The organism is Bacillus sp. ABR (assembly GCF_056172715.1).
The window spans coordinates 692,056-749,726 of sequence record NZ_JAOYSL010000001.1 but is presented as its reverse complement, the minus strand read 5'-3'; the positions used below and the strand labels follow the sequence as shown (position 1 = coordinate 749,726).

The window sequence follows — 57,671 nt, the reverse complement described above, 5'->3', positions numbered from 1 at the left end:
CGGAAAGTGCTTCAATTGGCCGATCATGAAAAGCGATCATTCCCGTTTCCTCAAGTGCCCATCTGATGATTCGTTTATCTTCATTTGATAAGCGGCCAAACCCATTTTGATGTGGGAAACGTCCATATGACACAAGCTCATACACTGTCAGTCCACTAGGTGCTTCGGGTGTTTGCGGTAAGATCGCCATTTGTTTTGAAATTTCTTTTGTCGGCGTCTCATGGATAGCCTGGCCATTTAAATAAACAGCTCCTCGATTGGCCTTCATAATACGAGACATCGTTTTTAAAATGGTTGATTTCCCGCAGCCATTCGGTCCAATCAGTGTTGTCACCTTGCCTTTTGGGATACTGACATTCAAATCTTCTACAATCAAACGGTCTTGATAACCGATACAAAGCTTTTCTGTTTCGAGCGATTTCATATGTTGTCTCTCCTTCCTCATTAGTTCGATTTCATCAATAAGTAAATGAAGTAAGGTGCGCCTAAAGCAGAAACGACAAGGCCAACTGGCACTTCTGATGGTGCAAGTATGACGCGGCCAAGTGTATCCGCCAATAATAATAACAGCGCCCCAATTAACGCGGAGGCCGGTATCATTCCTTGATGCTTTGGCCCAACAAGCTTTCTCGCCAAGTGCGGTGCGGCTAACCCTAGGAAAGAAATACTCCCTGCAACAGCAACACTCGCACCAGCTAATGCAACGGCAATCAGCATGAACAAGCTTCTTTCTTTATGAACTGAAATACCCAATCCATAGGACAGCTGATCACCCAAATTCATGATATTTAAATAGCGTGATCTGACAATCGCGAATATAAGGAAAATCACCATCCATGGTAGAACAGACAGGACATACGTCCAGCTTGAGCCATAAATACTTCCAGATAACCACACGATGGCTTGGTTAAAATCATTTGGGCTCATTTTCAATTGAATGACCACAATCGCTGCTGAAAACGCAGCATTCACACCAATACCAGTTAAAATCAATCGAACAGGTGTGATGCCTTTTTTCCACGCTAACACATAGATGAGAAATGCAGCAAAGGCTGCACCTACGAACGCGAAAAGCGGCAGTACAAAAATCGTGAAATCACCTAAATTCGTCATCGTGCCTTGAAATGCAAAGATAAATAGCACAACGGCAAAGCCAGCGCCGGCATTGACGCCGAGAATACCTGGGTCAGCTAAACCATTTTGAGAAACGCCTTGCCAAATCGCGCCTGATACAGCGATAGAAGCACCGACAAGTAAAGCGATGACCATTCTTGGAAGTCGGAATTCGAATAATACGAGCTCATCCATCTCACTTCCGAATCCAAAAAGTGTTTTCAATGTATCCATCGGAGAGATCCGAATTTCTCCGGTATTTAAACTAATAAGGAACACAGCTACGATCGCGAAAAAGATCATGAGCATCGTTCGTTGATATTTCTTTTTCTTTGCTTGCTGCACCATTTCCATTTAGATTCCGCTCCTTTCACGTCTAGCTAAATATAAGAAGAAAGGAACGCCTATAATCGCCGTGATGGCACCGACTGGCGTTTCAAACGGAGCGTTGACCAGCCTCGCAGCAATGTCTGCATAAATTAACAAAGTGGCCCCTAAAATAGCGGAGCATGGGATAATCCAGCGGTAGTCCACTCCAACCAAGAATCGAGTGACATGAGGGATCACAAGCCCGATAAAACCAATAGAGCCCGCTACCGACACGGCAGCACCCGTTAAAAGAATAACAACCAATACGCCAAGCACCTTGACCGTTTTCGTATACTGTCCAAGTCCTTTCGCCAATTCTTCACCTAAGCTCAGAACCGTGATCGAACGGGCAAGGATCATTGCAATGATTAGTCCTGCAATGGCAACTGGAATGATGATATGAATGTTGCTCCAATTCACACCTGCCACTCCGCCAGCATACCAAAAGCTCATATCTTGAGCGACGTCAAAACGAATGGCAATGGCTGAAGAAATTGAGCTCAAAAGTGCTCCAACCGCTGTACCAGCTAGTGCGAGTTTAACCGGAGTCAGTCCCCCTTTTGACATAGTACCGACACCAAATACAATAGAGGCACCGAGTGCGGCTCCAACAAATGACCAAAGAATTAATGTGAAAGAAGATTGGCCAGGGAAAAATGCTAATGCAATGGCAATCGCAAATGCGGAGCCATTTGTCACACCCATAATCTCCGGTGACGCCAGCGCATTTCTTGTCATTCCTTGCATAATGGCACCTGATACGGCTAAAAAGGCACCGACGAGCGCGGCTCCAACTGTGCGCGGCAGCCTCAATTCCCGAATGATTTGATGTGAAGTTTCTTGTGGATCAAAATGAAAAACGGCTTCCCATACAGTCTGTAGATGAATGTTTGCCGCTCCTAATGATACCGATAAAAAAAGACCAAATGATAAAGCGATGATTCCTATGATGATAACAGCTGCTGTTCCAAAAGGCTTCGTGACAATATCGATCGTATCATCGCTGGCTGGCAGCTGTTTATTCGATTGTGAGCCCAAAACCAGTCTCTTCCTTTCCGTTCATGTTTATTCTTTATTAGTGATAATGATTATCAATCTCGAAGTCTAGTATATCACTTTCTTTTCTTTTTGAAATCATTGTTCTGATAAATTTCTTTATTTTCATCAAAAAACTGTGAGAATTTCATCATTTTTCTTTAGGCCTAAATTAGCCAATGCATTTTTGTTCCTATCATGTTACGATAAAAAATGAAATTGAGAATCATTATCAAGGAAAAATGAATAGGAGAGAACTTTTGTGAAAAAACGAACTGGATTTCTTTTGATTTCTTTATCGATTCTTATGATCTTTACAGCCGCTTGCGGCAGCACTTCAAATAAACAATCTGCAACGAAAAAGAATGACATGATGACATATCAGGATGCAAAAGGTGAAGTGAAGCTTCCGAAAAATCCGAAACGAATAGTGCTTCTTGCAGAAAGCTATTACGGGGACCTCGTCACACTCGGCAAAACGCCGGTTGCTACAACATCACCCATCTTTAAAAACCCTTTTTATAAAGGGAAAACAGATGGAGTGGAAAATCTCGGAAGGACCCCATCGGTCGAAAAAGTAGCCGCTTCGAAGCCAGATATGATTATTGCTTGGGGGGAAGATGAGAAGTTTGATCAATACAAAAAAATCGCCCCAACTGTAGCGGTAAAATACAATCAATATTCTTTCAAAGACCAGCTAAAAGAATTCGGTAAAATGACAGGTACACCAAAAAAAGCAACAGAATGGATCACAAAATGGGATACCAAAATTGCTGAGGTGAAACCAAAGGTAACCAAAGCTGTCGGCAGCAAGACGGTCTCGATCGTATCGCCATTTGATAAAGGCATTTATATCTTCGGAAACACCTTTGCCCGCGGGGGCGAAATCATTTATGACGAACTGAAATTAAAAGCACCGAAGGCGGTTAAAAAAGAAGCGATCGACAGCGGCGTCGGCTATGCGAATATTTCTCTTGAGAAGCTGCCAGAATTCGCAGGCGACTATATTTTCACAGGTCCATGGAGCGGCTCAAAAAGTAAAGGTGACCAAGTGTATCAAAGCAGCATTTGGACATCACTTCCTGCCGTCAAAAATAAACATGTATTCGAAATAGATCCAGTCGGTTTCTTCTTTAATGACCCAGTGTCACTAGAAGGTCAGCTAGAGTTTATTGTGGATCGATTGACATCTGCATCATAAAAAAACGTTTCTCCAGAAATGGAGAAACGTCTTCCTTATACCGTTCCTTTGGCAAATCCTTTTGACATGAATGGATAAAGCAAAATACCTACTAAGAATAGACCGATTCCAAGACCAAAGGTTTTCAAGTCGGCTGTTCCTGAAATAATGACCCAAGCTGAATACCCCATCGCAACAAGTGCAATGATGCCGTCTCTCGTTCGATTTCCTTTTTGAAGTTCATACGTGTCACCTTGCATAATGACCTTAAAGCTGTAGATGGAAGACACAATATACGGAATAAGATACGCAAGTGTCGCTGATGTAGTTAAAAAGGTAAAAGCTTCATTAATCGTACGTGACATCACAGAGAAGATAAACAGCTGTGACATAATATTTGTAACAGTCAAAGCGAAAGCAGGGCTTCCTTTTTTGTTTGTTTTTGCAAATACTGCTGGAAAATCACCAGCCTTTGCTGCTTGATACGGTACTTCTGAACCAAGTAAAATCCAGCCAAGCATCGAACCAAACAAGCAAATAATCGCCAGCAGAGCCATGACAATTCCGCCAGCTGGCCCAATAATAAGCTGAAGCACATCTACGAATGGTTTGTCAGAACCTTGCAATTGATCGTGCGGCAGAACGCCCATCGTAATCAATGTGATAATCATGTAGATCGAAAGTGCGATTAAAAGACCTGTAATCGTCGCACGTTTCACATCACGCTGTGAGGATGCTCTTCCTGATAAAATGACAGCTGATTCAATTCCAATAAATGCCCATAGTGTGGAAATAGCCGCATGATGAATTTGACCTCCAAGGCCAAGCACTCCTTCGCTGCCTGTTTCAACCGGGAAGTAGTAATGTTCAAATAATGCCGTTTGAAATGCAAATAATCCCGCAACAATAAAAAGGACGAATCCAAGCACCTTTGAAAAGGTCGTAATAAAATTCAATTTACTTGCAGCACTTAAGCTTGTAATTAAAATGGTATGTGTTCCCCATAGAAGAAGGGTACATACGATAAACGTCATGAGCTGACCAAGCGTGACCGCTTCTTTTCCAAAGGTAAAAACTTCAGTCTTCACTGTGAGAATAGGGAAAAAAGTCGTTAAATAACCAGCAAGGCTTGTAATAATTGCGACATTACTAATCCAGCTTGCCACCCAATATCCCCACACCATTGTAAATCCAGCTGCTTTCCCTTTTTTCGGATCTTTAAAAAGCGCCCTTGCATAACTTTGTGGTCCAGCCGTCAGCTGCGGCTTATGAATGGACAAATGCCCAAATACAAGCGCAATCATCAGCACACCGCCGCCTGTGACAAGCCATGCCATCGTCACACCTAAAGGACTTGCGTGCTGGGCAAGCGTACTTGGCAGCATAAAGATGCCTGAACCTACCATATTTCCGACGACAAAAGCCGTCAATAACCAAAAACCCCATTTTTTTGTCTGTTCCATTTCCGTACCTCCGTTTTATTCACTTTGGACCAGACCCGGCAGTATCTTCATTGATATATTTGTGAAGCAATGACTTGCATTCTTTATGTTCATAATGGATTACTTTTTAACAGCATACCCTTATTTTTGTGACTCAGAACATAAAAAAAAGCCTGAACAAAAGTCCATGCTTTTCAAAACATACACCTTGATCTCCGGATAGCCCTCCACGCTTCAAAGACGTGGCAGTCCTGCATTTATTCAATGCAGACCCAGCATAAAGAAAGTTGGAGCTCTCTCTACACTTCGGCGCTGATGCCTTTTTTCTCATGATCTACGATTCCATCTCTCCTATGAGTGACTCATCATCCGCGCAACCTCTACCTCACTGAGACATAGCGTGAGGATTTCTATTCATTTTTACTACACGAAGGTTATCAAACATTCTCACATCTGTCAAAGGGAAAAACATAGAAAAAAGGCAGAGAACTGTTTCTCTGCCCTATACCTTGCTTATTGATCGTTGTTTTTCTTCTTTTGTACAGCTTCCTGAAGCGGATCGCCTGCTAGCTCTTTACTTGCTTCCTCTAACAGCTGATCTACCTGCTGATGGTTTTTCTCACTTTTCGCTTTTTTATCCTTTTGGAAAAATGACATCGCTGTTTCCTCCCTTTTCATATAATGCGGTTGCCTGTTTAATTTGTGCTACAGCGCTCAGCATTATACAAGGGAAGAGGCTCAATCATCATGAAAGGTCTGCCTCATTTTTTGCAAGTACGACAGAAAGGTTTTTAAATCATCCTTTGTGAAGTCTGACATCATATGCTGAATCACCTTTCCGAAAAGACGAGTATGCTTTTCATAAATGGCCATCCCTTTTTCCGTGACTTCTAAACGGACAAGTGACGAATCGTCCTTGTCCCGTTCTCTTTGAATATAACCCTGCTCACATAATTTATTGAGTGCAATAGAGGCTGCACCAGGGTTTAAAGAGAGTCTTTGCTTCAGCTCTTCGGCATGTGATACTTTGCCTTGTATCAAAATAGAAAGAGCATATATCTGTGGGGGCGTGATGTCTTTCTCTAACTCAAGTAACTTGCGGTTTAATTTACGGCTGACTTCATAATGTACAAGAACAATTTCTTTTAAAATGTCTGCATTACCCATCCGAATCGCATCCTTATCGTTAGTATCAACATGACTTCCCCCTTATTATAGAATGTTTTTCCATTCAGCCAACCCTTTTGGCCTCTTTTTCTTTAGAAATAAGCCTTGCTGAATGAATCCACCCTTGATATAGTGAGTACTTGAACTAAAGATAGAACAGGAGTACGCATCATGACAGGAAAAACACACATCATGGGCGGAATTGCCGCCTCCACAGCCGTTGCCTACTATTATGGATTCGACCCAGTGACGATGGCTGCTGCTGGATCAGCAGGTGCTCTGATCCCTGATCTTTGCCATACAAAAAGTAAAATCGGCAGAAAATTCCCGCTGCTCTCGACACTGATCAGCAGTGTGTTCGGTCATCGCACATTTACACACAGTTTATTATTTTTGCTGATCATTTATTTTCTAGCAACAACATACATTCCAAATGACAGCCTAAGTATCGGTTTACTAGTCGGGATGGCAAGCCATCTCATTCTGGATGCAGGAACAGTGAATGGGATTAAATTTTTATTTCCGGCTTCCATTAAAGTGCGTCTTCCCTTCTATGTCAAAACAGGCAGCACAGGAGAACAAGTCGTACTAGCTGCTCTCACCGTCGTTACCTGCTATTACATCGCTGTCCTCTGCGGCATCTCCATCCCATTCTAATGAATCAGAAAGAGTTTTCCGAAAAACACAGGATATGAATTGATCATTCCTCATTTTTTTAGTAGGTTTAAGATAAGTGTTTTTGCCTTGCAGCTGAATACAGAATGGTGAGGAGCTACATAAATGAAAGCGTTTTTCAAAAATCACTGGTTTTTAGTGTACTCCATCCTCTTCATGTGGATGAAAACATACATCATTTATCAATTCGGATTTCACATACGAACGGCCAATCTGTTTCATGAATGGCTGCTTTTGATCAATCCACTTAGCTTTTTGCTCCCTTTGTTTGGGATTGCTCTTTTTTTAAATGAAACGAAACAAAAAGTATTTTTATTAACCGCAAATTTGATTTTGACGGCGATTCTCATATCGAATACGATCTTTTATGGATTTTATATTGATTTCATTACAATCCCTGTCTTATTCCAAGCGAAAAACATGGGAGATATGGGCAGCAGTATGACAGAGTTATTTCACCCGCTGTTTTTACTGATGCTCATTGATTTCGTGGTGCTGGCGTGGCTTTTAAAGCGCAAACCTTTACCGCCAAAAGCCTCCTTTAAAACGATCAAAACATATTATGCGGTGTGCTGTAGCTTTCTATTGTTTCATGTCAGTTCAGCCATGATGGATCACCCTCGCTTTCTGACAAGCTCTTATGATCGAGAAGTGATTGTACGAAACCTTGGGCTGTTCCAGTTCCACCTGTATGACGGCGCTGCCCAAACAGCGCGTATTGGACAAAAAGCCTTTGCAGATGAAGATACACTTTCAACCGTAGCAAACTACACAAAGGCTGATTACAGTGCACCAAACGAAGAGTACTTTGGACTTGCTAAAGGTAAGAACGTTGTGTTCATTTCACTCGAATCAACACAGCAATTTGTCGTTGATCAAAAGGTGAATGGACAATACATCACCCCCTTTTTAAATCAACTCGCTAAAAAGAGTTTTTATTTTGATGAATTTTATCAGCAGACTGAGCAAGGAAAGACATCGGATTCAGAGTTTATTGTCGCAAATTCCCTCTACCCATCTAGCAGCGGCGCTGTCTTTTTCACAGCGAGTGACAACGAATACGACACGTTATACAAGCAGTTGAAAAAAGAGAACTATCAATCCGTCCAATTTCATGCGAATAATAAAACGTTTTGGAATCGTGATGTGATGTATGAGTCGTTTGGGATTGACCGCTTTTATGATGTCGATTCGTATCAGGTCAATGAACAGAATTCAACTGGCTGGGGCTTAAAGGATATTGACTTCTTTGACCAATCCATTGATTATTTAAAAAAGTTGAAGGCGCCTTATTACAGCACGTTTATTACCTTGACCAATCACTTTCCATTTGAAATCGATCCAAAGGATCAATTGATTGATGAATATGATTCGTCCAGCGCCATTTTAAACCGCTATGTGACGACCGTCCGCTATCAGGATGAAGCCATTAAGACATTTTTTGACCGCATGAAAGAAGAAGGACTGTATGAAAATACAATGTTTGTCCTCATGGGGGATCACTATGGTATCTCCGAGGCACATCATCAGGCAATGGCAGAGCTGCTCAAAAAAGATGAAATCACACCGTTTGATGCTGTGAAATTGCAGCGGGTGCCCTTTTTAATTTACATTCCGGGGGTCACAGATCAAGCACCGCAGACAATTTCTGAAACAGCTGGGCAAATCGACGTGAAACCGACACTCCTGCACTTACTCGGTATTGAAACGAAGGATGCCATTCAATTTGGCAATGACTTATTTTCAAACGAACGGACGCCTTTTGCTGTTTTGAGAAACGGGAACTTTATTACAGATGATTATCTCTATACAAAGAACACCTGCTATGATCAAAAAACAAAAGAACCTGTTGAACAGGATGAGGTGTGTCAGCCTTATATCGAAAAAGCCAATAAAGAACTTTCCTTATCAGACAAAGTGATCAATGGGAATTTGCTGCGTTTTTATCAGCATTAAAAAGTCGCCATCTGGCGGCTTTTTCTTTTCTCTTTTTACTGAAAGCCTATGAATGGTCAAATAAGTTTGCTTATAATATAGGATACATATGATATTGAATAATAAGAGGTGTGAACATGAAGTATGCGTTCTTCCCCATCATCGCCATCTGCTTGCTCCTGAGCGGGTGTCAAACAGAGATGAAGTCATCGGATACAAGCAAAAAAACAGAGCTTGTCATTTCAGCAGCGGCAAGTCTTCAAGATGCACTAAAGGAAATCGAATCCGCCTTTAATGATGAGCATCCGAATGTGACATTAACAAATAATTTCGGGTCATCCGGCGCATTGAAGCAGCAAATCGCACAAGGGGCAAAAGCAGATCTCTTTTTCTCAGCAGCTGAAGCGCCCTTTGATGAGCTTGTGCAATCTGGAGATATCGATCAACATTTTATCAAGGATGCCATCCAAAATGAGCTTGTACTCATTGTGCCAAATGATCATTCTTCCTCTATTAAAAGCTTTCAAGACGCCCAGCACATAAAAGGGAAGATTGCTCTTGGCACACCAGAATCCGTTCCTGCTGGTACATACGGCAAAGAGATTTTCACAAAGCTGAACATCTGGGATCAAGTGAAAAAGAACGCTGTGTACGGCAAGGATGTGCGGCAAGTTTTAAGCTACGTAGAAACAGGAAATGTGGAGGCTGGTGTTGTGTATAAGACAGATGCCCTCGTTTCCAAAAAAGTAAAAATTGCGGATGAAGCCAATCAGGACATGCATTCCCCGATCATTTATCCAGTAGGAATCGTCAAAGGGACAGAACATGTAGAGGAAGCCAAGTCCTTTTTTCAATTTCTTCAATCAGAAACAGCCAAATCAATTTTTAAAAAGTACGGCTTTCAAGTGAATTAATGCCTATGATGACTGAAGAATTCCTATCTCCCATTTGGCTGTCCGTGCAGGTTGCCGTTGTAAGCGGGCTGCTGGCAACTGTTTTTGGTACATTGATTGGCTATTGGATGGCGCGAACATCATTTAAGGGAAAAATGATCGTAGAAACGCTCTTGATGATGCCGCTTGTCCTTCCGCCAACGGTTGTAGGTTTTTTATTGCTCGTCATATTCGGAAGGCATAGCATGATCGGGGGCGCGATTGAATGGATCTTTCACCAGCCGGTCATTTTCACTTGGTGGGCGGCAGTTATTGCATCAACAGTTGTGGCATTCCCGCTTATGTATCAATCTGCAAAGGCTGGATTTTCTACGATTGAGTCAGACATTGAAGGGGCTGCAAAAGTAGATGGTGCTCATTCATTCCAAGTCTTCGCCTATATTACAGTACCACTTGCCCTGCCTTCCCTCTTATCAGGCAGCATCCTCAGCTTTGCAAGAGCCCTTGGAGAATTTGGGGCGACCTTAATGTTTGCCGGCAACATCCCAGGAAAAACGCAAACACTCCCAACCGCTATCTATGTGGCGATTGATTCCGGACGAATGGAGCTTGCTTGGGCGTGGACAATTTGTATTGTGATTCTATCTTTTATCATGCTGTTGGCTGTACGCCGAAGCAGTACGTAAAAAATCCCCTTTCTAACATGAGAAAGAGGATTTTTTTAATTTATTCAAACCCAACCGTCATCGTCTCTGGATTCGAGCCGACACGTTCGTTATTGTTTAATGCATCGATTTTTTCCATGTCTTCTTTAGAAAGCTCGAAGTCAAAGATGTCTGCATTTTGTTTAATACGTTCTTCATTGATAGATTTAGGAATTGTCACGACACCGCTTTGCAGATCCCAGCGCAAGATAACTTGAGCAACAGATTTATTGTAGCGTGCAGCAATGTCTTTCAAAACGTCATGATCTAATAGCTTCCCTTGCATCAGAGGAGACCATGCCTCAATTTGAATGCCTTTTTCCTTTGCATATTGACGCAGTTCAACAAGTGTCAGTTTCGGGTGAAACTCCACTTGGTTCACAGCTGGAACAACCTCAGCATCTTTTAACAGCTCTTCTAAATGCTGAATATAGAAGTTGCTGACTCCAATGGCTCTGACTTTCCCGTCTTTATAAAGCTTCTCAAGTGCGCGCCATGTGTCTTTAAATGTATCTGCATTTGGTCCAGGCCAATGAATCAAATAGAGGTCTAAGTAATCAAGACCTAATCGGTTTAAGCTTGCGTCAAACGCCTCAAGCGCTTTATCATAGCCTTGATCTGTGTTCCATACTTTAGACGTAATGAATAAGTCTTCTCGTTTCACGCCAGATTCTTTAATCGCTTTTCCTACGCCTGTCTCATTTTTATAAACAGCTGCCGTATCAATGCTGCGATATCCGTTCCGTATGGCTGCTTTTACGGCATCTACCACTTGATTGCCGTCCTCCACTTTGAATACACCTAAACCAAACCAAGGCATTTCTACTCCGTTATTCAGTGTTACGGTATCATTCAAGCTTTTGACCATTTTAACAACCACCTTTTTTATAGATTCCATCTCTTTCATTATCTCATGTTGTGCTTCAAAACTCTATTATCAGGCGTTTCTCTTCGCTTCGATGGCTAAGAGCAGCGCACCAGTCATGCCAGCCTTGTCCTCAAGTTTAGGGGAGACAATGTATGTATCAAGCGGCGGCAGGTCCACATAATCATTGACATAAGCAGCTAGCTTCTCTCGAATGAGTGGGAATAGTTGCTTTTGCTTCATGACACCTCCGCCCATGATGATGCGCTCTGGGCTTAAAATGAGCGAGTATTGCATAAGCGCTTGCGCTAAATAATCCGCTTCAAGTGCCCAAACCGCTTCATCCTGCGTCAGCTCTTTGGCAGGTTTCCCCCACCTTTTCTCAATCGCTGGTCCAGCTGCCAGTCCTTCTAAGCAATTTCCATGTGTCGGGCAGACACCTGCAAATGGATCAGATTCATGCTGCCTGACAAGGATATGCCCCATCTCAGGATGTGAATGACCGTGTAGAAGCTCATTTTTCACAACAGCCCCCGCACCAATGCCTGTACCGACCGTGATATACAAACAGCTGCTTAGCCCTTTGGCTGCCCCTTTTGTTAATTCACCTAGTGCTGCGGCATTGACATCAGTTGTAAAAGATACGGGGACACCTAATTGCTTCTCAAGCTCAGGAATGAACGGGTATTGCTTCCACTCCACTTTCGGTGTGTTCATGATATAACCGTATGAAGGATCGTCCTGTTGAACACAAATGGGTCCAAAGGAGCCAACCCCTAATGCTGCAATGTCATGCTGCTTGAAAAATGGAATGAGCTTTTGTATTGTTTGATCCGGGTGCTCTGTCGGAATCGTCATTTCCTCTAAGATGTATCCATGCTCATTGCCGATTGCACAACAAAATTTTGTACCCCCAGCTTCAATTGCTCCATAATACGCCATCATTGATCTCCCCCTGCTCGTTCTCTTTCTTCATCATAAAACATGGGGGAGAAGATGACAACATCACGTATTGGTGAGCAGAACAGCTTCCATGTCATTGATATACTCTCTTAAATGATGGGCAATATCACGGTTGATCTCACCATCTTCATATAAGGTTTGTATTTCATTTCGAATCGTCTGTACAGCTTGGAAGTTCAGCTCTTTTTTCTTTCGGTCAAATGAACGGTCTTTTTGCTGGAAGAAGCTTGGACCGTGTTCACAGCGGTAAATCACTTGGTTGTAAAAACCAATAACTTGGTGGCACGTTTGCTGGTTTTCATCTGTCATATGCTGTTTGATCGAGTCTACCGCAGCTTCAGCCGTTTTCTTACGGATTTGTTTATACGAGTCCTCTTTTTCTAAAATACCGTTTGAAATGTGCTGATTCGGCCGCCATAATTGCAGCCATTGAAGCAAGCGGAGAAACTTCACCTTTGAAAAACGAATTTTGAATGAGTTTGAGTACAGCATTTCCAGCTCATGAAATCTCTCTTGCAGCTCATAAGCTTCTTCCTTGTCAATTTTCTCATCATCAATTAATTGTTGAAGTTTCATCTGTTCTGCTTTGATACCATGCAGTCTGATTTTTTTCTCTTGTCTTCTCATCCCGAATTGGTATGGTTCACGCTGGATATTTCTCAGCTTCATTCGGTAATCATTGATGAGTGCAAGGGATACTTCCCTGTTGTCCTCATTCATCCCTTCTTTTAACGTTTTAATAGCACTTCTGAGCAATTTCCGTTTTGCATGCTGAATCTTTGTATCCAAGTCCACGTCGACCTGCTTGTCTTTTTTCTCAGATAAAAGAGGCAGTAACACACTAGCTAAAATGAGTGTACATAGGATCACGCCTGCTGCGAGGAAAATAATCAAGTGCCGCTCAGGAAATGGTGATCCGTCCGCAAGCGTAAATGGTATTGAAAAGGCACCTGCTAATGTCACAGCCCCGCGGACACCAGAGAATGTCATCAGCATCGAGGCGCGAAACTTCGGCTTTTTCACATTTTGCTTTTTTGTTGCACTCCATTTTCCTGCCCAGAACAGCCATACCCATAAGAACCGCAGCACCATGAGACACAGTGTAATAATTAAGATGTAACCAATCACCTGCATGTTGTTAAAGGATTCATCTTGGAAAATGACTGTAGAAACATCCGGAATCTGCAACCCAAGTAAGACGAAAACAAGTCCGTTTAAAATAAATAAAATAATATTCCATGTGTTTGATGAAGCAATTTGCAGTTTGGCTAAATTCGCTTCCATTCGATCTTGCTCAATGGCATGCGTCACACCACCGGCCACAACGGCTAAAATTCCGGATACACCAATTTCTTCTGCTGCTAAATAAATCACAAATGGTGTAAGGATTTGCAGGATGATATGCATCGTGACATCGTCCATTCCTAAACGGCGGAGAAAATAGCGAAAACGAATGATAAAGAAGGATAGAATAAATCCAGTTAATAAACCACCTGCGGCAATGAGGACAAAGCTAAAGGATGCCTGAGCAATTGAAAAGGCTCCCGTCACTGTTGCGGCAATGGCAAATTTAAAGGCGACAAGTCCTGATGCATCGTTCATCAGCCCTTCGCCTTCCAGCAGTCTCATGATGCCCTTTGGCATATTCACACGGCTGGATAAAGCACTTACTGCCACGACATCTGTCGGTGATAAAATCGCTGCAAGCGCAAATGCGGCTGGAAGCGGTATGCTTGGAATCATCCAATGAATGGTATATCCCGCTACAATCACGGTCGCAAACACTAAACCAAGTGCTAAAAGAAGAATAGGTGCTCTTAATTTCCAAAGCTCGTCCCTTGGGGTACGCTTCCCGTCATTAAATAACAGCGGCGCAATAAATAGAACGAAGAAGAGTTCAGGATTTAAAGAAATATGTAAACCTGAAGGAAAAGCTGCCACCAATATTCCTAAGCCCACTTGAATTAACGGAACAGGAATAAAGGGGACAAAACGATTGATAATATTAGATGCTGCAATGAGTGCCAGTAGTACGAGCACTGCCAAAAAAATCTCCACTAGTACATGTCCCTCCTATGTATATTTTTCGTCAAGTTTTGCTTACATGCAAAGATGTGTTCATTTCATCCATCCGTCCGATCAGAAGTGCTTCTTTAGTATTCCGCAAAAAGTGAAACCAACACATAACAATCCATCTAGGCAAAAAAAGGCTGAATCCAGATATTCAGCCTGCTGACAAAATTTTCATCATATGTATTGTTCAAATGATGAACAATAGACCTACTTTTATTTTACACGAAAACTCCAACATCTGCTGACAATCAGCTCTTATTAAACACAAAAAAAGAGCGAAATCGCCCTTTTTTCGTTTCACCCTTTATTTAAAAAATAAGACCTGGCAGGAAGACGCCATTTGAATAAGTAGGAACAAACCCTGCATACGACGAGGATGACAAACAGCAGATATAAAGCTAGCTCGCCTTGCGCTAAGCCGAGTCCGACGAATAAGCCGCCAAAAGCTGCCCATACGGCGTAAATTTCTGCTTTTAGCACAAGCGGCTTTCGTCCTGCTAATAAATCACGTACAATTCCGCCGCCGCTTCCAGTCAAAATGGCTGCCACAATGACCGCACTGAGCGGGAGTTCTCTTTGCACAGCAAATAGTGCGCCTTGAATCGCAAACGCTGCTAAACCGATCGCATCCGAGAAATTTCCCCAAGTGCTCCAGTGTTTGAGCAAAAGCTTTGGAAAAAGAAACACAATCGTAATAGATACAAGGGCAATCGTAAACATTTTGCCCTGTGACCATAAAGCAGACACCGGAAGACCAATTAATAGATTCCGAATCGCTCCACCGCCAAATGCTGTTACAATCCCTAAAATGTACACACCAAGAATATCGTACTCTTCCTCCATTGCCACAATCGCACCACTAATGGCGAATGCGACAATGCCAATGATACTTAAGACTTCCCATGCCATTTTCCGCTTATCTCCTTACCATTATCTAATCATCTAATACTACTCCCTTAATGTATATCTGACACAGGCGAAAAGCAATATAAATTTTCTTTAAATTTTATCTTTTTGCAAAAATAAAAAATAGCCCGCTTATAAGCAGGCTACAGATTGTTGACAAAGGGCTAAAATGATCTTTATTTTAGCTCTTTGTCTTCTTTTCAGCGTGATAGAAAACCTTTGAAGTCTAGGAAGGACGAGTACTGGAGCGGAGCGAATTTGACATTCGTGAGCACCAGCGCGCAGGACTGACAACGAATGCGAGGGTTTGTCTACACGCTGATAGCCCGCTTATAAGCAGGCTATCTCCTTCAATCTTCTTTTGCATTTAACAGCAGCATACTAATGATGATGAGAATAAATGCAATAAGGGCTAGTAGTGGAATGGTGATAAAACCAAACCAGTTCAAATAATCAACAGAACAAGGAATACCGCTCAGGCAAGGGCGAATCGATGCAAAGCCAGGTATCTTTTGTTCCATATAATGATAGATAGAAAAACAAGCGCCAATCACAGCCAAAGGCAGGACATAATATTTTATTTTGACATCGCCTCTGAATGTCGCAATTCCAAGTAAAAGCACAAGCGGGTACATGAAAATGCGCTGAAACCAGCACATATCGCATGGGATAAACTTTTTTACTTCACTTAAATACAGGCTGCTCATCGTCGCAACGATAGAGACGATCCAAGCACTGTATAAGTAAACAAGCTTATTCTTCATGATTTTTTCCCTTTGAGCTCTTGATCAATTAATTCTTTGATTTCATCATAGTCATAAAAGTTTTGGACTTGTTTATTGTTAATGAAAAGAGTTGGTGTTGCATTCACTTTATATTGGTTCACAAGCTGATCGTCTGTGTTCAGCTGCGGCTGATATGTTTTCTTCGATAGGTTATCTTTAAGCTTGTCCGTATCTACTTTTGTTGTCTTTTTCGCTAGCTCCGTCAGCTTAGCAGGCGTGACCCATTCTGCTTCACTATCTGGCTGTGCTTGATAGACAGCTTCATGAAATGCCCAAAAGTTTTTCGGATCTTCCTTCCACACTTCTTCAGAAGCTAGTGCTGCTAATACAGCGCCATCTCCATGAACAGGAAGTGGCAAGTTAATAAACGAAAATGATACATCGCCTTTATCTATGTAGTCCGCTTTCAGTTTTGGGAAAATGTCTGTTTCAAATGATTTACATGAAGGACATTTATAATCCCCAAACTCGACAATTTGCACGGCTGCGTTTTTATCTCCCATGACAGGCTGTCCTTTAATAGAAGGCTTACTGTCAACCGTTTGTGCTTCTTTGCTGTTGTTGTTCCCAATGACGACGAATAATCCGATGAGAAGAGCTGCGATAATGGTTAAAATAACAGCAAATTTAATGGATGAAGATTGATTATTTTTTTTACTCACAAAAGCACCTACCTTATCTTTTTCATTCCTTCAAAAGAAAAAGGATAATAGCTTAGAATAATGCCATTATCCAACTTCTTCTATTTTAACAAGAGGGGATTCATTATGAAAGATGGTATTCATGAATTTTTCCTTACAATTTTATTTCATCACCCTCATGGCATTTAAAACAGCGAGTACGGTCACACCGACATCCGAGAAGACGGCTTCCCACATGGTCGCAATACCAAATGCACCGAGTAATAGGAAAACCCCTTTAACCCCAAGAGCAAATGCAATGTTCTGCCAGACAATCCTTCTTGTTCGTTTAGCGACAGCGATGGCTTCTGCAACTTTTGACGGTTGGTCTGTCATAATGACGATATCAGCCGCTTCTACCGCTGCATCTGAACCAAGTCCGCCCATCGCAATACCTATGTCTGCTCTTGCTAATACCGGTGTATCATTAATGCCATCCCCAACAAATAATAATTTTTCTTGAGGCGCTTTTTTCTGATCAATTTCTTCTAATTTTGTTACTTTATCCTGCGGTAATAATTCTGCATGTACTTCATCTATGCCAATTTGCTGGGCGACCGCTGTTCCGACTTGTTTGGCATCACCAGTCAGCATGACAGTTTGAATGCCAGACGCTTTTAGAGCGGAGACAGCTTCAATTGCATCATCCTTTAATTCATCTGCAATCAAGATCGATCCGGCAAACTCACCGTTAATCGCCATGTACACAACCGTTCCGCTTCGTTTTTCTTTTTCATATGAAATGCCTTCTCGTTCCATCAAGCGATGATTTCCCGCCAAGACTTGTGAACCACTGATGGTCGCTTTAATTCCATGTCCTGCAATATCCTCATATGCTTCGATCTGGCTTTCATCAAGCGGAGAACCATATGCCGCTTTAATTGATTCAGCAATCGGATGTGAAGAATGAGCTTCTGCTAAAGCTGCAAAAGAAAGCAGCTCCTCTTCTGACCACTTTTCGCTAGCTGTCACGATATTGGTCACCGTAAAGTTTCCTTTTGTGAGTGTGCCCGTCTTATCAAATACAGCATAGCTCACAGAGTTCAGTGCTTCTAAATAGTTACTGCCTTTTACAAGGATGCCTCGTTTAGAAGCTGCCCCAATTCCCCCGAAGAATCCTAATGGGATGGACACGACAAGCGCACACGGACATGAAATAACAAGGAAAACGAGTGCCCGGTAAACCCAGTCAGACAATTGTGCTGATGGAATGAGAAGCGGCGGCACAAAGGCAAGCAGTAATGCCAATACAACAACAGCCGGTGTGTAGTATTTTGCAAACTTTGTAATAAAGTTTTCTGTCTGCGCTTTTCGGCTGCTCGCATTCTCAACCAAGTCTAAAATTTTCGTCACTGCCGATTCGCTAAGTCCTTTTTGCACTTCAATTTCAAGAATCCCGTTTTGATTCACAAACCCTGCAAGAACTTCCTTCCCTGCTTCTACATCCCGCGGCACAGACTCCCCTGTTAATGCGGAGGTATCCACGAGTGAAAAGCCTTCAATGACGAGGCCATCAAGTGGAATTTTTTCGCCTGGTTTCACGACGATACGGTCACCGACTTTTACTTCTTCCGGCTTCACTTTTTTCGTTTCATTTCCTACTTTGAGATTCGCATATTCAGGGCGAATATTCATTAATTCACTAATGGATCGTCTTGAACGATTCACTGCTGCCCCTTGGAACAGCTCTCCAATTTGGTAAAACAGCATCACTGCCAGTGCCTCTGGATATTGCTGAATCACAAAAGCGCCAGCTGTTGCAATGGTCATTAAGAAGTTCTCATCAAATACTTGGCCGCGCACGATATTTTTCAGCGCTTTAAAAACAACATCACCGCCGACTAGTAAATAGGCTGCGAAAAACGTGATGAATTTTAGTAAGCCATCTTCTGGTATGAAATAAGCCGCTGTTCCAATGACTGCACCGCCAATTAATTTAAGCACAATCGCTTTTAAATTCTTTGTCCCATGATCATGATCGTGATGATGGCCTTCTTCTTTTGGTGATACACTCACATGAGGTTCGATGGACTGAACCGTTTTTTCAATACGCTTTGACATCGTTTCTTGCTTATCTGCATGTGTGACAGTCAATGTCCCTGTCGCAAAATTAACGGAACAAGCTTCAACGCCATCCATTTTGCTGACACCTGTTTCAATTTTACGTGCACAGTTTCCACAATCAAGACCGTTTAATACGTATTCATCCTTCATTTTTTTCATGTTCTCACCTTTTTTCTATATGATAAGTAACGTTCCCTGGATCGATTAAACCTATTAAAAATCAAAAACTTTATATATGAGCATATATTCATATATTGGATTACCTTTATTATATGAGGAGTTCTTGTCTTCTGTCAATCATTTATGAAGAAATAATTGGTTTTTTTGTGTCCGATTCTGTCATACGGATTTTCAATAAATCAAGCTCATGTCCCCTGCTCCCCGCATAACATAAAAACGATCGTTTTCAGTTTTTCTCTTTACAAAAGAAGGACAGACGCTTAGAATAAAATAAAAGTTTCCCTAAGGAAACAAATTAGCATTAGAGAATCATTTCATCCTTTAGTCAAAATTATTTATTTTATGCATATATCTTTAGGAAGTGCAATCATGATTGAAAGGGGCCGCAAGAGATGTCAAATGCTTTAACAATCGACCGTCTTCATGTCTCATATCACGGACAAGATGCATTAGAGAACGTCTCTCTTTCCATACAGGAAGGGACAATGACAGGAATCATCGGTCCAAATGGTGCTGGTAAATCGACGTTACTCAAGGCATGTTTGGATTTAATTGAAAAAGACCAAGGGGATATTCGTTTTTTTGAACAGCCCTTTAAACAAGTGAGAAAACAGATCGCCTATGTACCGCAGAGAAATGATTTAGATTGGACGTTTCCCATTCATGTACTGGATACCGTACTACTTGGAACATATCCGAAGCTCGGACTAATGAAACGTCCAAAAAAAGAAGACCGGGCATATGCGTATCACTGTTTAGAAAAAGTCGGAATGCAAGACTTTGCCAAAAGACAAATCGGTGAGTTATCCGGCGGGCAGCAGCAGCGTGTCTTCCTTGCAAGGGCTCTTGCTCAAAACGCACAGCTCTTCTGTTTGGATGAACCGTTTGTCGGAATTGATATGGCAAGTGAAGAAACGATGGTGCGCATTTTGAAGGAATTACGAGATGAAGGGAAAACCATTTTGGTTGTCCATCATGATTTAAGTAAGGCAGATGATTATTTCAGCCATCTTGTTCTGTTAAATAAAAAACTCATCAAAGCAGGGTCTGTACACGACATTCTTCGCCCAGAGATCATGCTGGAAGCATATGAAACGCAGCTGCCATTCTTAAAATCAGCAGGAGGAGACGTGTAATGGAATTTTTAACCGGACTCTTTGAATATGCTTTTTTACAAAAAGCACTATTTACATCCGTTATGGTAGGCATCATTTGTGGCGTTATCGGCTGCTTTATCATTTTACGCGGCATGGCCTTGATGGGAGACGCCATTTCACACGCCGTACTGCCAGGTGTCGCCATTTCTTATATGCTTGGAATTAACTTTTTCTTCGGTGCCGTTTTAACTGGCGTGTTAACAGCGATTGGAATCGGTTACGTGAGTCAAAACAGCCGCATAAAAAATGATTCAGCCATCGGCATTGTCTTTACAGCCTTTTTCTCAATCGGAATTATTTTGATCACATTTTTGAAAAGTTCGAGTGACCTATATCATATTCTATTTGGAAACGTACTAGCTGTTCGATCAGCTGATATGTGGATTACACTTGGCATCGGCATTTTTATTTTGCTAGCCGTCATCGTTTTCTACAAGGAACTGCTCATTAGTTCATTTGATCCGGTGATTTCTTCGGTTTACGGTTTGCCGAATCGTATGATTCATTATTTTCTCATGACCTTATTGACCCTTGTAACCGTTGCATCACTGCAAACCGTTGGGATTATTCTTGTCGTTGCCATGCTGATCACGCCGGCAGCCACTGCTTATCTCTTGACAGACCGGCTCTGGATCATGATTTATTTATCTGCTTTTTTCGGTGCTGTTTCTGCTGTCATAGGCTTAGGGCTTAGCTTTACGTATAACTTATCGTCTGGTGCTTCCATCGTGCTGGTCGCCACCATTTTATTCGGCAGTGCTTTTATCTTTTCACCAAAGCAAGGCATTCTATGGAGATCATTAAAATCTAAACGAAAACGAACGCACTTAAAAAAGGAAGCGTCTATGTAAAAGGAGGACATATATGAAGAAGGTATTTGCAATCCGTTTGACCGCAGTATTCATTGCCCTTATGATCATCGCAGGCTGTTCAACCCAGCAAAGTAATTCTGGTAAAGATGACGGTACATTAAAAGTTGTTACGACCTACTCCATTCTTTATGACATTGTGAAGGAAGTAGGCGGGCAGCATGTCTCTATTCACAGCATTGTTCCCATTGGTACAGACCCACACGAATTTGACCCACTGCCAAAGGATGTTCAATATACGACGGATGCAGACCTTGTTCTATATAATGGCTTGAACCTTGAAACAGGAAACGGCTGGTTTCAAAAACTGCTCGAATCGAGCGGCAAGGACGGGGATGATGCACCTGTAGCCGAGCTGAGTAAAGGCGTCAAAGTGAAACATTTGTCTTCAAAAGGGCTCGAAAGCCAGCAGGACCCCCACGCATGGCTGAATGTTGAAAATGGGATACTTTATGCCCAAAATGCCCGAGATGCGCTCATTCAAGCGGACCCTGAGCATAAAGAGGATTACGAAAAAAATGCAGAAGCCTATATCAAAAAGCTTCAAGCGCTTCACGATGAAGCAAAAGACAAGTTTGATCAGCTGCCAAAAGACAAAAAGCTCCTTGTCACAAGTGAAGGAGCATTCAAGTATTTTGCAGAGGCGTATGGACTGAAAGCCGGCTACATTTGGGAAATCAACACAGAAAGTGAAGGAACACCAGGACAAATGAAGCGCATCATTCATTTTGTCAAAGATCATCAAGTTCCTGCTCTCTTTCTTGAAACAAGCGTTGATAAACGAAGCCTCGAAAGCCTCTCTGAGGAAACCGGGGTTCCAATCAAAGGGAAAGTCTTCACTGACTCTATTGGAAAAAAAGGTGAAGATGGAGACAGCTACTATAAGATGATGAAATGGAATATTGACACTATTTACAAAGGGTTGTCATCATAAGGAAAGACAGGTGGAGTGAATCCGCCTGTCTTTTTTGTCAGCCTGCTATATTTTCCGGATGTTTTTTCGGCCAAATGACGTAGCTGATGCTAATGACAAAATCAATGGCTAAGATCATTCCCCATGTATTGACAAGCTGCATCAGCGCTTCCGTCCGCTCTGGTGCTTGGATGAGATAGGTCAAACCATATAACAGCCCCGCTCCAATGACATAAGAAATGACATGCCGAGCCCAGCCGACCATTTCATACATAGACCGCTCTTTACCGTACTTTGGTTTTCCCTTTGGCTTAGGGCCACCTGCAAAACGATAAGCAAATTTAGCATCTGCCCATTTCACCATTTGATGTCCAAAAGCCAGACTCACACCAATATAAACAGCTGCAAGCCCGTGGATGACAGTCGCCACAGCCCCCTGTCTTAAATCTATATAAGTAGCCGCAAGAAGGATGAGATCTAAAACCGGCGTACAGACAAGAAAGAAAGCACCCCACTTTTTCTGTTTAAACACATAACGAAGCGTTAAACCCATTAAAATAAACAGCCAAAAACCAATTTCACATGCCACAATCAGTAACCCGACCAATTTCCCCACATCCTTTTTAACACAATTGTATTAAATAAAAAATAACACATATGTGTTAAAAAAACAACAGCTATGCTAAAATCAATGTATGCCAAAAATCGTTGATCACCATAAACAAAAACAAAAGGTCGCTCAAGCTGCAATGAGAGTGATTAAACAAGAAGGTTTGGAAAGCGCTTCTGTACGAAAAATAGCAGTAGAAGCTGGAATTTCAGCCGGCTCTATGCGTCATTATTTTTCCACACAGCAAGAGTTGTTTCTATTCTCCATGAATTTAATTCAGGAAAGAGTCAAGGAGCGGATTACAGGGCTTCCATTAAACGGTTCAACGGAGGAAAATGTCATCAATTTATTGGAGCAGGTTCTTCCACTTGATGAAGAACGAAAATTTGAAATGGAGGTGTGGCAGGCTTTTTCCGTCAAGGCACTGACTGAACCAGATCTACAGCCGCTCAATGCAAAGATGTATGACGAACTTTTCCAAACCGCCCAATATTGTTTAATGAAATTGAAAGAGGATGGGCTGCTGCTAGATGATATCGATCTTTTATTAGAAACTGAGCGGCTTTATGCGGTCATTAATGGGCTTGCATTGAATGGAATTGTACAGCCTCATCGGTTACCACCTCAGCTCATACGCTCCGTGCTGCAAATGCACCTGCAATCCATCACAAAAAAAGACATGTCTCCCTAATTAGAGAGCATGTCTTTTTTAATCTTCCATAAAAATACGTTTTGCTTCGTAGTAAAGCACCTGCACAAATTTCTTCACATTGATACGGGTGTGTTCTTCTCTTCCGCTCATCTCTTTCGTCAATTCACTCATTTTCTTTCGCACGATGGTGAAATCGAAAAATTTTGATGCGTAATTTTCAAATGTTGGATGGGAAAAATCGGTTAGCCCAAGTGATGCGATATGTTTCAATGATTGGTTGATCGCACGTCTTACCCGCTGCTCGGCTGCCTTTGCTTCTCTTGCGATGTCTGCCGATGTGTAGGGCTCACTTAATTTATCCTCCGTAATCCCAGTGAAAATGATCTTTAAAGAAGGAAAGGAATCATGATGATCAGCATGCAGCGCTAAATACTGGTCTGTAAACAGAATCATATCTAATAAATCTTTAGACCCCTTCTCACCAACAATACCAAGCTCCGCCAGCAAAAACTGCCCTGCCTCTGCAAGACTTTTCCCCCGCTGCTTCGTTTTCGTCTGACCGCGCTGCTGAAATTGCATGACCGATTTAAGTGAGTGCTGAATATTTTCAATTGAATGCTCTAAATGAAGGCGTTCAATCATGAGATGGAGAACGCTTAAGACCTCTACACGATTGATCGGCTTTGTCACATAATACTCAACGCCAAGTGTATACGCCTGTCCGATTAATTCCTTTGTTTCAACCTGTGACAGCATTAAATATTTCCCGTGAAACTCATCCTTGATTGCTCGAATCGTTTCAAGCCCGTCTCTTTCCGGCATCAATAGATCAATACATAAAATATCAATGTGCAAATCATTTAAGTAGCTGGCTGTTAACTCTGCGCCATCCTCTGCTTCTCCGGCCACAATACCAAGCTCTTCATCTTCAATGAGCTGAGCCAGTGAAGAACGAACGGCTTCATCATCATCAACAATAAAAAATCTCATCTCCCAATCCCCTCTTTTCTACTGACTTGATCTACTGGTATCGTTAAAGTGAAAATCGTTTGCTTATTTGGGATACTCTTCATCTCAACACTTCCGCCAAGCTTCTCCGCTGTATCCTTTACATACGCAAGCCCGATACCGCTTGATGGATTCCCAACCTGGTCGTATTTTAAAGTGAAACCTGGCTTAAAAATAACATGATGATTACGTTCTTTTATGCCAGGCCCGTTGTCGCTGATTTGAAAAATCACCTGGTTTTCTTTCTGTGAAATAGAAAGTGACACCTCTCCATCTACAGGAATGGCTTCAACAGCGTTGGATACGATGTTATTTAACAAAGATAGAATGGTATACACGTGATAGGCGGGGTGCTGCCCATCTTCATCATAATGAAAGACGATGTTTTTTTTAAGAGATTCAGCATAATTTTCATGAATGCGAATGACAAGCCCAGCGATATGAGAAGGACTCTCATAAGCCTGGAAATTTTCCTCATGAATCAGCTTTGATAAGGCAGAAAAAATCCGCTGGTTATCTTTTTTGATTTCATGCACCTCTCCTGCAATTTGCAAGGCGGTTTTACCGAGCTTTTTCAAATCCAATGATTCTGCATCCTTTGCGTGGTGAAGGGATTGATACAATTGATAGGATGTAGCCGTAATGTGCTCAGCATGTGCGAGTGTTTTATGAAAATATGTAGATTCCGTGTAAAGGTTAGACAGGAGCATCAGCAGATGTTCCTTTTCCTTTTTCATCTGACGCTCTCTCGCCTGCTCTTCATATAAGCGAATCATTGTATAACAAGCTAACACGAAAAAGCTTCTGAAAATCGCCAAAACAAATAATTGAAACAGCGTCCGCCCCGTTAAAATTTCATCCATGGTGCCTCGAAGTGCAATGATCTCAACAACGCTTGCGCACAGCTCCATGATGATGCCTGTTGCTCCAATCAGCCAAGGCTGATCACGGAAACGTCTGACCTTCAATAAATAAAAGAGTGTGCCATAGACGACATAATAAAGCAGGGAAGGAAATCTTAATGAAACCGCCTCTTCCAGCGGAAGATGCCCTGTCACGGCTGTATCAAGCAGCACGCGAAACGCAAAAACAGATATCCCAGCGATGATGCCGCTTGCCCATGCAGGAAATCTTTTCATTTGAAGCAGGATAAAGAAAAAGACAACGGTTCCAAAGCTGACCCGAAAGCTGTCCTCAAATGGATAAAATTTAAACTCTCCGCCAATCGGCGTCAGTACAATGAGCAGCACAATTAAATAAGGCTCTGTATTCAGCCATTTTTTTAGTAGATTCAAACGCAGTCACATCCCTAATAATTGACGATAGTATACTATGTGAGCTAAAGAAAAACAAACCTTCATGAAAAAGCGCACACCGGAACTTTGCCGGTGTGCGCTTCTCATGATGCCGCTTAATCTTCTAAACGATCTTTTTCTAAAAGTGATGCGCCAGCAATACCTGGTTTTGTCATTTCAAAAGGATTTAAGATGACATCAAGCTCTTCCTCTGTTAACACATCATTTTGCAGACAAAGCTCACGTACAGATGCGCCTGTAAGAATGGCTTCTCTTGCAATTCGTGCAGCCGCTTCATAACCAATATGCGGGTTCACCGCCGTCATGACACCGGCACTCTTTTCTACATATTCTTTTAATCTAGATTCATCTGCTTTTAGGTCACGCAAGCAGTTGTCCACGAAGGACTCGAATACATTTTTCATCATGCTGAGAGATTGAAGCAGGTTGAACACCAACACTGGTTCCATAACGTTCAGTTCAAGCTGGCCAGCCTCTGATGCAAGACAGATTGTGTGATCGTTCCCAATGACTTGGAAAGCCACTTGGTTCATGACCTCAGGCATAACTGGATTGACTTTCCCTGGCATGATAGATGAACCTGGCTGTCTCGGCGGCAAGTGCAGCTCACCAAAGCCTGCTCTTGGACCAGAAGCCATCAGACGAATATCGTTCGCCATTTTGGACATGTTCATCATACATACTTTAAGCGCAGCAGATACTTCTGTATAAGCATCTGTATTTTGCGTTGCATCGACTAAATCTTCAGCACCAACTAACGGTAATCCGCTAATGTCAGATAGATAGCCAACCACTTGGCGAATATATTTAGGATCTGCATTCAATCCAGTTCCGACTGCTGTTGCACCCATATTGACTTCATATAAATGCTGTCTAGACTGCTTGATACGTTTAATATCACGAGCAAGAACTTTTGCATACGCACTAAACTCTTGTCCAAGTCTGATTGGAACAGCGTCCTGAAGATGCGTACGTCCCATTTTGATGACATGATCGAATTCCTGCGCTTTTTCAGTCATGACTTGATGCATGTTTTCCATCGTATAAAGTAGTTTTTCAATCATATTCAATGTTGAAATATGAATCGCTGTTGGGAAAACGTCGTTTGTTGACTGCGACATGTTCACATGCGTGTTTGGACTTAGCTCAGTATAAGCGCCTTTTTCCTTTCCTAGTAGTTCAAGCGCTCTGTTTGCAATGACTTCATTGGCATTCATATTCATTGAAGTGCCAGCCCCGCCTTGAATTGGATCGACAATAAATTGATTGTTCCATTTTCCTTCGATGACCTCATCTGCCGCTTCAACAATTTTTTCTCCAAGGCCAGAATATAGTCGCTGTGTATCCATATTTGCAAGTGCGGCTGCCTTTTTGACAATCCCTAATGCTTTGATGAGTTCCTCATGAATACGGTAGCCTGTAATTGGAAAGTTCTCCACTGCACGTAATGTTTGAATTCCATAATATGCTTGAGTGTCTACTTCCTTTTCACCTAGAAAGTCTCGTTCGATTCGAACTTGCTTGTCCTGTAGCTTCGTCATTTGAAAAGATCTCCTTTTTTACGCTGCTTTTGTTTGTTGTTTCAATTCCTCAATATACTTCTTCGATTTCTCTTGATCAAATACTTTTTCCCACTTAGACATGACAATGGCTGCAAGTGAGTTACCAAATACGTTCACTGTTGTACGAACCATGTCAAGAAGTCGGTCGATCCCAACGATGAAGGCAAGTCCTTCAAGCGGCAGTCCCATAGCACCAAGAGTTGTGATGACAACAACGATCGATGCACCTGGTACACCAGCCATTCCTTTAGATGTCAGCATTAAAATTAATAGTAACGTAATTTGCTCATAGATGGAAAGCGGCATGCCGTACATTTGTGCAACAAATATCGCAGCAATGGATTGATAGATAGCACTTCCATCTAGGTTAAAGGTATAGCCTGTTGGAATAACGAACGACGTGATCGCTTTCGGGCAGCCGAACTTCTCCATTTTGTCCATTAATCTAGGCAGTACAGCTTCTGAACTTGCTGTTGAGAATGCAAGAATGATTTCTTCTTTTAATACTCTAAATAGTGTAAAGACGCTTGTTCCAGCCATTTTAGCAATAATGCCAAGTACAACAATGACGAAGAATGCCATTGTACCGTAAACGACAAGTACCAGTTTACCTAGCGGGAGAAGCGCTCCGACCCCGAATTTGATCACCGTCACACTGATGAGCGCGAATACACCAAATGGTGCAAACTTCATCACTTTATTGGTCACCCAGAACATGGCTTCGAGTATACCCTCAAAGAATCCTAATACTGGTTTTCCTTTATCTCCTACTGCGGCAATTCCTAATCCGAATAAGACTGTAAAGAAGATGGTTGGTAATAGATCACCTTCTGCAATAGATTGGAAAACGTTTGTTGGTACAAGATGAACCAACGTTTCAGAGAAAGTCGCTTTTTCAGAAGAAGCCTTAGATGTCTCTTCATATTTAGAGATATCGCCTTTCTCCATGTTGCTCATATCAATTCCTGTACCAGGATGGAAGACGTTTGCTGCAAGCAGTCCAACTGCTAATGCAATAGTTGTCACAATCTCGAAGTAAAGAATGGTCTTTCCGCCGAGTCTTCCGATCGTTTTCATATCGCCTACACCTGCAACTGCTACAATCAATGCAGCAATAACAATTGGAAGAACGATCATTTTAATTAAATGGATGAATATATCGCCAATCGGCGTTAACACATTAATAACGGTTTCATTTTGATAAAACAGCGCTCCCACGACAACACCCAGAACAAGTGCAATGAGTATTTGAGAAGCTAACCCTAACTTTTTCATACGTGAACCCCCTTTTTTTGATAACGCTTTCTTTGTTGCTTAATCGCATCTTAACGACGAACCTACAAAAAACGACAAAAAGGAACAAAAAGAAGTGAATTTTTTATGAAAAATCTTTAAAAAGGTGGGTTTTTCCACAATATTGTTAAAAAAAGACTTCGCTTTTGGCGAAGTCTTAGAATATAGACAACGTGCTAAAATGATTTTGTTTTAGCACGTTGTCTTCTTTTCAGCGTGATAGAAAACCTTTGAAGTCTAGGAAGAGCGAGCACCAGCGCGGAGCGAATGGACATTCGTGAGCACTGGCGCACAGACCTGACAAAGAATGCGAGGGTTTGTCTACACGCTGGGACTTCGCTTTTGGCGAAGTCTTAATGATTTTGCATCTGTTCACTTGGTGTATCTTGTTGTGTAGAAAATCTATCGTACATCGCATATCCAATGAGGACAAGAACAACGTAGAACAATGCACTAATCGTCCAAACCCATTTGACATTCATCTTCATTCTGCCACTCCTTCTCTGACTGGCTTCAATCGCTGCAATCTGAGCGCATTCAGCACAACGGACACGGAGCTAAAGGCCATTGCCGCTCCTGCAAGCCATGGCGCAAGGAAACCAAATGCAGCGATCGGTATCCCAATACAGTTATAGGCAAGCGCCCAAAATAAATTTTGCTTAATGTTTCTCATTGTTTTTTTACTAAATTCCAGCGCATCTGCAATCGCATGAAGATCTCCTGTCATGAGCGTAATATCTGCTGCTTCCATGGCAACGTCTGTCCCTGTTCCCACAGCCATCCCAATATTCGCTGTTGCAAGAGCTGGGGCATCATTGATACCATCTCCAACCATGGCGACTTTTTTTCCTTGTTTCTGAAGCGCTGCAATATGAGCCGCTTTTTCTTCAGGCAGTACTTCAGCAATGACATGATCAATGCCCGCCTGTTCCGCAATCGCCTCTGCTGTTAGTTTATTATCACCTGTCATCATCACAACGTGAATCCCCTGCTCTTTCAGACGAGCGATGGCTTGAGGAGAGGATGATTTGATCGTATCTGCGACCGCGACAATGCCAGCGACTTCGCCGTCAATCGCGACAAGCATAGCCGTTTTTCCTTGCTCCTCCAGCGTTGTGACGGATGATTCGACTTGATCATATGGGATATGATGTTTCTGTAATAGCTTACGCGTTCCAATTAAAAGTTTGTGTCCTGCTGCCTTTGCTTCAATTCCATGACCTGGATCTGCTTGGAACGCTTCAACCTCGACCATTTCAAGACCTTGTTCCTTCATACCGTCTGTGATCGCCCGGGCAAGCGGGTGTTCCGACTGCTGTTCTGCCGATCCTGCTAGTTGCAGCACCGCATCTTCTGTCCAATTCGCATATGCCAACACATCTGTCAGACTCGGCTCCCCTTTTGTCACAGTTCCTGTTTTATCTAACACCACCGTGTCGAGTGATTGAGTCACTTCTAAATGCTCTCCGCCTTTAAACAGAATGCCTGATTCAGCCGCACGGCCGCTGCCAGCCATAATAGAGGTAGGTGTAGCAAGTCCGAGCGCACATGGACATGCGATAACAATGACGGCTATAAAGGTTTCAAGTGCTGACGTCACATTCCCAGGGTCGACAAAGAAAAACCATATGAGGAATGTGAGCACAGCAATTCCTACAACGATGGGCACAAATATCCCTGATATTTGATCTGCCATTCTTTGAATCGGTGCTTTTGAGCCCTGCGCTTGTTCTACGACTCGGATAATCTGGGAAAGCGCCGTCTCTTTTCCGACTTTTGTCGCTTTTATTTTCATAAATCCATTTTTATTGATCGTTGCTCCGATGACCATATCTCCTGCGGTTTTATCAACTGGTAGGCTTTCTCCTGTAATCATGGACTCATCTATTGCGGTTGTCCCCTCTATGATCTCTCCATCTACCGGCACTTTTTCACCTGGTTTGACAAACACAAGATCATTCACTTTCACGTCAGAAATAGGCACAGTCATCTGTTTGCCATCTCGCTCGATAACCGCTTCTTTCGCTTGTAAGCCCATCAGTTTTTGAATCGCTTCTGATGATCTTCCTTTTGCTCTTGCTTCCATTAATTTTCCGAGCACGATCAACGTAATGAGGACAGCACTTGTTTCATAATAGAGGGCTGCCTCATGTGTGCCTCGAATCGCTGACTGGATGCTTTCATATAAACTATAGAAAAACGCGGCAGATGTCCCAAGTGCGACAAGAACATCCATATTGGCGCTTTTATTTCTTAAAGCCTTATACGCGCCTACATAAAATGGCCAGCCGACAATAAACTGCACAGGCGCTGCTAACGCCAGCTGAACCCATGGATTCATGAACGCTTCAGGCAGCCATATAAAGGATGTGAAAGAAAAATGGCTGACCATTGCCCAAAGAAGCGGCAGTGACAAAATCATTGAGAATAAAAAGCGTGCCGTCTGCTTCTCTATTGCTGCTTGGCGGTGATCTTTTTTTCCTCCCTCTGCTTGATCTACGTCTGGTTCAATTAAAGAATACCCTATAGACTGCACTGCATCTTTTATATCATTTGTAGACGTTTGGCCCGGATGATATGTGACCTGAAGTGTCTCTAGCGCAAAGTTTACAGACCCGTGATCGACACCGTCCATTCGGTTAATTTTTTTCTCGATTCGGTTTGCACAAGCCGCACAAGTCATTCCCTCTATATCAAATTCTGCTTTCTCTATCACCACATCGTAACCAAGAGCTTGAACTTTTCGCTTCAAATCATCTGGTGTTAGCTGCTCCGTTTCGTAGACAATATGGGAAGTTTCAAGCGCCAAATTCACACTGGCGTCCTCCACACCTTCCAGCCTGTTCAATCCCTTTTCTATGCGGTTTGCACAGGCAGCACAGGTCATCCCCGTAATTTGAAAATCAATTTCCTTTTTCATTGATCTCACCTCTCCACATACTCCATGGGGGTATTATTTTTTTAAAAAAAGACGTGCTGTCATGCAGCACGTATCAGATTGTGACAAAGGGTTAAAATGATCTTTATTTTACCCCTTTGTCTTCCTTCTTTTCAGCGTGATAGAAAACCTTTGCAGTCTAGAAAGGACGAGTACCGGCGCGGAGCGAATTTGACATTCGTGAGCACCGGCACGCAGGACTGACAACGAATGCAAGGGTTTGTCTACACGCTGAGACGTGCTGTCATGCAGCACGTATGTTCATTTATACGACATCATATCCCTGTTCTTCAATCACATCAGAGATACGGTGTAATGTGACTTGATCCGGGTGAAATGAAACCTCCACCTGTCCTTTGTCTAAATGGACTTTCACAGATTCAACACCTGCTAATTCTCCTACATTTCCTTCGACTGCTTTCACGCAATGTCCACAAGACATGCCCTGCACTTGAAGTGTTGCTTGTTCCACTTCTCATCGCCTCCATCAATCATTTTCTACAACTTACTATACCCTAGTAGGGTATCAATGTAAACATAAATGCTACGATTTTGTCAGTTTCGTAAAGACCGTCATTAACTCTTCAATGGCTTCATCCCCATTGCCGCTCTTGATAGCATCTGCTACGCAATGATGTGTATGCTTTTCCATCAAATGCAGACTGACTTTTTTCAAAGCCGCATTGACTGCGGAAATTTGATTCACAACATCTATACAGTAACGATCGTTTTCAATCATTTGCTGAATCCCGCGAACTTGTCCTTCCACTCGTTTCAAACGATTGATCAATTGATCTTTTTCCTTCTCGGCTCTTGGCGAAGCCATATGTCGTTCTTCATGTTCTGTCATGTGTGATCACCTTTTTTCTATTATGACTTGTCATTACTTAAATTAAAGCATATCTCCACCGGAAAAGGCAAAGATATGCGGCATATAAAGCTATGTTTGTCCTAATTTGTTAATTGTTCGATATCCTGCAAAAGATTGACGGATTGTTGAAGCTGTTTCATCAATCCCTGCTGATCCTCCAGTATGGAGGCAGCATCGATATCGCCTGCTTCCAATTGCTGTAAATATGTTTGGATTTCCTCTGACAGCACTTTATTTTTTTCAATGATTTGTGCATGCAGGTCTTTTGCCATTTTTGGCGCTGTGACTTCATTAAAATCTTGAATATCTGCCTTCAATGATTCAAGCTGCTGCGTTAATTCTGCTTTTTTGGCGGCATTTTGCACAGCTTCTTCAGCGAGTTTTGGAAAGTCCTCTGTAAATTGCTGAATGTCTGTCACATAGTCATTTGCCTCAGTGACATATGTCGTTGTATCGTTGACCTGATCAAGCAAGCCGGAGCACCCGCTTAATACAAGCGTTCCGGAAAATAGGAAAGCCATCACATATTTTTTCAAGATCGATCATCCTTTCATCTGTAGGATTAAAAGCATCATTTGTTCCGCTTCCCTCTATATCACACAGATGCAAAAAGACCTTAAAAATAGCCAGACCTTTGCCTCATGTGTGATAGGCAAAGGTCTGGCTAACATTGTTCATGCCGGAATGACCGAGAAACAACGAATGTTTCTGTAATGACGACCAGACCGTAAAAGCTACTCCCCTTTAGGAAACCGTTCAAATGTTATGTTTATCATATCGAATGTCGGGACAACAGTCAATTCGGGAGGTCCTGCTCTTGATATAGCACATGACCCTTTCCAGTTGATGCATAAATCCGGTTCCGTCCTTGGCGTTTTGACATATACAAGGCCTGATCCGCTTCAAATAGAAGTGTTTCTAATACACAAGGATCATTGGCTGTATGAGCAATTCCAAAGCTCGCTGTCACTCGAACTTTTTCCTCATCATTCGTAAAGAAACTCGCTTCAAACGAATGTCTTATTTGTTCCGCGATATGACATGCCTCTTTAAATGACTGATGAGGCAGACAAATCGCAAACTCTTCTCCCCCATATCGTCCAAATAAATCATCCATTTGTAAATGCTCCTGACAAATAGAGACAACATGACGCAGCGCTTCATCTCCAATATGATGTCCGTGTGTGTCATTAATTTGTTTAAAGAAATCAATATCAAACAGCATAACCGCCGTATCCTGCGCATCCTCTTCCAAAATCAGCTGCGTTCGTTCGATGAAAGAAGAACGATTGAATATATTCGTCAAACCATCGATATACGCACGACGTTCCAGCTCTTCCTGCAGCAAACGCTGCTCTGTTACATCACTGATGACTATTTGCCTGCCCTCGATCTCTCCTCTTTTATTAAATAGAGACGAAGCGGTCAGATGATAATAGCAGGACTGGTCTTTTTCCTTTTTCCACATTAGATCATATTGCGAATGATCCTGCGGAGAGCGCAGCCACTGAATGAACGCTGAATCTTTGATGATCCCTGAGAAAATATCGTCGACTTTATAGCCAATTCCCTTTTTATTCGCAAGTGTCGGAATGATCGATGCTGCAGCGGGGTTGTAATCAATGAGTGTCCGATATCGATCTAAAATCAGAACCCCTTCAGACATATGCTCAAACACACGCTCCATTGCAATGGGAGAGATTTTAAAGAGCTGAAACGACATAATCGCCCATAGATAGAGTGCGTTAGTCAAAAACATCACCACAGGGACCGGATCAATATGAAAAGGAGTGACGCCTAATAAATAGATAAAAGAAGTCATAATGGGTAATAACATTCCCACTAACAGTATCAGAATCTGCTTTAAATATTCTTTTTTTGTGACACGTAAAAACCAAACCAGCATAAAAATAGCGAGCATCGAACAGCCAAACGTATAAACGCCATGGATGATATACCAATAGCCAATCGTAAAATCAGCCAATAAAAAACCATCTACTGGATTTATCGTGATGTCTCGATAAAAGAGCGAATGTAAAGAGTTGGTGAACACCAAAATGGTTGTGAGAGTTGGAATCAATAAGATGAGAAGCACGCGGCGCTTTGTGAAATATTGATGGAACCCCGTAAATTGCAGCACAATCAGCAGACTGAGCGGTGCGATAAACGGAAGACCTATGTATTGAAAACAAACCCAGAACATGATTTCTCCAGGGGTACGAGCCAATAATTCAAACGTATGCCCAAAGATATAAATCGCAGTTGCTCCAGACATGTACATAAACAATTGACAGCCAATATACCGATGGCGGTTTGCATGAGCAATGATTGATAATATCACGGACAGAATGCCAGAAACACTCATGATCACAATAAAATGTAAAACAATCGAATCCATGTAAACGCCCCAATTTCAGTCATTTAGAACTAGTCTAATCTTACTATATATGAGGACGTCACAAATGGGAAGATGTGATTTTGAATTGGTTGGAGGTTTTTTGTAAATTTTCAGGCGTTACCTGTTCGTGCCCCCTTATATTTTCACTACTTTTTGCTTAAATTGAGGGAGAAGTATGTTGCGCCAAGAAAAATATATGTACAATGTGGGGATCAATGGAGAGGAGACTCGAAAGGAATATGACTTTTTGGATCATCATGATGGGGCTGTTTCTGCTGATTCTTTTGGAAAAACCGTTTGAAAAGAGAAGTTCTGGATTATTATTTTTGATCAGTTACTTGCTGCTGATTGCGATTTATGTGATTCAGACAACATTTGTGGAACTTGTGTCAGATGAATTTTTGATGATGTTTGCGGTGGTTGTCGTTTTTCCTTTGTTTGTTCGGTTGTTGGTGTCTTCTATGAGAAACCGTACATAAGAAAAGAGATGCCAGATGTGGCATCTCTTTTTCTGTTGTGATCCAAGTTCGGTGTATCTCCCTTAAAAAGTTCCAGCATCATTTTTTAAAATCAAGATTTTGATTTGTCCTTTGGTGTATCTTTAGCTTTCTCATCTTCAATTTTACTAACTTCTGTTTTTGCAAGAACCATCTCTTCTAATGCTTTCTTCATTCTAGAATCTATGAAATTCAAATCATCATCAACGACCTTATCTTGCTTTGTAACCTTTATGATATCTTTGAAGACCGGTTCTAATTTGTCATCTGTTTTTACTAAGTAACTATTTACTTTTTTATACGTATCAGGAACTTTGTTTTCGTTTTCTTTGGCTTCGCTAAGTAATTCTCGCAGGCTATCAATTTTCTTCTCAAGTTCACTAGCCCATTCTTTATCATAAACATTATCCATTGGAACTAATGAAAAAAAGAAAGGCATAATTCTATCTTCAAAACGTTTTAAATACCCCTTATACCATGCAGCATATTCTTTATCGGTCATCTTTTCAATTTTTTCTTGTTTTGCCGGCGTTTTATTTGACGATGAACCGTTTGCTGCTTCATTTTTACCGCATGCTGTGCTCATCATCAATGTAAATACTAGAAGAAATACTGAAATCATTGTCCTTTTATTTGTCTTCATGTGTGAATTACTCCTTATCCTTTGAGACTTTTTCTACTTCGTCATCGGCTTTGGCTGTTTGATCGTATGCTTTGTCGAGACTTTTCGAAATGTTATCCAATGATTCAAGATCAAGATTTTCAAGTGCTTTCGGTGTTTCTTCTACGGCATATTGATATCCTTTGTTTGCTTTTAGCAAATACTCATGTGCTTTTTTATAAGCACCAGGAACGTTTTTCTTTTCATTACCCTCATCAATGACTTTTTGTACATCAAAAAGTGACTTCTCGACAGATCCAAGCCATTCATCATTACCTGCATCAATGGCCACCATCTTTTTAGCAAACACGAGCATTGTGTCTTCGATATCACTTCTGTAGTTCTCATACCACTCGGCATATTCTTTTTCTGCTTTTTGGTTGCTGCACGCTGTACCGAATACCATCAGCACAGCAAGCATGATCATCGTTGCGAATAGTGATTTAGTCTTTACTTTGTTCACTAAGATAAACTCCTTCTGCATTCCTGCTGTTATTTTCAAGCTTTAAATTTAATGAAATTGCCACTTGTATATGGTGTAACATTCCTACATTTCATCGGTTAAATAGTAGTTATATTTAGCTATTCATTCAATTTATTAGTAAATAGATCCTCATTTGGCTTTTCTGTTAAAAAATTATAAAAAGCATAAAAAAAAGACGCTATCAATAGCGTCTTCTTGTATTTAATCTCAATTTTCATGTTGCCAGTCCCGCATCAAGAGCTTTCAAACCCTTGATACGACTGCATTCTAAAAGTTTTGATGGAGACGGTGGGAGTCGAACCCACGTCCAGAGACATCGATTACTTAAGCGTCTACGAGCGTAGTCAACATATTTTGTGTTCACTCATCCTCATGCCTGCTGACGGGCGCTTGGAGAGCTAGTCTGATGGATCTCTTCTTACGTCCTCAGACGGAAACGTAAGCGTAGCCTACTTCATTGGGCTCCTCACAGACACATAGGCGATGTCAGGAAGAGCTCGCTGCGCTTATTAGGCAGCTAGTGCTAAGTTTTGGTTAAAACTTTTAGTTTTGCCAGTTACATTTAAGTGCGTGTTAACGAGATCGCCTCTCGGCTCGCAGCCTAAGCTCGAACCATCCCTGTCGAATCCGTAACGTCCCCTTGTAAAAAGGGATATACGGGATGGAAGTTCAGCTTCACTGCTTCCGTATATAACTATTATAACAATCTCACTGTTCGAAACAACTGGTGGTTTCTGTCAAAACAGCGTTGATTGTTTACTGCATAACATATTGTAGCATAATGCTTCCGCTCTCAGCAAGCCATCTGCATCAGGCTAGAATTGCTTTTGACGATCGCGGAAGGCACGTTCGATTTCACGTTTTGCATCTTTTTTCTTCAGATCTTCACGTTTATCGTATTTCTTCTTCCCTTTCCCAATTCCAATCAGCACTTTTGCAAAGCCATTTTTCAAATATAGTTTCAGAGGCACAAGTGAGTAGCCTTCTTCCTTTGTCGCACCAATCAATTTGCTGATTTGCTTGCGATGAAGCAGCAGCTTTCTCGTTCTCAGCGGATCATGGTTATAACGGTTCCCCTGTTCGTATGGGCTCACGTGCATATTGTGAAGAAACACTTCTCCTCGCTCGATTTTGGCAAAGGAATCTTTTAAATTCACTTTTCCAGCACGAATCGATTTGATTTCAGTTCCTTGTAATACAAGGCCGGCTTCGTAAGTTTCTTCTATAAAGTAATCATGATTTGCTTTTTTGTTTTGGGAAACAACCTTTCCCTCTCCCTTTGGCATTGGCGTACACCCTCCTTTTGACACAAACACGGTCCAAATCGTACGGATTATTTTATCAAACAATCCACCTTTCGACAATGCTGACGCCATGTGGTCAAAAAGCAAATAGAGCGTGATGCCCTATTTGCTTTTTGGCACGTTACTTTTTCTTTTTGCGTTTTTGTTTCGGTGCGTTTTCAAATACGCGTTTTTTCTTTTTTTTCTTCTTACGGCTTGTGAACCAGTCACTTCCGCTTTTATCCTCTTTGCCTTTTTCCCCAGAGGCTTTTTGACCTCCACGCCCTTTTTTCGCTGGTGGATCTGTCCGTTTTTTGAACTTGAAATCTTTTGGTGATTTACGGCGCGTGCCCTTCATACCTACGATTTCAAAATCAATCGAGTGCTCATCTTTATTGACATTCACAACTTTGACAGTGATTTCATCACCGATTCGGTAGACATTTCCTGTACGTTCACCGATCATGGCAAAGTGCTGCTCATCAAAGCGATAATAGTCGTCAGTCATGTAGCTGACATGGACAAGACCTTCTATCGTATTTGGCAGTTCAACGAATAGTCCAAAATTCGTCACGGAACTAATCATGCCATCAAACTCTTCACCGATTTTATCTAGCATAAACTCTGCCTTCTTCAGATCATCTGTTTCACGCTCTGCATCGACTGAGCGGCGCTCCATCGTAGATGCATGATCTGCGATTTCAGGCAGCAGCTGGCCCCACTTTTCTAGGGTCGCTTCATCTGTCTTTTTCTGAATCAAATAGGTTCTAATCAGTCTATGCACGATTAAATCCGGGTAACGTCGGATCGGTGATGTGAAGTGTGTATAGAATTCCGTTGATAATCCAAAATGGCCAATGCTTTCTGGATCATACTTTGCCTGTTTCATAGAACGAAGCATCACGGTTTGAATGACGACTTCTTCTGGTTGATCCCTGACAGCATCGAGGACACTTTGAAGTGCGCGCGGGTGAATATTCGTTGACGTTCCTTTTACAATGTAACCAAACGTCGTCACGAACTCTAAAAAGCGCTGAAGTTTCTCTGGATTTGGTTCTTCGTGAATTCGGTAAATGAACGGAACATTCATCCAGTGGAAATGCTCTGCAACCGTTTCGTTTGCAACAAGCATGAATTCTTCAATTAATTTCTCTGCAACGGAACGCTCACGAATGACAACGTCTTTCGCTGCTCCTTCATCATCTACAAGTACTTTTGCTTCCTTGAAATCAAAGTCTACAGCTCCGCGCTCCATTCGTTTGTCACGTAGAATCTCTGCAAGCTTCTCCATCTCTTGGAACATCGGAACAAGCGGCTCATATTTGTTTAGAAGCTCTTCGTCTTGGTCGACTAAAATCTTATTTACATCGGAATAGGTCATTCTTTCTGTCGTTTTGATCACACTTTGGAAAATCTCGTGTTTGACGACTTTTCCGTTTCGATCAATGACCATTTCACAAGACAGTGTGAGACGATCGACCTTTGGATTTAATGAACAAATACCGTTTGACAAACGATGCGGAATCATCGGAATGACGCGGTCGACGAGATACACACTCGTTCCACGTTCATAAGCTTCCTGATCAATCGGGGAATTCTCTGTAACATAATGAGAAACGTCTGCAATGTGCACGCCAAGCTTATATTTGCCATCCTCCAGCTTTTGCACAGTTACGGCATCATCTAAGTCCTTCGCATCTGCACCGTCAATCGTCACAATCGTTTCATTGCGCAAGTCGCGTCTGCCTTCAAGGTCCTTTTCATCAATCGTTTCCGGTGTGTCCGCTGCCTGCTGAAGCGCTTCTTCTGGGAACTCACCTGGCAGACCGTGCTTATGAATGATCGACAAAATATCAATGCCAGGGTCATTTTTATGACCAAGGATTTCAGTCACTTCACCCTCTGCACTCATTCTTCCTTCAGGGTAGCTTGTCAGCGTCACAACGACTTTATGACCTTCGACCGCTCCATTTTTAGCGGATTTCGGAATGAAGATATCATTTGTGATTTTTTTATCATCAGGAATAACAAAGCCAAAGCTTTTCGTTTCAGTATAGGTACCGACAACCGTCTGAGTATTGCGCTCCAGAATGCGGATGACAGTTCCTTCTTTTTTCGTGCCGTTTGATTTGTGGCTGACACGAACCATGACGGTATCGCCATTCATCGCTGTGCCTAACTCATTTGGCGGAATGAAAATATCATCCTGTCCAAACTCTTCAGGCGTCACAAATGCAAATCCTTTTGCATGAGCAGACAGCTTTCCTTTTACCAAGTTCATTTTTTCCGGTACACCATAGCGGTCGCTGCGGGTACGGACGATAAGTCCCTGATCCTCTAATATCACAAGTGCTTTGACGAGCTCTTTATAATCATCTGGATTGGTAATTTCCATCATGACTTCTAATTCCTGTACCGTTAATGGTTTGTACGCCTCTTCTTGCATAAACGCAAGTAATTCATCCATAAATTCTTCTTTTTGCACACTCTAACCCCCTATATATTTAAATTGACCAAGCGAGTGATTCTAAGAATGCATATACATCCTGATGAACCTTCTCCCGCTCTTTATCAAGCGTGATAACATGGCCCGATTCTTCATACCACTTTAAATGTTTTTCATCTGTCTCTACTTCGTTATAAATAATGTTTGCACTGTCTGTATTAATCATATGATCATGACGTGCCTGAACAACAAAAGTAGGTGAATAAATCATGTCAACATTGTTTCTGACATCTGCAATGAGTTCTTGCAGGCCTTTGAGCGTACCCATTGGTGTTTTCTTGAACTCTTCCATCTCTTGCTCAATTTGATCCTCAGACTTACCCTCGAATTTTTTATAGTTACGGGCATAATCTAGTACACCCTGATACATGACTTCTTCACTTTTTATGTACATAGGTGCACACATAGGTACAATTCCCTTTACAGGTACAGTGTAACCTAATTTCAATGAAAAAACTCCTCCGAGGGATAGTCCGCAAACCGCAATCTCCTCATAGCCCTCATCTTTTAAGAATTGATAGCCTTCTTCTACATCTTTCCACCAGTCAGACGGGCCTGTATGGACAAGCTCTTCTGGCGGCACACCGTGTCCTTTATATTGAGGTCCATGGCATGTATATCCTCTTTCGTTCAAATAACGACCAAGCATTCGAACATCGGCTGTATTCCCAGTAAAACCGTGAAGAAGAAGCACCGCCTTTTCTCCACCTTTAAATGTGAATGGTTTTGGTGTAACAACTTTCATGATGTGACTTCCTTTCCTTCTGATATGGTTTATATTTTCCACTTGTATGTATGAAACAAACACAAAAGAGTGCTGATAATAAAAAAAGGTCTGAAAAAAAATCAGACCTTCTGTTACTCGCGCTTTACACGCCTAAATATGCCAATGCAAGTGTTAAGATGAAGAAAAGCACTGACAAAATAACCGTTAATCGGTGAAGAATCAAGTCAAGGCCTCTCGCTTTTTGTTTACCGAAAAGCTGCTCGGCTCCACCTGAAATAGCGCCTGACAGTCCAGCACTTTTACTTGATTGTAGTAATACAACGATGATAAGTGCGATACTGACAATTACGAGTAATGTGATAACAAATGCGTGCATGAAAACACCTCCAGACAAACTGGTACACATAACTTTATTTTACATGAAAACAAGGTGCATGTCACGAAACATCAAAATAAAGATTTCCTATATATTGTCGACTTGATTCGTTATTTTGATACAATTTCGTTCCAAAGTGCTGGTTGCAGCATTTTTATATGCAATTTTTCGGTTAAAAACTCATTTTTAATGAGTTGCTTCTTCCTTCAATAGCTGTTTTAATTCTTCTAACAAACGTTCAGCTCCTTCAGGACTCAGCATCACGCTTCCATTTCCATAGCTTTTGTTGTACTTCGTCACTTGTCCCGTTAGCAGGCAGCTCTTATCTGCATCATATTTTTTCAGCATAATGGTTTGATCTTCAATGAAAATTTCTAACAGCTGCTCTTCTTTAATATTGAGTACCTTGCGCATTTCTGAGGGCAGAACAATTCTGCCGAGAGAATCAATTTGTCTGACCATCCCAGTCCTTTTCAATGACATTTCCTCCTTGGTGATGATATCAATCATTGACTTTTGTCAACATTTTCATAGTAAAATAGATCTTCAAATTTTTTATCAAAGTAATGAATCATTTTGCCAATGACAAGCTGTCCTGGTTTCCGGTGACCATTTAATACCCTGCTAAGTGTGGCAGGAGAGATGCCAATTTCATCAGCGAGCTGATTTAAAGACATATCGTTCTCGATCATATACTGCATGACAAAAGCCCGCCTGATCTGAATCTTTTCGACCATCATTACAACCTCCTATGGAATCAATATGTACAACATGTAAGGCTCTCACATCAAGCAGATTCATTAACTTATGTCAACACTTTTACCCCTCTGCTATTTCCTTTGGTCAATGATCATACTAAAATAAGTCATATACTGAAATGTGAGGTTCGATGTCATGAATCACTTTGGTGAACAATTACGCATTTTAAGAGAAAATAGAAAAATGTCGGTCAATCAACTTGCCATGTATTCAGGTGTAAGCGCTGCTGGTATTTCTCGTATTGAAAATGGAAAGCGCGGTGTGCCAAAACCTTTAACCATAAAAAAATTAGCACACGCCTTGAAGGTGCCTTATGAGGATTTAATGCTGCTTGCCGGTCATATTGAACAGGAACAAGTTCATGAAATGAAACCGAAATATGAGTCCATGTTAAAAATCTATCAAACGGCGCTTCAAAAGGATGTAGAACATCTTCCCATTTTTGACGGGGACAAATGGGAAAGGCTCTCCGCACAAGACATCAGCCAGCTGAATGAATACTTTCTCACGCTCATCAACCAAAAAAAGGCGAACAAATAGCGGGGCATAAACCTAATGTACATCCACCATTAACTAATGTCAATATTTTCATGGTATACTTATTGCCAATAGTCAACAAATCAAGTAAAATAGACATATCGAATCTATAACCATGTGAGGTTTTGCGTTGATGAACTTTGGTGCATATTTAAGAGCATTACGTGAAGAAAAGAAGCTGTCAGTGAACCAATTAGCGATGTATTCTGAGGTCAGCGCTGCCGGTATTTCTCGTATTGAGAACGGAAAACGCGGCATTCCGAAACCTCCTACGATTAAAAAGCTAGCTGGTGCGTTAAAGGTACCTTATGAAGACATGATGCAGGCTGCGGGCTATATTGAGGAAGTCTCTCCTGTCCATCAGATCAAGGAAGAGGATCTGGCTTTATCCAAAATAAAGGAAGCCGCAGCGAAATACGAACTTGATGATCTCGAAATATTTGATGGTGACATATGGTCAACCCTTTCGAAAAAAGAAATAGAGGACCTCAACCGCTATTTGTTATTTATGTTAAACAGCCGGTCGTCCTCATAAATGTTTTCATCATTGACAAGCTTTTTGCGCCGATTTATGACAGATTTACGGTATAATGGGTTCAGATTGGAGTGAAGGAAGATGAATCAATCTGACTTGTGCCCGCGGTTTGAAAAAGCAGTTGAGTTATTGAGCAAACGCTGGGTGGCACTGATTGTTTTTCAGCTTCTCTCAGGTCAGCAGCGCTTTAGTGAAATTGAGGCGGCTCTGACAAATTTAAGCGGAAGAGTATTATCTGAGAGATTAAAAGAGCTGGAGGCAGCAGGTATTGTAAAACGGGAGGTTTTTGCTGAAACACCCGTGCGCATAGAGTATTCTTTAACAGATATGGGGCGTTCACTTGCACCCGTTTTTGAAGAAATTGCGAAGTGGTCCTCTGAATGGATTACGCTTGAATCATAAAATACATGCATGTGAACTGCCTGATCATCATAAAACAACCTCCCTTACAGATGTAAGGGAGGTTTTGTCTTTTCAACCGCTTAAGCAGATGTGATGTTTTTTTCAGCTAACGCTTTTCTTTCTTTTTTCTTGTTTGTCGGGCTTAAATAGCGTTCGAGCCAGCCCATGACAAGGTCAGCAATGATAGCCATGAGTGCCGTTGGGATCGCACCTGCTAAAATGATGGCTGTTCCGTTTGTGGCGTTTGATCCTCTGATGATGATATCACCAAGACCTCCCGCGCCCACAAATGTTCCAATCGCTGTAATACCGATGGCAATGACCAGTGCGGTTCTTAAACCTGCCATAATGACTGATAAAGCAAGCGGTAATTCAACCATTCTCAGCACTTGCCATTTCGTCATGCCCATCGCTTTACCTGATTCTAAATAGGCATGTTCAATGCTGACAATGCCTGTATACGTGTTTCGGATGATCGGCAGAAGCGAATACAAAAAGAGTGATAGGATGACTGTATTTGCGCCAAGTCCTAATACAAGCATCAACACGGAAAGCATCGCTAATGCCGGTATCGTTTGAATGACGTTGGTAATGGCGAAGACCCAATTGCTCAGCTTGCGGTAATGCGCCACAAAGATGCCTACTGGAATCCCGACAATCGCCGCAAACAACACCCCATACGCCGACATGAGAAAATGCCGATAAAATTCTTCTAACACATATGAACCGTTCTGCTGATAATACGTCCATAATTGCTGCAGTGTGTCCATCAGCCGTGACACCTCCCCATCTTACTCAAAGTAATTGTGTTTTTTCAGGAAATTCTTCGCAACGGTTGCTGGTTCTTGAAGCTCGCCGTCGACTTGATAGTTCAACTCTTGCATTTGTTCTGTATCGATTTTTCCGATCAGCCTGTTGATCACCTTATTAAGCCCTGGATTTTCTTTTAAGACTTTCTCCGGGACTACTGGCGATGCATCATATGGCGGGAAGAAACGTTTATCATCTTTTAAAATTTTAAGGTTATAGGCCTTGATTCGTCCATCTGTAGAATAGGCAAGCACAATATCCATTTTTTCATTTTTTAATGCATCATAGACTAAACCAATTTGCATCGGATATGTGCTGCCAAATTTAATTCCGTATGTTTTCACAAACCCTTCATAGCCGTCGCCTTTCTTTTTGAGCCATACGTTATCGACACCAAAACGGTAATTGTTCGCATTCTTTTTCAAATCAGAAACCGTTTCTAACTTGTTTTCCTTCGCCATCTTCTGCGTCACGGCAAAGGCATACGTATTATCAAACCCATAAGAATCAAACCATTTGTAATCATATCGTTTCTTAAATTCTTTTTGGACAATCTCCATCGCACGCTCCGGGTCTTTTTCTGCATCCATTCCAAGCGTACTTGTTAAATCCGTGCCTGAATATCTTGTGGCAGAGATGTCAACGTCTCCGTTTTCCATTGCTTTCTGCTGCACAGTGTTGGAGCCTAGGTTTTTCACAATGGTTGTCTTTTTATCTGTGTAATGTTCGATCATATCGCCAACCATATAGGCCATAATTTCTGATTCGGTAAAGTTTTGTGCTCCGATTCGCAGCGTGCCCCCTGAGGAGCCGGCTAGTCCAGGAAGTGAACAGCCGCTTATCAATAGCAAGCATCCGGCAAGCAGTGCACTGATCCATTTTGTTTTTCGATTCTTCACATAAGCCAACTCCTTATGAAACTTCCTTCAATCCTTTTAAGCCTTCTGGTGTTACTTTTTTCTCCAGCTTCATTAATGATAGGTCGATGATGACTGCTAAAATCGTGACTGGGATCGCACCTGCAATAATAAATTCCGGCTGATACAGCTGAAGTCCAATCAAAATGTAGTCACCTAGACCGCCTCCACCGATAAAGGCTGCAAGTGTTGTCCAGCCAATTAAATAAATCGTTGACGTTCTGACACCTGCCATAATGACCGGTACAGCAAGCGGGAGTTCAACAAGACGAATTTGTTCCCATGTTGTCATCCCGATTCCTTTACCGGATTCAAGCAAGTTTTTGTTCACACCTTGGACCCCGGCATACGTATTTCTTAAAATAGGTAAAACCGAATAGAAAAAGAGAGCAACGATTGCAGGTATTTTCCCAACCCCCAAAATAGGAATAAAAAAGGCAAGAATCGCTAAACTAGGGAGTGTTTGAAAGATATTCACGATACCGATGATAAAGCCTGCGCCTCGTTTCATTCGTGTGAGAACCACACCTAAAGGAACGGCAACAAGAATACCAAGCACAACAGCAATTAAGGAAATATATAAATGCTCCCACATTTTTGTGAGGAGTTCCCCACCATTTTTCTCTAGAAAGTCGATGATTTGATCCATGTGTACACCTCCCTTAATTCATTTCAGTGACAGCCGCCGGCGTATCGTCTCCCCAAATGGAGTCGTACACAACATCTACAAGACTTGCACGTGTCACAATGCCTTTTAAGTGCCCTTCTGCATCCACAACCGGTACATATTTAATGCCGCGTATTAAGATTTTCCGGACAGTGTCTCTTAGAAGTGCGCCTTCTTGTACGGTATAGAACTCTGTATTTAAAATATCACCAACAAAAGCTGCTTTTCTGCGGTTCGCATCGATTGTTTCAATATCGATATAGCCTTTTAACACATGATGTTCATCTACTACAAGCAAGGAATCGACCCGCTTTTCTCTCATGATGTAGATGGCATCTGTTAATGTTTTTTCAACTGTAATGGTGACTGGTGACGTGTTCATCATTTGTTCTACACGTTCCATGTTCGGGTTCGATTGAAGCAGTCGTTCTTTTCCGATGAATTCTTCTACGAATTCATTGGCAGGGTTCCGCAGAATATCGTCAGGCGTACCTACTTGGACAATCTCTCCATCTTTTAAAATCACAATTCGATCAGCTAGTTTAATGGCTTCGTCCATATCATGGGTGACGAATACGATGGTTTTATTTAACGTTTTTTGCAGTTTCTTAAATTCTTCCTGCAATGAATCTCGAGTGATTGGATCAAGTGCGCCAAACGGTTCATCCATGAGGATCAGAGGGGGTTCCGCTGCTAGTGCGCGAAGAACACCGATGCGCTGCTGCTGTCCTCCGCTGAGTTCATGAGGGTAGCGTTCTAAATATTCTGGTCCCATGTCGACAAGCTTCAGCAGTTCACGTGCTCGTTCTTTTCGTTTTTCTTCCGGCCATTTTAACAGCTTTGGAACAAGTGAAATGTTTTGTGCGATGGTCATATGGGGGAACAGTCCAATTTGCTGAATTACATAGCCAATTTCTCTTCTTAATTGAACTGGATCTTTTTTCATAATATTTTCTCCCTCGATGAAGATGTTTCCTGAGGAAGGTTCGATGAGTCGGTTGATCATCTTCATGGTTGTTGTCTTACCACAGCCACTCGGTCCAATAAAACAAATAAATTCTCCTTTTGCTATTTCTAAATCAATATTTTTGACAGCTTTTTTTCCGCCTTTATACGTCTTAGATACATTCTCTAGTTTCAGCAAATGAGACACCTCCAATTAGTCGGATCAATATTTTCAGAAAATTTACACCTTATTTATTATAGTGCAAACTTTATAAAATAAAAAGTTTATGATGTGTTTGTATTGCATAACATTTATTTAAAATTTTCAGTTAATGTCCTGCTAGATAGAGATCTCTCCTTTTTCCTCCAAATTACGAGCAAATACTCAATATTTATTGTTTTCATCAACAAACAGGTATATGATATATTGTGTTACAAATTGTCAGTCGTGAAGGGATGAATCGGGGAGTGGACAAGCAAGCGTTAGGCGCCATTCAAAAAGCACAGGATCATTATATTGAAAAAGCTGCCGAGAACATGAATGCCTTTGGTCTTTCTTCTACAGTAGGTAGAGTGCTTGGTATCATTCACATGAACCGTAAACCAATGACGCTTGGAGAGCTATCAGAGGCGACAGGCATGAGCAAAACGAGAATGAGTCAAGTCGTTCGAGAAATGCTCGATTTGAATATTGCGGAAAAGGTTTATGAAAAAGGAATACGTAAAGATCTTTATGACGTTGAGCAAGATCAATACCAAACGTTTATTTCCTTGTTTGCAGCCAATTGGTCCCGAGTTGTCAGCAAAAACCGCAAAGCACATAAGAAAACGTGCAAGGAATTGCTGGAATTGCTTGAACAGGACGACCTGCCAGAAGAGACAGAGGATAAAATCAATCTGCTTCTTTCAGAAATCAAGGAAAGTCTTGATTACTATGATTGGATTAGCCGCTTAATTGAATTCTTTGAGAGTGAAGAAGTATTTAAGCATGTGCCGAAACCTTAAAAAAAGCTGTTTTATTTTACATCATTGTAGAAAAAAACAGCTTTTTTATATACACTTATGACATAAACATCGGAAACATCCCTTTTAAGCCCGCACCAATCATTTCAACTGCCACTACAGCAAGAATTAATCCCATTAAGCGCGTCACGACATTCATCTCTGTTTTCCCCATTTTTCGCATAATGAAACTTGAATAATGAAAGGCATAAAAGGTCATCGCCAGTACGATGACAATGCCGATTAAAATCGCAAACATGTGAAGCATCACTTGACTTCCCGGGGTTAAGCTCATCACTGTAGCGATTGTACCGGGACCAGCGATGATCGGGATCGCCAGCGGCGTAACCGAGACATCCGCCTTTTCTTTGCTTTCTGCCTTTTCCTCAGAATGAGGGTTTTGGACATGTGACTCCTTTGCATTCAGTAAATTGTAAGCGATACCAAAAATGAAAATACCTCCGGCGATGCGGAGTGCATGAATATCGATCCCAAACAATTTGAAAATGAGCCTCCCTGCCAATAAAAAGGCAACCAAAATAATGAAAGAGACCACAATGGCTTTTTTGGCTGTTTGGGAGCGTTCTTTCTCTGTATATCCTTCAGTTAAGGTGATAAAAAGAGGCACGTTTCCAATGGGGTTTGATACAGCAAATAATGAGACCACGACATGAATCATAAAGGAAATCAACAGACACCCTCCTTTTTTCTTAGTGTCTGCCAATCTGATGTGAATATTCCCTTAGGATGTTAAAACCTGTATATATTTAACCGATGATAATAAAGGTTTAAAGAAAGGGGAATGACACATGAAAAAAACGATCACCATCATCCTTTTATGTGCTGTGGTTTTAGGAGCAGCCGGCTGGATTGTTTGGCAGCAGCAGTCCATCCAAGCAGCAGAGGAAAAACATCAGCAAGAAAGCAAAACAAACACTGAGCAGCTTTCGAAGTTAAAATCAAATCAAGCAGATATGAAGCATAAAAACGAAGATCAAAAAAAGAAACTGTCTACCATCACGAAAAAGCTCAAAAAAGAAAAGAAAGCCTATCAAAAAGAAGTCAAACAGCGTAAAGCGCTTGAGGCAAAAATCGACCAGCTTCAAAAAGAGCTGACAGCAGCGAAAGCCACAGCTCAAGCGAATAAGCAGACTTCACAGACTCCAAGGAAAACAACTGTCAAAAAAGACCCAAATGTCACCCACAATCCGCCCTCACAATGGGTACAGGATCAATATGATTGGGGTGTGAAACAAGGATATATTAAAGAATAGAAAGGATGAAAAACATGATACACATTCGGCCATTGTCAGGTGATCAATCTGCCCCTATGGATCTTTTACTCTTAGCTGATCCTTCAAAGGAAAAGGTACTTGAATATGTGCAATCCGGCTCTTGTTATGCCGCTTATCATGAACAGGACGTGATTGGTATCTATGTGCTTTTATCTCTGTCTCAGCAGACAGTCGAAATTATCAACGTCGCCGTGAAGGAATCATGGCAAGGAAAAGGAATTGGAAAACAGCTGATCCACCATGCCATTGCTGAAGCGAAAGCCGCCGGCTTTCACACGATTGAAATCGGCACAGGTAACTCGAGTATCCAGCAGCTCGCACTTTATCAGAAATGCGGCTTCCGCATGACATCTATTGACCACGATTTCTTTCTTAAGCATTATGATGAACCGATTTTTGAAAATGGCATTCAGTGTATGGATATGGTACGGCTCTCACTCACTTTGCAAGCAGACTGATGTTTTGTTCCGTCTGCTTTTTTTTATGTTCTGCGCTTTTTCACCACATGCTTCACATATTGAATAAAAAAATAGAGCACGGCGCCAGCTAAAAAGCAGACCACACATCCAAAGAGCGTCGCCTCTGAACTGAATTGATACTCTTCAATTTTCATGATATAAAATGGCATGCCAAACATTGATGGACTTGATTCAACAGGATTGACCTCTAGCAGCAGTAAAAAAACAGGGGTCATAAACACAGCAAATACATACAGCATCGCAAGTGTTAAACCGCTGGAAAACGAATGAAATACTTTAATCATCTCTTTCTCTCCTTCATCTCTTTTAAACTGGCTGTGATATTTTTCCCGTCTGGGCAAGCTGGATGCAGCATCACCGTATTTAGTAAAGAAAAAAACAGCAGTTGATGACTTACCGGATGCTTCCATATCATAAAAAGCACAATCGAACAAAGCACCGGAAAGAGCGGGCCTGCAAGTGCCACCATCATATTGAAGCTCGGCCGGACAAATTTCTCATGGACGACCGCCACATGCTTCCAATCAATCGTTATCACAAAATCAAAGAGCGGTCTTTTTTCGATTTTGTTACACACCATCACCATCAGCATATGACCAAGTTCATGTATCAGCACAACCGCTAGGAAACTACACACAAGCTCTATCATCGCAAGACAGGCCTCTTTAACATGACCGCATATATACAGCTGAAAAATGCAAGTGAACCTAACAGATAGGCGGTGGCGAGAAGATACACATCTGTTGAAAGCCACTTCAATAAAAGCATATCGATGAAGCTGAATACAGCAATCATCATTACGATGACAAACAGTTTATTAAACTCACTGATCTTCACGATAAATCCGGTACAGGCCGCCATGACAGTGATCAACAAAATGGACAAACTTGCAAGGACATGGCCTTCACTTTCAATGCCTATCACTATAGATGCAAACCCAATAAACACAAAATATATCAACAAATTAATAGCGTAATAAAATAAAATTCTCGACAATAAATAAGCGCCCTTTGATGTATTTAACATAAAGATGGCCCTTTGATTCATATGATATTCTCTGCCAATCATCAGCGGAAGCATGATCAATATTTCCTTTAACGCATACTGCACAATAAAGGCATACAGCCAGCCGGTTTCTACCGGTGTAAAAACAAATGGCAGCCCCGCCGTTAAACAAACGAGAAATAAAAACAAAATGCCCTGTTCTTTAAAAACAACTGACCGGCTGAAATAGACCAATTCCTGCCGCAGGTGCGTCAGAAAGGAAGATTTCGTTCTGATTTTCTTATAAGAAAACGACTTCACCTCTGTTTTCAGCTGCAAAAACATCCAATGGACATAAGAAGCCGCTAACCCCTTCAGCCATAGCCAGCCTGCGCTTAAAAGGATCATTAGAAATATGAGATAGACTGGTGGCCATACGCGGATCATCTCCATTGCTTTTTGCAAAAGGAGAAACACCAATAGATTCAGCACCGCAAAGCCAAGCGTTTGCAGCAGCAAATGCTCTTTTGTTTTTGATATGAAATGGCTCACAGCAATCCGCATTAACATCCAAGAAGCAAGCGCAAGCAGCGCCAGTACACAGCAAGTCATGCACACAACCGTTATCCAATACAGAGATGGCGTAACACCGCTGATCAAAAGGCCTAATACAATCGGTAAAAAAAGCAGTCCAACCACGAGGAAACAAAAGAGCATCGGAAAGAAATATACACAAAGGACAAATGGCACACTTTGTATCGCACTATTCAAAAAGTAGAATTGATATTCCTGGCGCTTTAATTTATTGCGGGATAACACAATGCCTACGCTTAAAAGTAAAAGCGTCATTTTCATCAATTGGAGGTATAGAGCAGCCGGCTCGCTTTCTCCTGCCTGCATGAAAAAGCGCAGGCTGATAACGACGTATATCGCATACATGAGCAAGAAAAAAGCCGCGGCTGCGAGAAGCTGTATAGGGTACTTTTTTGCGAGCTGCTTGACTTTCGCTGTCAGCATCCCCCATTCTATTTTATGAAGAACGTGTCGTGTCCAGATCATTGAGTAACCTCTCCACCTGCATATAGTAATCTCGATTCACTTCTTTATAAATCTCTTCAAGTGCCTGATGAGGAAATGTCTGATTCGTTTCTTGGCGGGACATATCCAGCTTGACATATCCATTTCTCAAGATCATGAGATGGTCATAAAGCGTATCACCAAAACTCAAATGATGGGTTGAAATGAGAATGCCAGCGCCTTGCTCTCTCAGCTTCATGAGCACCTTTTTTAAGATGATCATCATATCTGGATCAAGTCCGTTTGTTGGCTCATCGAACACATAATAATCACATGGCCTGAGGAGCTGGGAAATGATCTGTGTTTTCTTTTGATTGCCATGAGACAGCTGAGCGATAGGCTGATCCATATACGCCCCCAGCTCAAACAGATCAATAAACGTCTCTTCCCGTGTGACATCTTGCTCATTTGGCAGCTGAAGTAATTGAAAGTATTCCCTCGGCGATAAATAATCGAACAACGAATGATCGTCAGGAATATAGGAAACATGTTTTTTCAACAAGGAGATATGTTCTGAGGATTGAAAGTTCAGCTGTTTACCATGTAAAGTGACGCATCCTATAAATGGCGTCAGCCCAAACATGGATTGGATCATCGTCGTCTTTCCCGCACCATTATGCCCCAAAAGCAGCAGCATCTGCCCTTTCTCGACACTTATTTGAATATTGCGGAGAGAGAAGGTGCGGCTATATGTTTTTTCTTTTAATTGTAATGTCAGCATCATATCCCTCCGTTTGATTCAGATAGAACAGATGACCTTGCATCTGTTCTCATCCCTGTTAATAACCACACTGGATTTTAACGTACATGCCTAATAATTTGAACTCTCCTAAAAATTTCGAGCCCCGTCCAAAGGTCTTGCATGCCCAAATCAATGCTCCAAGTGAAATAATGCCCAATATAGCGGCAAGGACATAAATCCAAAATGCGTTTTTCTGTACATTCTTAGAAGTTAGAATTCGTTGCTTCCTTTCATCATATGCCGCCAATAGGTGAAGAATATACATATACATACCTATTGGAAAACGAAGGCTAAAAGGATTCAGCATCTCATCACCCCCTAATATATGTAAAATGATACCACCCCCTTACAGAAAGCATAAGTTCATTTCAGATCATATTTTTAGACGAATTTTCATGATTTAGTGCTTATAAATGGAGGGGGTTTTGACTTCTTCTCTAACTGAAGGAGGAGGTTTTACAGAAATAGGATAAGTCAAATGAATTAGCCAGCGGATTTCGCTCAACAAAAAAAACGCTGCGTCCCGCTCTCATGAAAGAGTGGAACGCAGCGCATAGCTGACATTATTTATTCAAGTTATAGAATGTTGCAATGCCGTGATATTGTGCTGTTTCAGCCAATTGATCTTCGATGCGAAGTAATTGGTTGTATTTCGCCACACGGTCCGTACGAGACGGAGCACCTGTTTTGATTTGTCCAGCGTTTGTTGCAACAGCGATGTCTGCAATTGTGCTGTCTTCAGTTTCACCAGAACGGTGAGAGATGACTGCTGTGTATCCTGCGCGTTTTGCCATTTCGATTGCATCAAATGTTTCAGTTAATGTACCGATTTGGTTTACTTTGATCAGGATAGAGTTACCGACACCATTTTTAATACCTTCAGAAAGCTTCTTCGTGTTCGTTACGAATAAGTCATCTCCTACTAGCTGAACCTTGCTGCCAAGGCGTTCAGTTAATAGTTTGTGACCTTCCCAGTCGTTTTCATCAAGGCCGTCTTCGATAGAGATGATTGGGTATTTCGATACCATATCTTCATACCAGTCAACCATTTCAGCAGATGTTTTCACAACACCTTCGCCTGATAAATGATATTTACCGTCTTCTTTGTTGTAGAACTCAGAAGATGCAGCATCCATTGCAAGTTTCACTTCTTCACCTGGTTTGAAGCCAGCTTTTTCGATCGCTTCAACGATTGTTTGAAGTGCTTCTTCGTTAGAACCAAGGTTTGGAGCGAATCCACCTTCGTCACCTACAGCTGTGTTTAAGCCTTTTGCACTTAATACAGATTTCAGGCTATGAAAGATTTGAGCGCCCATGCGAAGTGCTTCACGGAAGTTTGGAGCACCTACAGGCATAATCATGAATTCTTGAATGTCTACGTTGTTATCCGCATGCTCTCCACCGTTGACGATGTTCATCATCGGTACTGGAAGCGTTTTGGAGTTGAATCCACCAAGGTATTGATAAAGTGGAATTTGTAAGAAATCAGCAGCCGCACGTGCTACAGCGATAGATACGCCAAGGATTGCGTTTGCGCCTAATTTCCCTTTGTTTTCTGTTCCGTCAAGTTCGATTAACATTTTGTCGATCGCTACTTGTTCTGTTACATCAAAGCCTAAAAGCTCTGGTGCAATGATTTCGTTTACGTTGTTTACAGCTGTCAGAACACCTTTTCCAAGGTAACGGTCTTTGTCTCCGTCACGTAGTTCTACTGCTTCATATTCACCAGTAGAAGCACCACTTGGAACAAGCGCACGGCCAAAGCCGCCAGATTCTGTGTAAACTTCTACTTCAACTGTTGGGTTACCGCGAGAGTCTAATACTTCGCGTGCATATACGTCAACAATGTATGGCATTTTTAATTTCTCTCCTTTTGAATCAATTTGTTATTTTTGAATCAATGATGTTCCTGTCATCTCTTTTGGTTTTTCAAGACCAAGTAAGTCTAAAAGCGTTGGAGATAGATCGGCTAAAATGCCGCCTTCTCTAAGCGTCGCACCTTTTTTCGTCACGATGACTGGCACAGGATTCGTTGTATGTGCAGTATGCGGCTTTCCTTCTTCGGTAATTAGCACGTCTGCGTTACCGTGGTCTGCCGTGATGATGGCATGTCCGCCTTTTGCCAGGATTGCGTCGACTACAGCTCCTAAGCACTCATCTACTGCTTCAATGGCTTTGATTGTTGGCTCAAGCATACCTGAATGACCAACCATATCCGGGTTAGCAAAGTTCAGAATGATCGCATCATGCTTGTCAGCATTGATGTCTGCAACAAGTGCATCCTTTACCTCATAAGCGCTCATTTCTGGCTTAAGGTCATAGGTTGCCACATCTGGTGAATTGATTAAGATGCGGTCTTCACCAGGAAATTCTTCTTCACGGCCACCGCTCATAAAGAACGTCACGTGAGGATATTTCTCTGTTTCAGCAATCCGCAGCTGTTTCAATCCGTTTTGAGCAAGCACTTCTCCTACTGTGTTATCCAAATTCACTGGTTTGAAGGCCACATAGCCGTCAACCGTTTCACTGAAGTGTGTGAAGCAGACGAAGTGTAAATTCCTCGGATGAGCTTCTCCGCGGTCAAACGAGCGGAAATCTGCATTTGTGAAAGTGTTCGAGATTTGGATGGCACGGTCTGGACGGAAGTTATAGAAAATCACAGAGTCGCCGTCGTTTACTTTGGCAACCGGCTCACCATTTTCTCTCGTAATGACAGATGGAATAACGAATTCATCGTAGATTCCATTTTCATAGGAGTCATCAACGACATCATAGATGTTTTGATAACTTGGGCCTTCACCATAAGCCATCGCGCGGTACGCTTTCTCCACACGATCCCAGCGTTTGTCACGGTCCATTGAGTAATAGCGTCCAGAAAGTGTTGCCACTTCACCGACACCGATTTCTTTGATTTGTTCTTCCAGCTGTTTTAAGTACACTTTGGCTGTCTTCTGACCAACGTCACGTCCGTCCAAGAAGCCATGAATGTATACTTTTGTTAAGCCTTCTTTTTTCGCCAGCTTCAGCAGGGCAAAAAGATGCTGGATGTGACTGTGCACACCGCCGTCTGACAAGAGACCAAATAAATGAAGCGCCTTGTCATTCTCTTTTGCATAAGTCATTGCATCTAGGAACGTTTCGTTTTTCTCAAATTCCCCATCACGAATGGCAACATTCACTCTTGTTAAGCTTTGATACACAATGCGTCCTGCACCGATGTTCAAATGCCCCACTTCAGAGTTCCCCATTTGACCTTCTGGGAGACCTACTGCCTCACCTGAAGCCGTTAAGGTTTGATGCGGAAATTCGTTCCAGTAGCGGTCAAAGTTCGGTTTTTTTGCTTGTGCGACAGCGTTACCGACTGTTTCGCCTCTTAAACCGAACCCGTCTAAGATGATTAATGCTGCTGGTTTCTTACTCATATTGACCTTCCTCCAATAATTGAACGAAAGACTGAGGTTCTAAGCTTGCGCCGCCTACCAAAGCACCGTCAATATCGGATTCTGCCATATATTCTTTAATATTTGCAGGCTTCACGCTTCCGCCATATTGAATGCGAAGGCTGTCTGCCGCTTCTTGACCAAATTCGCTTGCAACGGTTTGGCGGATGTGTGCGCAAACATCGTTTGCATCTTTCGCTGTAGAAGATTTTCCTGTACCGATAGCCCAGATTGGCTCATAGGCAATCACAGATTCAGCCACTTGCTGCTTCGTTAAACCAGCTAGTGCTTTCTTCACTTGATCAGCGACAAGTTCATTTGTTTTGCCAGCTTCACGCTCTTCAAGCGTTTCACCTACACAAATAATTGGAACGATGCCATGCTTGAATGCAGCATGTGCTTTTTTGTTCACTGTTTCATCTGTTTCAGCAAAGAATTCACGGCGCTCTGAATGCCCAATCACTGAATAGCCGATGCCTAGATCTTTTAGAGCAGCAGGGCTGATTTCACCAGTGAATGCACCATTTTCTTCAAAGTGCATGTTTTGTGCACCAATTTTAAGGTCTGTTCCGTTTGATAGGCTGTTTAGCTTTTCAAGGAAAAGAGCTGGCGCACAGACAATGGATTCCACTTTGTCAGGAGATGGAATAGATGACTTAACTTCTTCAACGAAGCTGACTGCTTCGCCAAGTGTTTTGTTCATTTTCCAGTTCCCAGCTATAATTGGTTTTCTCATGATTGACACTTCCTTATAGCAGTTTTGGTCTTATTTATCGTTTAATGCAGTAACACCAGGAAGTTCTTTGCCTTCCATAAATTCAAGTGAAGCGCCGCCGCCTGTAGAAATATGGCTCATCTGATCGGCAAGACCAAATTTCTCAACAGCTGCTGCTGAATCTCCACCGCCAATGACAGAATATGTATCTTTTGCTTCTGCCAGTGCTTCTGCGATTGCTTTTGTTCCTTTAGCGAATGCATCGATTTCAAATACACCCATTGGCCCATTCCAGACAACAAGTTTGCTGTTTTTAATAACGTCAGCATACTTTTCTCTTGTCTCTGTTCCAATATCAAGTGCTTCTAGATCACTTGGAATTTCAGAGATTGGCACAATGCTTGTATTCGCATCATTTGAAAAGTCGTCGGCTACCAGAACATCTGTTGGAATCAGGAAGTTCACGCCTTTTTCTTTTGCACGGTCCATAAAGGATTTCGCTAAATCGACTTTGTCTTCTTCTAATAGAGATTTCCCTACCTCGTGGCCAAGTGCTTTCACAAATGTGTAAGCAAGTCCGCCGCCGATGATGAGGTTGTCTACTTTATCAAGAAGACTTTCAATCACACCGATTTTATCCTTTACTTTTGCGCCGCCGATAATCGCTGTAAATGGGCGATCAGGATTTGAAATGGCTTTTCCTAACACCTCAAGCTCTTTTTGCATGAGGAAGCCTGAAACAGCCGGAAGATAAGCTGCAATACCTGCTGTCGATGCATGTGCACGGTGTGCAGCACCGAACGCATCATTGACATACACATCGGCTAAATCAGCAAATGCTTTTGATAATTCAGGATCGTTCTTTTCTTCACCAGGATAGAAACGAACGTTTTCAAGCACTAGCACATCTCCTTCTTTTAAGTCAGAGATTTGCTTTTTCACGTTGTCGCCGTAAGCTTCATCTGCTTTTTCCACTTCTTTTCCAAGAAGCTCTTGCAGACGTTTTGCCACAGGTGTCAGACGCAGTTCTTCAGTAACTTGACCCTTCGGACGACCCAAATGACTAGCTAGCAGTACCTTTGCGCCTTGTCCTGTTAAATACTCAATCGTTGGTAATGCTGCGCGGATACGAGTATCATCCGTCACTTCTCCGTCCTTCATTGGAACGTTAAAATCTACGCGGCAGAACACAACTTTACCTTTTACGTCAATGTC

62 protein-coding genes, 1 other RNA gene and 1 riboswitch (2 of these 64 only partly in view) are annotated in these 57,671 nt (G+C 41.9%); of the genes, 16 read left to right on the top strand and 47 right to left on the bottom strand.

Going from position 1 to position 57,671, the window contains the following annotated elements:
- The 3 genes in view from OIT90_RS03700 to OIT90_RS03690 are tightly spaced (at most 20 nt apart) and all read right to left on the bottom strand, a layout consistent with a single transcriptional unit that may run on beyond the window.
- Positions 1–424: the 5' portion of an ABC transporter ATP-binding protein gene (locus OIT90_RS03700; RefSeq protein ID WP_039181374.1), read on the bottom strand. It extends 392 nt beyond the left edge of the window; 424 of the gene's 816 nt are visible here — the first part of the coding sequence; the start codon lies at positions 422–424; its stop codon lies beyond the left edge, outside the window.
- A gap of 20 nt (positions 425–444) precedes the next feature.
- Complete coding sequence (locus tag OIT90_RS03695) at positions 445–1,467, bottom strand: FecCD family ABC transporter permease (RefSeq protein WP_052196534.1); 1,023 nt, start codon at positions 1,465–1,467, stop codon at positions 445–447.
- Complete coding sequence (locus OIT90_RS03690; protein WP_039181376.1) at positions 1,468–2,520, bottom strand: FecCD family ABC transporter permease; 1,053 nt, start codon at positions 2,518–2,520, stop codon at positions 1,468–1,470.
- A 259-nt stretch (positions 2,521–2,779) separates the two neighbouring features.
- Here OIT90_RS03690 and OIT90_RS03685 point away from each other — a divergent pair, with 259 nt between their 5' ends.
- A complete protein-coding gene (locus OIT90_RS03685; protein WP_474892253.1) occupies positions 2,780–3,718 on the top strand; it encodes an iron-hydroxamate ABC transporter substrate-binding protein in 939 nt (312 codons plus the stop codon).
- 35 nt (positions 3,719–3,753) lie between these two features.
- Here the strand turns inward: OIT90_RS03685 and OIT90_RS03680 are convergent, their stop codons facing one another.
- The 3 genes from OIT90_RS03680 to OIT90_RS03670 form a co-directional block, all read right to left on the bottom strand.
- The gene (locus OIT90_RS03680; RefSeq protein ID WP_039181382.1) at positions 3,754–5,160 is read right to left on the bottom strand and encodes an amino acid permease; all 1,407 of its coding nucleotides are present in this window, start codon (positions 5,158–5,160) and stop codon (positions 3,754–3,756) included.
- Between the two features lie 191 nt (positions 5,161–5,351).
- Positions 5,352–5,530: riboswitch (Lysine riboswitch) on the bottom strand.
- 122 nt (positions 5,531–5,652) lie between these two features.
- Positions 5,653–5,796 (bottom strand): small acid-soluble spore protein SspJ, encoded by a 144-nt coding sequence (gene sspJ / locus OIT90_RS03675; RefSeq protein WP_041088277.1) that lies wholly within the window; start codon positions 5,794–5,796, stop codon positions 5,653–5,655.
- A gap of 81 nt (positions 5,797–5,877) precedes the next feature.
- Positions 5,878–6,306 carry a MarR family winged helix-turn-helix transcriptional regulator gene (locus OIT90_RS03670; protein WP_024423455.1) on the bottom strand — a complete coding sequence of 143 codons (429 nt, stop codon included), beginning with the start codon at positions 6,304–6,306 and terminating at the stop codon, positions 5,878–5,880.
- A 171-nt stretch (positions 6,307–6,477) separates the two neighbouring features.
- Between OIT90_RS03670 and OIT90_RS03665 the strand changes: the two genes are divergently transcribed.
- The 4 genes from OIT90_RS03665 (at position 6,478) to modB (ending at position 10,495) form a co-directional block, all read left to right on the top strand.
- Entirely contained in the window at positions 6,478–6,963 is a 486-nt protein-coding gene (locus tag OIT90_RS03665) for a metal-dependent hydrolase (RefSeq protein ID WP_047202394.1), read from the top strand.
- A gap of 123 nt (positions 6,964–7,086) precedes the next feature.
- Positions 7,087–8,937, top strand: a complete 1,851-nt coding sequence (locus OIT90_RS03660; protein WP_341040813.1) for an LTA synthase family protein — start codon at positions 7,087–7,089, stop codon at positions 8,935–8,937.
- Between the two features lie 116 nt (positions 8,938–9,053).
- Positions 9,054–9,830, top strand: a complete 777-nt coding sequence (gene modA / locus OIT90_RS03655) for a molybdate ABC transporter substrate-binding protein (RefSeq protein ID WP_106025612.1) — start codon at positions 9,054–9,056, stop codon at positions 9,828–9,830.
- Positions 9,830–10,495 carry a molybdate ABC transporter permease subunit gene (modB, locus tag OIT90_RS03650; RefSeq protein WP_058838157.1) on the top strand — a complete coding sequence of 222 codons (666 nt, stop codon included), beginning with the start codon at positions 9,830–9,832 and terminating at the stop codon, positions 10,493–10,495. Before modA ends, modB begins: the two co-directional genes overlap by 1 nt.
- Before the next feature lie 40 nt (positions 10,496–10,535).
- Here modB and OIT90_RS03645 read toward each other — a convergent pair whose 3' ends face one another.
- The 7 genes from OIT90_RS03645 to OIT90_RS03615 all read right to left on the bottom strand — a co-directional run bounded on the left by OIT90_RS03645 (position 10,536) and on the right by OIT90_RS03615 (position 19,008).
- Positions 10,536–11,381 carry an aldo/keto reductase gene (locus OIT90_RS03645; protein ID WP_039181397.1) on the bottom strand — a complete coding sequence of 282 codons (846 nt, stop codon included), beginning with the start codon at positions 11,379–11,381 and terminating at the stop codon, positions 10,536–10,538.
- Positions 11,382–11,450: 69 nt separating this feature from the next.
- Positions 11,451–12,320, bottom strand: coding sequence for an ROK family protein (locus OIT90_RS03640; RefSeq protein WP_151284808.1), 870 nt, complete (start codon positions 12,318–12,320; stop codon positions 11,451–11,453).
- 63 nt (positions 12,321–12,383) lie between these two features.
- Positions 12,384–14,399: a Na+/H+ antiporter gene (locus OIT90_RS03635; RefSeq protein ID WP_144490085.1), complete on the bottom strand. Its 2,016-nt coding sequence runs from the start codon at positions 14,397–14,399 to the stop codon at positions 12,384–12,386.
- A 312-nt stretch (positions 14,400–14,711) separates the two neighbouring features.
- On the bottom strand, positions 14,712–15,323 hold the full coding sequence (locus OIT90_RS03630) for a trimeric intracellular cation channel family protein (protein WP_144494133.1): 612 nt from the start codon (positions 15,321–15,323) through the stop codon (positions 14,712–14,714).
- A gap of 347 nt (positions 15,324–15,670) precedes the next feature.
- Positions 15,671–16,084 (bottom strand): disulfide oxidoreductase, encoded by a 414-nt coding sequence (locus OIT90_RS03625; RefSeq protein ID WP_047202387.1) that lies wholly within the window; start codon positions 16,082–16,084, stop codon positions 15,671–15,673.
- Entirely contained in the window at positions 16,081–16,767 is a 687-nt protein-coding gene (locus OIT90_RS03620; protein ID WP_058838164.1) for a DsbA family protein, read from the bottom strand. Before OIT90_RS03620 ends, OIT90_RS03625 begins: the two co-directional genes overlap by 4 nt.
- Positions 16,768–16,908: 141 nt before the next feature.
- Positions 16,909–19,008 carry a heavy metal translocating P-type ATPase gene (locus OIT90_RS03615; protein WP_058838165.1) on the bottom strand — a complete coding sequence of 700 codons (2,100 nt, stop codon included), beginning with the start codon at positions 19,006–19,008 and terminating at the stop codon, positions 16,909–16,911.
- 413 nt (positions 19,009–19,421) lie between these two features.
- Between OIT90_RS03615 and OIT90_RS03610 the strand changes: the two genes are divergently transcribed.
- The 3 genes from OIT90_RS03610 to OIT90_RS03600 are packed head-to-tail and all read left to right on the top strand — an operon-like array spanning position 19,422 to position 21,989.
- The gene (locus tag OIT90_RS03610; RefSeq protein WP_058838166.1) at positions 19,422–20,165 is read left to right on the top strand and encodes a metal ABC transporter ATP-binding protein; all 744 of its coding nucleotides are present in this window, start codon (positions 19,422–19,424) and stop codon (positions 20,163–20,165) included.
- Complete coding sequence (locus tag OIT90_RS03605) at positions 20,165–21,037, top strand: metal ABC transporter permease (RefSeq protein ID WP_039181411.1); 873 nt, start codon at positions 20,165–20,167, stop codon at positions 21,035–21,037. The genes OIT90_RS03610 and OIT90_RS03605 overlap by 1 nt, the downstream gene beginning before the upstream one ends.
- Before the next feature lie 13 nt (positions 21,038–21,050).
- A complete protein-coding gene (locus OIT90_RS03600; RefSeq protein ID WP_039181414.1) occupies positions 21,051–21,989 on the top strand; it encodes a metal ABC transporter substrate-binding protein in 939 nt (312 codons plus the stop codon).
- Between the two features lie 37 nt (positions 21,990–22,026).
- Here the strand turns inward: OIT90_RS03600 and OIT90_RS03595 are convergent, their stop codons facing one another.
- A complete protein-coding gene (locus OIT90_RS03595) occupies positions 22,027–22,575 on the bottom strand; it encodes a hypothetical protein (protein ID WP_039181417.1) in 549 nt (182 codons plus the stop codon).
- Positions 22,576–22,663: 88 nt separating this feature from the next.
- Here OIT90_RS03595 and OIT90_RS03590 point away from each other — a divergent pair, with 88 nt between their 5' ends.
- Positions 22,664–23,269 (top strand): TetR/AcrR family transcriptional regulator, encoded by a 606-nt coding sequence (locus OIT90_RS03590; protein WP_058838168.1) that lies wholly within the window; start codon positions 22,664–22,666, stop codon positions 23,267–23,269.
- 18 nt (positions 23,270–23,287) lie between these two features.
- Here the strand turns inward: OIT90_RS03590 and OIT90_RS03585 are convergent, their stop codons facing one another.
- The 10 genes from OIT90_RS03585 to OIT90_RS03540 all read right to left on the bottom strand — a co-directional run bounded on the left by OIT90_RS03585 (position 23,288) and on the right by OIT90_RS03540 (position 34,616).
- A complete protein-coding gene (locus OIT90_RS03585) occupies positions 23,288–24,220 on the bottom strand; it encodes a response regulator (RefSeq protein WP_034280916.1) in 933 nt (310 codons plus the stop codon).
- Positions 24,217–25,533, bottom strand: coding sequence for an ATP-binding protein (locus OIT90_RS03580; protein WP_039181423.1), 1,317 nt, complete (start codon positions 25,531–25,533; stop codon positions 24,217–24,219). The genes OIT90_RS03585 and OIT90_RS03580 overlap by 4 nt, the downstream gene beginning before the upstream one ends.
- Before the next feature lie 116 nt (positions 25,534–25,649).
- Complete coding sequence (gene aspA / locus OIT90_RS03575; RefSeq protein ID WP_039181426.1) at positions 25,650–27,095, bottom strand: aspartate ammonia-lyase; 1,446 nt, start codon at positions 27,093–27,095, stop codon at positions 25,650–25,652.
- Between the two features lie 18 nt (positions 27,096–27,113).
- Positions 27,114–28,391 carry a cation:dicarboxylate symporter family transporter gene (locus OIT90_RS03570; RefSeq protein ID WP_039181428.1) on the bottom strand — a complete coding sequence of 426 codons (1,278 nt, stop codon included), beginning with the start codon at positions 28,389–28,391 and terminating at the stop codon, positions 27,114–27,116.
- Positions 28,392–28,762: 371 nt separating this feature from the next.
- Positions 28,763–28,897, bottom strand: a complete 135-nt coding sequence (locus tag OIT90_RS03565) for a hypothetical protein (RefSeq protein WP_257218418.1) — start codon at positions 28,895–28,897, stop codon at positions 28,763–28,765.
- Positions 28,894–31,329: a heavy metal translocating P-type ATPase gene (locus OIT90_RS03560; protein WP_474892252.1), complete on the bottom strand. Its 2,436-nt coding sequence runs from the start codon at positions 31,327–31,329 to the stop codon at positions 28,894–28,896. Before OIT90_RS03560 ends, OIT90_RS03565 begins: the two co-directional genes overlap by 4 nt.
- Before the next feature lie 283 nt (positions 31,330–31,612).
- Positions 31,613–31,819 (bottom strand): copper chaperone CopZ, encoded by a 207-nt coding sequence (gene copZ / locus OIT90_RS03555; RefSeq protein ID WP_024423475.1) that lies wholly within the window; start codon positions 31,817–31,819, stop codon positions 31,613–31,615.
- Between the two features lie 72 nt (positions 31,820–31,891).
- A complete protein-coding gene (locus tag OIT90_RS03550) occupies positions 31,892–32,197 on the bottom strand; it encodes a metal-sensing transcriptional repressor (RefSeq protein WP_012011272.1) in 306 nt (101 codons plus the stop codon).
- 101 nt (positions 32,198–32,298) lie between these two features.
- Complete coding sequence (locus OIT90_RS03545; RefSeq protein WP_099663690.1) at positions 32,299–32,754, bottom strand: DUF6376 family protein; 456 nt, start codon at positions 32,752–32,754, stop codon at positions 32,299–32,301.
- Between the two features lie 260 nt (positions 32,755–33,014).
- Positions 33,015–34,616, bottom strand: coding sequence for a histidine kinase N-terminal 7TM domain-containing diguanylate cyclase (locus tag OIT90_RS03540; RefSeq protein ID WP_099663689.1), 1,602 nt, complete (start codon positions 34,614–34,616; stop codon positions 33,015–33,017).
- Positions 34,617–34,855: 239 nt separating this feature from the next.
- Here OIT90_RS03540 and OIT90_RS03535 point away from each other — a divergent pair, with 239 nt between their 5' ends.
- The gene (locus tag OIT90_RS03535) at positions 34,856–35,095 is read left to right on the top strand and encodes a hypothetical protein (RefSeq protein ID WP_039181442.1); all 240 of its coding nucleotides are present in this window, start codon (positions 34,856–34,858) and stop codon (positions 35,093–35,095) included.
- Between the two features lie 91 nt (positions 35,096–35,186).
- Here the strand turns inward: OIT90_RS03535 and OIT90_RS03530 are convergent, their stop codons facing one another.
- The 9 genes from OIT90_RS03530 to OIT90_RS03490 form a co-directional block, all read right to left on the bottom strand.
- On the bottom strand, positions 35,187–35,756 hold the full coding sequence (locus tag OIT90_RS03530) for a hypothetical protein (RefSeq protein ID WP_039181445.1): 570 nt from the start codon (positions 35,754–35,756) through the stop codon (positions 35,187–35,189).
- 7 nt (positions 35,757–35,763) lie between these two features.
- Positions 35,764–36,237 (bottom strand): hypothetical protein, encoded by a 474-nt coding sequence (locus tag OIT90_RS03525; protein ID WP_039181448.1) that lies wholly within the window; start codon positions 36,235–36,237, stop codon positions 35,764–35,766.
- Between the two features lie 298 nt (positions 36,238–36,535).
- Positions 36,536–36,898: a transfer-messenger RNA gene (gene ssrA, locus OIT90_RS03520) on the bottom strand.
- A gap of 175 nt (positions 36,899–37,073) precedes the next feature.
- Positions 37,074–37,544 carry an SsrA-binding protein SmpB gene (gene smpB, locus OIT90_RS03515; protein ID WP_012011279.1) on the bottom strand — a complete coding sequence of 157 codons (471 nt, stop codon included), beginning with the start codon at positions 37,542–37,544 and terminating at the stop codon, positions 37,074–37,076.
- Positions 37,545–37,683: 139 nt separating this feature from the next.
- The gene (gene rnr / locus OIT90_RS03510; RefSeq protein WP_047202975.1) at positions 37,684–40,026 is read right to left on the bottom strand and encodes a ribonuclease R; all 2,343 of its coding nucleotides are present in this window, start codon (positions 40,024–40,026) and stop codon (positions 37,684–37,686) included.
- Between the two features lie 19 nt (positions 40,027–40,045).
- Positions 40,046–40,792: an alpha/beta hydrolase gene (locus tag OIT90_RS03505; protein ID WP_474892251.1), complete on the bottom strand. Its 747-nt coding sequence runs from the start codon at positions 40,790–40,792 to the stop codon at positions 40,046–40,048.
- A gap of 124 nt (positions 40,793–40,916) precedes the next feature.
- A complete protein-coding gene (gene secG / locus OIT90_RS03500; protein WP_003212746.1) occupies positions 40,917–41,150 on the bottom strand; it encodes a preprotein translocase subunit SecG in 234 nt (77 codons plus the stop codon).
- A gap of 186 nt (positions 41,151–41,336) precedes the next feature.
- Entirely contained in the window at positions 41,337–41,627 is a 291-nt protein-coding gene (locus OIT90_RS03495; RefSeq protein ID WP_047202977.1) for an AbrB/MazE/SpoVT family DNA-binding domain-containing protein, read from the bottom strand.
- A 29-nt stretch (positions 41,628–41,656) separates the two neighbouring features.
- Positions 41,657–41,890, bottom strand: coding sequence for a helix-turn-helix domain-containing protein (locus OIT90_RS03490; RefSeq protein ID WP_024719830.1), 234 nt, complete (start codon positions 41,888–41,890; stop codon positions 41,657–41,659).
- Positions 41,891–42,044: 154 nt separating this feature from the next.
- On the opposite strand from OIT90_RS03490, the gene OIT90_RS03485 reads away from it, so the two are divergent.
- The 3 genes from OIT90_RS03485 (at position 42,045) to OIT90_RS03475 (ending at position 43,383) form a co-directional block, all read left to right on the top strand.
- Positions 42,045–42,449 carry a helix-turn-helix domain-containing protein gene (locus OIT90_RS03485; RefSeq protein WP_034660010.1) on the top strand — a complete coding sequence of 135 codons (405 nt, stop codon included), beginning with the start codon at positions 42,045–42,047 and terminating at the stop codon, positions 42,447–42,449.
- A gap of 130 nt (positions 42,450–42,579) precedes the next feature.
- Entirely contained in the window at positions 42,580–42,981 is a 402-nt protein-coding gene (locus OIT90_RS03480; RefSeq protein ID WP_039181476.1) for a helix-turn-helix domain-containing protein, read from the top strand.
- A gap of 81 nt (positions 42,982–43,062) precedes the next feature.
- A complete protein-coding gene (locus tag OIT90_RS03475) occupies positions 43,063–43,383 on the top strand; it encodes a winged helix-turn-helix transcriptional regulator (RefSeq protein WP_474892250.1) in 321 nt (106 codons plus the stop codon).
- A gap of 80 nt (positions 43,384–43,463) precedes the next feature.
- On the opposite strand, the gene OIT90_RS03470 is transcribed toward OIT90_RS03475, so the two are convergent.
- The 4 genes from OIT90_RS03470 to OIT90_RS03455 are packed head-to-tail and all read right to left on the bottom strand — an operon-like array spanning position 43,464 to position 46,921.
- Positions 43,464–44,153 (bottom strand): ABC transporter permease, encoded by a 690-nt coding sequence (locus OIT90_RS03470; RefSeq protein WP_034280931.1) that lies wholly within the window; start codon positions 44,151–44,153, stop codon positions 43,464–43,466.
- A 21-nt stretch (positions 44,154–44,174) separates the two neighbouring features.
- Positions 44,175–45,092 (bottom strand): osmoprotectant ABC transporter substrate-binding protein, encoded by a 918-nt coding sequence (locus OIT90_RS03465; RefSeq protein WP_039181479.1) that lies wholly within the window; start codon positions 45,090–45,092, stop codon positions 44,175–44,177.
- Between the two features lie 13 nt (positions 45,093–45,105).
- Positions 45,106–45,759, bottom strand: coding sequence for an ABC transporter permease (locus OIT90_RS03460; RefSeq protein WP_034280933.1), 654 nt, complete (start codon positions 45,757–45,759; stop codon positions 45,106–45,108).
- A gap of 13 nt (positions 45,760–45,772) precedes the next feature.
- Positions 45,773–46,921, bottom strand: a complete 1,149-nt coding sequence (locus OIT90_RS03455) for a betaine/proline/choline family ABC transporter ATP-binding protein (protein WP_039181485.1) — start codon at positions 46,919–46,921, stop codon at positions 45,773–45,775.
- A 269-nt stretch (positions 46,922–47,190) separates the two neighbouring features.
- Between OIT90_RS03455 and OIT90_RS03450 the strand changes: the two genes are divergently transcribed.
- Positions 47,191–47,727, top strand: a complete 537-nt coding sequence (locus OIT90_RS03450; RefSeq protein WP_024426065.1) for a GbsR/MarR family transcriptional regulator — start codon at positions 47,191–47,193, stop codon at positions 47,725–47,727.
- Positions 47,728–47,782: 55 nt separating this feature from the next.
- On the opposite strand, the gene OIT90_RS03445 is transcribed toward OIT90_RS03450, so the two are convergent.
- Complete coding sequence (locus OIT90_RS03445) at positions 47,783–48,415, bottom strand: MarC family protein (protein WP_058837609.1); 633 nt, start codon at positions 48,413–48,415, stop codon at positions 47,783–47,785.
- 118 nt (positions 48,416–48,533) lie between these two features.
- Here OIT90_RS03445 and OIT90_RS03440 point away from each other — a divergent pair, with 118 nt between their 5' ends.
- Positions 48,534–48,998 (top strand): hypothetical protein, encoded by a 465-nt coding sequence (locus OIT90_RS03440; RefSeq protein WP_144490073.1) that lies wholly within the window; start codon positions 48,534–48,536, stop codon positions 48,996–48,998.
- A 14-nt stretch (positions 48,999–49,012) separates the two neighbouring features.
- The gene (locus OIT90_RS03435) at positions 49,013–49,477 is read left to right on the top strand and encodes a GNAT family N-acetyltransferase (protein WP_144494124.1); all 465 of its coding nucleotides are present in this window, start codon (positions 49,013–49,015) and stop codon (positions 49,475–49,477) included.
- Between the two features lie 23 nt (positions 49,478–49,500).
- Here OIT90_RS03435 and OIT90_RS03430 read toward each other — a convergent pair whose 3' ends face one another.
- The 9 genes from OIT90_RS03430 to OIT90_RS03390 all read right to left on the bottom strand — a co-directional run.
- Positions 49,501–49,782: a hypothetical protein gene (locus OIT90_RS03430; protein ID WP_474892249.1), complete on the bottom strand. Its 282-nt coding sequence runs from the start codon at positions 49,780–49,782 to the stop codon at positions 49,501–49,503.
- Complete coding sequence (locus tag OIT90_RS03425) at positions 49,779–50,147, bottom strand: hypothetical protein (RefSeq protein ID WP_151284826.1); 369 nt, start codon at positions 50,145–50,147, stop codon at positions 49,779–49,781. The genes OIT90_RS03430 and OIT90_RS03425 overlap by 4 nt, the downstream gene beginning before the upstream one ends.
- Complete coding sequence (locus OIT90_RS03420; RefSeq protein WP_151284827.1) at positions 50,144–51,541, bottom strand: hypothetical protein; 1,398 nt, start codon at positions 51,539–51,541, stop codon at positions 50,144–50,146. The genes OIT90_RS03425 and OIT90_RS03420 overlap by 4 nt, the downstream gene beginning before the upstream one ends.
- A complete protein-coding gene (locus tag OIT90_RS03415) occupies positions 51,513–52,280 on the bottom strand; it encodes an ATP-binding cassette domain-containing protein (protein ID WP_474892248.1) in 768 nt (255 codons plus the stop codon). The genes OIT90_RS03420 and OIT90_RS03415 overlap by 29 nt, the downstream gene beginning before the upstream one ends.
- A gap of 58 nt (positions 52,281–52,338) precedes the next feature.
- Positions 52,339–52,608 (bottom strand): hypothetical protein, encoded by a 270-nt coding sequence (locus tag OIT90_RS03410; protein WP_144490063.1) that lies wholly within the window; start codon positions 52,606–52,608, stop codon positions 52,339–52,341.
- A gap of 256 nt (positions 52,609–52,864) precedes the next feature.
- Positions 52,865–54,157: a phosphopyruvate hydratase gene (gene eno / locus OIT90_RS03405; RefSeq protein ID WP_003212752.1), complete on the bottom strand. Its 1,293-nt coding sequence runs from the start codon at positions 54,155–54,157 to the stop codon at positions 52,865–52,867.
- Positions 54,158–54,187: 30 nt separating this feature from the next.
- A complete protein-coding gene (gpmI, locus tag OIT90_RS03400; protein ID WP_059377572.1) occupies positions 54,188–55,723 on the bottom strand; it encodes a 2,3-bisphosphoglycerate-independent phosphoglycerate mutase in 1,536 nt (511 codons plus the stop codon).
- Complete coding sequence (gene tpiA, locus OIT90_RS03395) at positions 55,716–56,477, bottom strand: triose-phosphate isomerase (RefSeq protein WP_017359213.1); 762 nt, start codon at positions 56,475–56,477, stop codon at positions 55,716–55,718. Before tpiA ends, gpmI begins: the two co-directional genes overlap by 8 nt.
- 30 nt (positions 56,478–56,507) lie before the next feature.
- Positions 56,508–57,671, bottom strand: the 3' portion of a protein-coding gene (locus tag OIT90_RS03390; protein WP_039181514.1) for a phosphoglycerate kinase. It continues 21 nt past the right edge of the window; the window shows 1,164 of its 1,185 coding nt (coding positions 22–1,185); its start codon lies beyond the right edge, outside the window; its stop codon occupies positions 56,508–56,510.

What these genes read in the sequence shown, in the direction of transcription:
- OIT90_RS03695 (WP_052196534.1), bottom strand. Translation starts at nt 1,467, where the DNA reads ATGGAAATGGTGCAGCAAGCAAAGAAAAAGAAATATCAACGAACGATG.
- OIT90_RS03680 (WP_039181382.1), bottom strand. Translation starts at nt 5,160, where the DNA reads ATGGAACAGACAAAAAAATGGGGTTTTTGGTTATTGACGGCTTTTGTC.
- sspJ (WP_041088277.1), bottom strand. Translation starts at nt 5,796, where the DNA reads ATGTCATTTTTCCAAAAGGATAAAAAAGCGAAAAGTGAGAAAAACCAT.
- OIT90_RS03670 (WP_024423455.1), bottom strand. Translation starts at nt 6,306, where the DNA reads ATGGGTAATGCAGACATTTTAAAAGAAATTGTTCTTGTACATTATGAA.
- OIT90_RS03665 (WP_047202394.1), top strand. Translation starts at nt 6,478, where the DNA reads ATGACAGGAAAAACACACATCATGGGCGGAATTGCCGCCTCCACAGCC.
- OIT90_RS03660 (WP_341040813.1), top strand. Translation starts at nt 7,087, where the DNA reads ATGAAAGCGTTTTTCAAAAATCACTGGTTTTTAGTGTACTCCATCCTC.
- modA (WP_106025612.1), top strand. Translation starts at nt 9,054, where the DNA reads ATGAAGTATGCGTTCTTCCCCATCATCGCCATCTGCTTGCTCCTGAGC.
- modB (WP_058838157.1), top strand. Translation starts at nt 9,830, where the DNA reads ATGCCTATGATGACTGAAGAATTCCTATCTCCCATTTGGCTGTCCGTG.
- OIT90_RS03645 (WP_039181397.1), bottom strand. Translation starts at nt 11,381, where the DNA reads ATGGTCAAAAGCTTGAATGATACCGTAACACTGAATAACGGAGTAGAA.
- OIT90_RS03640 (WP_151284808.1), bottom strand. Translation starts at nt 12,320, where the DNA reads ATGGCGTATTATGGAGCAATTGAAGCTGGGGGTACAAAATTTTGTTGT.
- OIT90_RS03630 (WP_144494133.1), bottom strand. Translation starts at nt 15,323, where the DNA reads ATGGCATGGGAAGTCTTAAGTATCATTGGCATTGTCGCATTCGCCATT.
- OIT90_RS03625 (WP_047202387.1), bottom strand. Translation starts at nt 16,084, where the DNA reads ATGAAGAATAAGCTTGTTTACTTATACAGTGCTTGGATCGTCTCTATC.
- OIT90_RS03615 (WP_058838165.1), bottom strand. Translation starts at nt 19,008, where the DNA reads ATGAAAAAAATGAAGGATGAATACGTATTAAACGGTCTTGATTGTGGA.
- OIT90_RS03610 (WP_058838166.1), top strand. Translation starts at nt 19,422, where the DNA reads ATGTCAAATGCTTTAACAATCGACCGTCTTCATGTCTCATATCACGGA.
- OIT90_RS03605 (WP_039181411.1), top strand. Translation starts at nt 20,165, where the DNA reads ATGGAATTTTTAACCGGACTCTTTGAATATGCTTTTTTACAAAAAGCA.
- OIT90_RS03600 (WP_039181414.1), top strand. Translation starts at nt 21,051, where the DNA reads ATGAAGAAGGTATTTGCAATCCGTTTGACCGCAGTATTCATTGCCCTT.
- OIT90_RS03590 (WP_058838168.1), top strand. Translation starts at nt 22,664, where the DNA reads ATGCCAAAAATCGTTGATCACCATAAACAAAAACAAAAGGTCGCTCAA.
- OIT90_RS03585 (WP_034280916.1), bottom strand. Translation starts at nt 24,220, where the DNA reads ATGAGATTTTTTATTGTTGATGATGATGAAGCCGTTCGTTCTTCACTG.
- aspA (WP_039181426.1), bottom strand. Translation starts at nt 27,095, where the DNA reads ATGACGAAGCTACAGGACAAGCAAGTTCGAATCGAACGAGACTTTCTA.
- OIT90_RS03570 (WP_039181428.1), bottom strand. Translation starts at nt 28,391, where the DNA reads ATGAAAAAGTTAGGGTTAGCTTCTCAAATACTCATTGCACTTGTTCTG.
- OIT90_RS03565 (WP_257218418.1), bottom strand. Translation starts at nt 28,897, where the DNA reads ATGAAGATGAATGTCAAATGGGTTTGGACGATTAGTGCATTGTTCTAC.
- OIT90_RS03560 (WP_474892252.1), bottom strand. Translation starts at nt 31,329, where the DNA reads ATGAAAAAGGAAATTGATTTTCAAATTACGGGGATGACCTGTGCTGCC.
- OIT90_RS03550 (WP_012011272.1), bottom strand. Translation starts at nt 32,197, where the DNA reads ATGACAGAACATGAAGAACGACATATGGCTTCGCCAAGAGCCGAGAAG.
- OIT90_RS03540 (WP_099663689.1), bottom strand. Translation starts at nt 34,616, where the DNA reads ATGGATTCGATTGTTTTACATTTTATTGTGATCATGAGTGTTTCTGGC.
- OIT90_RS03535 (WP_039181442.1), top strand. Translation starts at nt 34,856, where the DNA reads ATGACTTTTTGGATCATCATGATGGGGCTGTTTCTGCTGATTCTTTTG.
- OIT90_RS03530 (WP_039181445.1), bottom strand. Translation starts at nt 35,756, where the DNA reads ATGAAGACAAATAAAAGGACAATGATTTCAGTATTTCTTCTAGTATTT.
- smpB (WP_012011279.1), bottom strand. Translation starts at nt 37,544, where the DNA reads ATGCCAAAGGGAGAGGGAAAGGTTGTTTCCCAAAACAAAAAAGCAAAT.
- OIT90_RS03505 (WP_474892251.1), bottom strand. Translation starts at nt 40,792, where the DNA reads ATGAAAGTTGTTACACCAAAACCATTCACATTTAAAGGTGGAGAAAAG.
- secG (WP_003212746.1), bottom strand. Translation starts at nt 41,150, where the DNA reads ATGCACGCATTTGTTATCACATTACTCGTAATTGTCAGTATCGCACTT.
- OIT90_RS03490 (WP_024719830.1), bottom strand. Translation starts at nt 41,890, where the DNA reads ATGATGGTCGAAAAGATTCAGATCAGGCGGGCTTTTGTCATGCAGTAT.
- OIT90_RS03485 (WP_034660010.1), top strand. Translation starts at nt 42,045, where the DNA reads ATGAATCACTTTGGTGAACAATTACGCATTTTAAGAGAAAATAGAAAA.
- OIT90_RS03480 (WP_039181476.1), top strand. Translation starts at nt 42,580, where the DNA reads ATGAACTTTGGTGCATATTTAAGAGCATTACGTGAAGAAAAGAAGCTG.
- OIT90_RS03475 (WP_474892250.1), top strand. Translation starts at nt 43,063, where the DNA reads ATGAATCAATCTGACTTGTGCCCGCGGTTTGAAAAAGCAGTTGAGTTA.
- OIT90_RS03470 (WP_034280931.1), bottom strand. Translation starts at nt 44,153, where the DNA reads ATGGACACACTGCAGCAATTATGGACGTATTATCAGCAGAACGGTTCA.
- OIT90_RS03460 (WP_034280933.1), bottom strand. Translation starts at nt 45,759, where the DNA reads ATGGATCAAATCATCGACTTTCTAGAGAAAAATGGTGGGGAACTCCTC.
- OIT90_RS03440 (WP_144490073.1), top strand. Translation starts at nt 48,534, where the DNA reads ATGAAAAAAACGATCACCATCATCCTTTTATGTGCTGTGGTTTTAGGA.
- OIT90_RS03435 (WP_144494124.1), top strand. Translation starts at nt 49,013, where the DNA reads ATGATACACATTCGGCCATTGTCAGGTGATCAATCTGCCCCTATGGAT.
- OIT90_RS03430 (WP_474892249.1), bottom strand. Translation starts at nt 49,782, where the DNA reads ATGATTAAAGTATTTCATTCGTTTTCCAGCGGTTTAACACTTGCGATG.
- OIT90_RS03425 (WP_151284826.1), bottom strand. Translation starts at nt 50,147, where the DNA reads ATGATAGAGCTTGTGTGTAGTTTCCTAGCGGTTGTGCTGATACATGAA.
- OIT90_RS03420 (WP_151284827.1), bottom strand. Translation starts at nt 51,541, where the DNA reads ATGATCTGGACACGACACGTTCTTCATAAAATAGAATGGGGGATGCTG.
- OIT90_RS03415 (WP_474892248.1), bottom strand. Translation starts at nt 52,280, where the DNA reads ATGCTGACATTACAATTAAAAGAAAAAACATATAGCCGCACCTTCTCT.
- OIT90_RS03410 (WP_144490063.1), bottom strand. Translation starts at nt 52,608, where the DNA reads ATGCTGAATCCTTTTAGCCTTCGTTTTCCAATAGGTATGTATATGTAT.
- eno (WP_003212752.1), bottom strand. Translation starts at nt 54,157, where the DNA reads ATGCCATACATTGTTGACGTATATGCACGCGAAGTATTAGACTCTCGC.
- gpmI (WP_059377572.1), bottom strand. Translation starts at nt 55,723, where the DNA reads ATGAGTAAGAAACCAGCAGCATTAATCATCTTAGACGGGTTCGGTTTA.
- tpiA (WP_017359213.1), bottom strand. Translation starts at nt 56,477, where the DNA reads ATGAGAAAACCAATTATAGCTGGGAACTGGAAAATGAACAAAACACTT.